Annotated in this window: 49 protein-coding genes and 1 pseudogene (1 of these 50 cut by a window edge); 17 read left to right on the plus strand and 33 right to left on the minus strand. The window is 62.6% G+C overall.

The features are described 5' to 3' along the window. Positions 1-35: 35 nt before the first annotated feature. Both SB822_RS06240 and SB822_RS06245 read right to left on the minus strand, forming a co-directional pair. The gene (locus tag SB822_RS06240) at positions 36-920 is read right to left on the minus strand and encodes a 3-keto-5-aminohexanoate cleavage protein (RefSeq protein ID WP_410854313.1); all 885 of its coding nucleotides are present in this window, start codon (positions 918-920) and stop codon (positions 36-38) included. Positions 921-997: 77 nt separating this feature from the next. Continuing rightward, complete coding sequence (locus SB822_RS06245; RefSeq protein ID WP_410854314.1) at positions 998-2404, minus strand: NAD-dependent succinate-semialdehyde dehydrogenase; 1407 nt, start codon at positions 2402-2404, stop codon at positions 998-1000. 163 nt (positions 2405-2567) lie between these two features. Between SB822_RS06245 and SB822_RS06250 the strand changes: the two genes are divergently transcribed. The 6 genes from SB822_RS06250 (at position 2568) to SB822_RS06275 (ending at position 9050) form a co-directional block, all read left to right on the plus strand. Beyond that, complete coding sequence (locus tag SB822_RS06250; protein ID WP_410854315.1) at positions 2568-2864, plus strand: DUF1330 domain-containing protein; 297 nt, start codon at positions 2568-2570, stop codon at positions 2862-2864. Between the two features lie 733 nt (positions 2865-3597). After that, entirely contained in the window at positions 3598-4374 is a 777-nt protein-coding gene (locus SB822_RS06255; protein ID WP_410854316.1) for an enoyl-CoA hydratase/isomerase family protein, read from the plus strand. A 1-nt stretch (position 4375) separates the two neighbouring features. After that, a complete protein-coding gene (locus SB822_RS06260; protein ID WP_410854317.1) occupies positions 4376-5641 on the plus strand; it encodes a CaiB/BaiF CoA transferase family protein in 1266 nt (421 codons plus the stop codon). Positions 5642-5980: 339 nt separating this feature from the next. Further along, positions 5981-7345, plus strand: a complete 1365-nt coding sequence (locus SB822_RS06265; RefSeq protein ID WP_410854318.1) for an MFS transporter — start codon at positions 5981-5983, stop codon at positions 7343-7345. A gap of 240 nt (positions 7346-7585) precedes the next feature. Further along, positions 7586-8299, plus strand: coding sequence for a TetR/AcrR family transcriptional regulator (locus SB822_RS06270; RefSeq protein ID WP_007580899.1), 714 nt, complete (start codon positions 7586-7588; stop codon positions 8297-8299). A 172-nt stretch (positions 8300-8471) separates the two neighbouring features. Beyond that, positions 8472-9050, plus strand: a complete 579-nt coding sequence (locus SB822_RS06275; protein ID WP_114222822.1) for a TetR/AcrR family transcriptional regulator — start codon at positions 8472-8474, stop codon at positions 9048-9050. Between the two features lie 126 nt (positions 9051-9176). On the opposite strand, the gene SB822_RS06280 is transcribed toward SB822_RS06275, so the two are convergent. Genes SB822_RS06280 through SB822_RS06295 form a run of 4 tightly spaced genes read right to left on the minus strand, consistent with a single transcriptional unit; the run spans position 9177 to position 15967 of the window. Beyond that, the gene (locus tag SB822_RS06280; protein WP_086915550.1) at positions 9177-10697 is read right to left on the minus strand and encodes an efflux transporter outer membrane subunit; all 1521 of its coding nucleotides are present in this window, start codon (positions 10695-10697) and stop codon (positions 9177-9179) included. Positions 10698-10705: 8 nt separating this feature from the next. After that, positions 10706-13900 (minus strand): efflux RND transporter permease subunit, encoded by a 3195-nt coding sequence (locus SB822_RS06285; RefSeq protein ID WP_410854319.1) that lies wholly within the window; start codon positions 13898-13900, stop codon positions 10706-10708. A 45-nt stretch (positions 13901-13945) separates the two neighbouring features. Further along, positions 13946-15121, minus strand: coding sequence for an efflux RND transporter periplasmic adaptor subunit (locus SB822_RS06290; RefSeq protein ID WP_410854320.1), 1176 nt, complete (start codon positions 15119-15121; stop codon positions 13946-13948). A gap of 30 nt (positions 15122-15151) precedes the next feature. After that, positions 15152-15967 carry an alpha/beta hydrolase gene (locus tag SB822_RS06295; RefSeq protein ID WP_410854321.1) on the minus strand — a complete coding sequence of 272 codons (816 nt, stop codon included), beginning with the start codon at positions 15965-15967 and terminating at the stop codon, positions 15152-15154. Positions 15968-16145: 178 nt separating this feature from the next. Between SB822_RS06295 and SB822_RS06300 the strand changes: the two genes are divergently transcribed. Then, positions 16146-17165, plus strand: a complete 1020-nt coding sequence (locus SB822_RS06300) for a LysR family transcriptional regulator (RefSeq protein WP_007580909.1) — start codon at positions 16146-16148, stop codon at positions 17163-17165. A 152-nt stretch (positions 17166-17317) separates the two neighbouring features. Continuing rightward, positions 17318-17599: a hypothetical protein gene (locus SB822_RS06305; RefSeq protein WP_410854322.1), complete on the plus strand. Its 282-nt coding sequence runs from the start codon at positions 17318-17320 to the stop codon at positions 17597-17599. A 102-nt stretch (positions 17600-17701) separates the two neighbouring features. Here SB822_RS06305 and SB822_RS06310 read toward each other — a convergent pair whose 3' ends face one another. Genes SB822_RS06310 through SB822_RS06340 form a run of 7 tightly spaced genes read right to left on the minus strand, consistent with a single transcriptional unit; the run spans position 17702 to position 24476 of the window. After that, positions 17702-19135, minus strand: a complete 1434-nt coding sequence (locus SB822_RS06310; protein WP_410854323.1) for an NAD(P)-binding domain-containing protein — start codon at positions 19133-19135, stop codon at positions 17702-17704. Positions 19136-19138: 3 nt separating this feature from the next. After that, on the minus strand, positions 19139-19990 hold the full coding sequence (locus SB822_RS06315) for a transporter substrate-binding domain-containing protein (protein ID WP_410854324.1): 852 nt from the start codon (positions 19988-19990) through the stop codon (positions 19139-19141). Beyond that, positions 19987-21621, minus strand: a complete 1635-nt coding sequence (locus tag SB822_RS06320; protein ID WP_410854325.1) for a rhodanese-like domain-containing protein — start codon at positions 21619-21621, stop codon at positions 19987-19989. Before SB822_RS06320 ends, SB822_RS06315 begins: the two co-directional genes overlap by 4 nt. A gap of 35 nt (positions 21622-21656) precedes the next feature. Continuing rightward, on the minus strand, positions 21657-22847 hold the full coding sequence (gene metC, locus SB822_RS06325) for a cystathionine beta-lyase (protein WP_410854326.1): 1191 nt from the start codon (positions 22845-22847) through the stop codon (positions 21657-21659). Beyond that, complete coding sequence (locus SB822_RS06330) at positions 22847-23479, minus strand: cysteine dioxygenase family protein (protein ID WP_079501014.1); 633 nt, start codon at positions 23477-23479, stop codon at positions 22847-22849. The genes metC and SB822_RS06330 overlap by 1 nt, the downstream gene beginning before the upstream one ends. 29 nt (positions 23480-23508) lie before the next feature. Next, entirely contained in the window at positions 23509-24348 is an 840-nt protein-coding gene (locus tag SB822_RS06335; RefSeq protein WP_410854327.1) for an amino acid ABC transporter ATP-binding protein, read from the minus strand. Beyond that, positions 24345-24476: a hypothetical protein gene (locus SB822_RS06340; RefSeq protein WP_410854328.1), complete on the minus strand. Its 132-nt coding sequence runs from the start codon at positions 24474-24476 to the stop codon at positions 24345-24347. The genes SB822_RS06335 and SB822_RS06340 overlap by 4 nt, the downstream gene beginning before the upstream one ends. A 311-nt stretch (positions 24477-24787) precedes the next feature. Here SB822_RS06340 and SB822_RS06345 point away from each other — a divergent pair, with 311 nt between their 5' ends. From SB822_RS06345 to SB822_RS06360, 4 genes are all read left to right on the plus strand, one after another. Next, positions 24788-25639: a transporter substrate-binding domain-containing protein gene (locus SB822_RS06345; protein ID WP_039900301.1), complete on the plus strand. Its 852-nt coding sequence runs from the start codon at positions 24788-24790 to the stop codon at positions 25637-25639. Positions 25640-25641: 2 nt separating this feature from the next. Beyond that, on the plus strand, positions 25642-26385 hold the full coding sequence (locus tag SB822_RS06350) for an amino acid ABC transporter permease (RefSeq protein ID WP_007580918.1): 744 nt from the start codon (positions 25642-25644) through the stop codon (positions 26383-26385). After that, positions 26375-27220, plus strand: coding sequence for an amino acid ABC transporter permease (locus SB822_RS06355; RefSeq protein ID WP_007580919.1), 846 nt, complete (start codon positions 26375-26377; stop codon positions 27218-27220). The genes SB822_RS06350 and SB822_RS06355 overlap by 11 nt, the downstream gene beginning before the upstream one ends. Positions 27221-27385: 165 nt before the next feature. Continuing rightward, on the plus strand, positions 27386-28408 hold the full coding sequence (locus tag SB822_RS06360; RefSeq protein ID WP_410854329.1) for a MerR family transcriptional regulator: 1023 nt from the start codon (positions 27386-27388) through the stop codon (positions 28406-28408). A 32-nt stretch (positions 28409-28440) separates the two neighbouring features. On the opposite strand, the gene SB822_RS06365 is transcribed toward SB822_RS06360, so the two are convergent. From SB822_RS06365 to SB822_RS06395, 7 genes are all read right to left on the minus strand, one after another. Next, entirely contained in the window at positions 28441-30234 is a 1794-nt protein-coding gene (locus SB822_RS06365; RefSeq protein ID WP_410854330.1) for a dipeptide ABC transporter ATP-binding protein, read from the minus strand. Next, entirely contained in the window at positions 30231-31091 is an 861-nt protein-coding gene (locus tag SB822_RS06370; RefSeq protein WP_091777148.1) for an ABC transporter permease, read from the minus strand. The genes SB822_RS06365 and SB822_RS06370 overlap by 4 nt, the downstream gene beginning before the upstream one ends. After that, positions 31088-32017: an ABC transporter permease gene (locus SB822_RS06375; RefSeq protein WP_079488026.1), complete on the minus strand. Its 930-nt coding sequence runs from the start codon at positions 32015-32017 to the stop codon at positions 31088-31090. The genes SB822_RS06370 and SB822_RS06375 overlap by 4 nt, the downstream gene beginning before the upstream one ends. Position 32018: 1 nt before the next feature. Beyond that, on the minus strand, positions 32019-33716 hold the full coding sequence (locus SB822_RS06380) for an ABC transporter substrate-binding protein (protein ID WP_410854331.1): 1698 nt from the start codon (positions 33714-33716) through the stop codon (positions 32019-32021). 272 nt (positions 33717-33988) lie between these two features. Further along, positions 33989-34645 carry a methionine ABC transporter permease gene (locus SB822_RS06385; RefSeq protein WP_007580930.1) on the minus strand — a complete coding sequence of 219 codons (657 nt, stop codon included), beginning with the start codon at positions 34643-34645 and terminating at the stop codon, positions 33989-33991. Beyond that, a complete protein-coding gene (locus SB822_RS06390) occupies positions 34638-35807 on the minus strand; it encodes a methionine ABC transporter ATP-binding protein (RefSeq protein ID WP_410854332.1) in 1170 nt (389 codons plus the stop codon). Before SB822_RS06390 ends, SB822_RS06385 begins: the two co-directional genes overlap by 8 nt. Before the next feature lie 77 nt (positions 35808-35884). Beyond that, positions 35885-36724, minus strand: a complete 840-nt coding sequence (locus tag SB822_RS06395; protein ID WP_007580934.1) for a MetQ/NlpA family ABC transporter substrate-binding protein — start codon at positions 36722-36724, stop codon at positions 35885-35887. A gap of 445 nt (positions 36725-37169) precedes the next feature. Here SB822_RS06395 and SB822_RS06400 point away from each other — a divergent pair, with 445 nt between their 5' ends. Beyond that, positions 37170-37481 carry a hypothetical protein gene (locus tag SB822_RS06400; RefSeq protein WP_007580936.1) on the plus strand — a complete coding sequence of 104 codons (312 nt, stop codon included), beginning with the start codon at positions 37170-37172 and terminating at the stop codon, positions 37479-37481. A 199-nt stretch (positions 37482-37680) separates the two neighbouring features. Further along, entirely contained in the window at positions 37681-38163 is a 483-nt protein-coding gene (locus SB822_RS06405; protein WP_086915565.1) for a PRC-barrel domain-containing protein, read from the plus strand. Positions 38164-38229: 66 nt separating this feature from the next. Here the strand turns inward: SB822_RS06405 and SB822_RS06410 are convergent, their stop codons facing one another. Both SB822_RS06410 and SB822_RS06415 read right to left on the minus strand, forming a co-directional pair. Beyond that, positions 38230-39072: a tetratricopeptide repeat protein gene (locus SB822_RS06410; RefSeq protein ID WP_086915566.1), complete on the minus strand. Its 843-nt coding sequence runs from the start codon at positions 39070-39072 to the stop codon at positions 38230-38232. Further along, positions 39069-40003 (minus strand): annotated as a pseudogene (locus SB822_RS06415) (Ku protein). The gene SB822_RS06410 and the pseudogene SB822_RS06415 overlap by 4 nt, the downstream one beginning before the upstream one ends. A 302-nt stretch (positions 40004-40305) precedes the next feature. Between SB822_RS06415 and SB822_RS06420 the strand changes: the two are divergent. Beyond that, positions 40306-40746 carry an RDD family protein gene (locus SB822_RS06420; protein WP_007739430.1) on the plus strand — a complete coding sequence of 147 codons (441 nt, stop codon included), beginning with the start codon at positions 40306-40308 and terminating at the stop codon, positions 40744-40746. Between the two features lie 823 nt (positions 40747-41569). Here the strand turns inward: SB822_RS06420 and SB822_RS06425 are convergent. Together SB822_RS06425 and SB822_RS06430 are read right to left on the minus strand one after the other, a co-directional pair. Continuing rightward, positions 41570-42847, minus strand: a complete 1278-nt coding sequence (locus SB822_RS06425; protein ID WP_410854333.1) for an aminotransferase class V-fold PLP-dependent enzyme — start codon at positions 42845-42847, stop codon at positions 41570-41572. 36 nt (positions 42848-42883) lie between these two features. Then, a complete protein-coding gene (locus SB822_RS06430) occupies positions 42884-44206 on the minus strand; it encodes a cation:dicarboxylate symporter family transporter (protein WP_410854334.1) in 1323 nt (440 codons plus the stop codon). Between the two features lie 195 nt (positions 44207-44401). Between SB822_RS06430 and SB822_RS06435 the strand changes: the two genes are divergently transcribed. Further along, on the plus strand, positions 44402-45331 hold the full coding sequence (locus SB822_RS06435) for a LysR family transcriptional regulator (protein ID WP_035539605.1): 930 nt from the start codon (positions 44402-44404) through the stop codon (positions 45329-45331). A 789-nt stretch (positions 45332-46120) separates the two neighbouring features. On the opposite strand, the gene SB822_RS06440 is transcribed toward SB822_RS06435, so the two are convergent. Both SB822_RS06440 and SB822_RS06445 read right to left on the minus strand, forming a co-directional pair. Beyond that, the gene (locus tag SB822_RS06440) at positions 46121-47476 is read right to left on the minus strand and encodes an MFS transporter (protein WP_007580955.1); all 1356 of its coding nucleotides are present in this window, start codon (positions 47474-47476) and stop codon (positions 46121-46123) included. Between the two features lie 92 nt (positions 47477-47568). Further along, positions 47569-48984, minus strand: coding sequence for an MmgE/PrpD family protein (locus SB822_RS06445; protein WP_410854335.1), 1416 nt, complete (start codon positions 48982-48984; stop codon positions 47569-47571). A gap of 146 nt (positions 48985-49130) precedes the next feature. On the opposite strand from SB822_RS06445, the gene SB822_RS06450 reads away from it, so the two are divergent. Then, entirely contained in the window at positions 49131-50057 is a 927-nt protein-coding gene (locus SB822_RS06450) for a LysR family transcriptional regulator (protein ID WP_410854336.1), read from the plus strand. A 28-nt stretch (positions 50058-50085) separates the two neighbouring features. Here the strand turns inward: SB822_RS06450 and SB822_RS06455 are convergent, their stop codons facing one another. The 7 genes from SB822_RS06455 to SB822_RS06485 form a co-directional block, all read right to left on the minus strand. Then, positions 50086-50790 carry a transcriptional regulator NanR gene (locus SB822_RS06455; RefSeq protein ID WP_007580961.1) on the minus strand — a complete coding sequence of 235 codons (705 nt, stop codon included), beginning with the start codon at positions 50788-50790 and terminating at the stop codon, positions 50086-50088. Between the two features lie 96 nt (positions 50791-50886). Then, on the minus strand, positions 50887-52269 hold the full coding sequence (oiaK, locus tag SB822_RS06460) for a 3-oxo-isoapionate kinase OiaK (RefSeq protein WP_410854337.1): 1383 nt from the start codon (positions 52267-52269) through the stop codon (positions 50887-50889). A gap of 8 nt (positions 52270-52277) precedes the next feature. Then, the gene (locus SB822_RS06465) at positions 52278-53522 is read right to left on the minus strand and encodes a ribulose-bisphosphate carboxylase large subunit family protein (protein WP_410854338.1); all 1245 of its coding nucleotides are present in this window, start codon (positions 53520-53522) and stop codon (positions 52278-52280) included. Positions 53523-53568: 46 nt separating this feature from the next. Then, on the minus strand, positions 53569-54399 hold the full coding sequence (locus SB822_RS06470; RefSeq protein WP_007580967.1) for a phosphogluconate dehydrogenase C-terminal domain-containing protein: 831 nt from the start codon (positions 54397-54399) through the stop codon (positions 53569-53571). Positions 54400-54447: 48 nt separating this feature from the next. After that, a complete protein-coding gene (locus SB822_RS06475; protein WP_410854339.1) occupies positions 54448-55827 on the minus strand; it encodes an MFS transporter in 1380 nt (459 codons plus the stop codon). Between the two features lie 341 nt (positions 55828-56168). After that, positions 56169-56372: a cold-shock protein gene (locus SB822_RS06480; protein WP_007580971.1), complete on the minus strand. Its 204-nt coding sequence runs from the start codon at positions 56370-56372 to the stop codon at positions 56169-56171. Positions 56373-56665: 293 nt separating this feature from the next. Next, a protein-coding gene (locus tag SB822_RS06485; protein WP_410854340.1) for a hypothetical protein crosses the window boundary here: on the minus strand, positions 56666-57671 show its 3' portion. Its footprint extends 53 nt past the window's final position; 1006 of the gene's 1059 nt are visible here — the last part of the coding sequence; its start codon lies off the right edge, out of view — the gene reads right to left on this strand; the stop codon is at positions 56666-56668.

Consider the following 57671-nt stretch of genomic DNA (forward strand, 5'->3'; position numbering starts at 1 on the left):
TCGCAACGCAGCGCTTTTAGGAAAAGCAATCCGCCCTAGTGGCGACGCGGAAGGCCAAGTATGCTGCGAGCTTCGTCAGGCGTTGCCACGTCTCCTCCGATGCTTTTGATGATATTCACCGCACGCTTAACCAGCGCAGCGTTGCCCGGCGCCAACTCTCCTTTGGCAAGATACAGATTGTCCTCGAGGCCTACGCGGACATGGCCGCCAAGAATCACGCTTTGCGCCACGATCGGAAATTGGGCACGCGAGATGCCGAACGCCGACCAACGCGCGCCCTCGGGCAGATACCGCTTCATCTGAAGAAGACTTTCGGTGTCGGCGGACGCTCCCCATGGCACGCCAAGGCACAACTGGAACAGCGGAGCCTGGAAAACCCCCTGCGTTTCAATCAGGTGGCGCGCGAGGCGCACGTGCCCGAGATCGAATACCTCGAGCTCCGGCTTCACGCCCGCTTCCTCGATCAAGGTTGCCATCTTGACCAGATGGTCTGGCACGTTAACGAATGCGCGATTGCCGAAGTTCATGGTCGCTATGTCGAGCGTGCAGATTTCCGGACGCAATTCGAGCACATGCTGCACGCGTGCCTCAGGCGTCATCATCGTACTCAGTTCACTGCCCCGGTTCGGGTCTTCGTCGCTGGGAACGAAACGTGCACCCGGACCCGTCGTCAGATTGATCAATATCGGGCACCCGCTATCGCGGATACGCGAAACGACTTCTCTGTAGAGCGACAGCTCCGTGCTTGGAACGCCAGTCCTGGGGTCACGAACGTGAATGTGAGCGATGCTCGCGCCGGCTTCACATGCTGCAATGGCCTCATCGGCGATTTGCCTGGGCGTGACGGGCACTGCAGGGTTCAGCCGCGGGGTATCGTCGCTTCCAGTGAGTGCGCAACTGATAATCGTCTTGCTTGTCATAGTGTTCGTTCAAAGGGAATATGAATGAAGCGCCACAATCGCGCGCTTCGCCATGGGCGCAGCGTCAGGCGTCCCGTTCAGGCGGCCCGCGCGGGGCCGAACGGTGCCACCCCGACGGGCGCAACCTTGATCAGCTTCTTGTTGACGAACTCGTCGAAGCCAAGCTGAGAAAGCTCCCGACCAAAACCTGAACGCTTGACGCCACCGAACGGCAATTCCGCCGACGTGCCGAACGGCTGATTGACGAACACCATGCCGCTGTCGATCTGCGCGGCGACCCGCTCGCCGCGTTCGGTATCCGCGGTGAACACCGACGCGCCGAGACCGAACGGCGTGCCATTAGCGAGCGCAATCGCGGCCGCTTCATCCTCGACGACGTGGAAAGCGGCGACGGGTCCGAACAGTTCTTCGGCGAAGACGGGATTTTGCGGCGTGATGTCGGTCAGAACAGTCGGTTGCAAGTAGAAGCCCGGGCGCTCGACGCGCTTGCCGCCACACACGATGCGCGCACCGTGCGAAGTCGCGCGCTCGATCTGCTCAAGCAGCAGGTTGAGTGCGCGCTCGGACGAGACGGGGGCGACGGCGGTCGCCGGATCGGTGGGATCGCCGGTCTCGAGCGCGGCCATACGCGTCGCGAAGCCATCGAGGAACGCATCGCCGCGTGCCTTGCCGACCACGATGATGCGTTTGGAGCTGACGCATAGTTGACCCGCATTGAACATGCGGCCCGCGACGGCGCTTTGGATGGCCCAGTCGAGCGGCGCATCCTCCAGTACGATGAACGGGTCGCTGCCGCCCAGTTCGAGCACGACTTTCTTCAGATTGCGGCCGGCACGCTCGGCGACCGCGGCACCGGCGCGCTCGCTGCCCGTCAGCGTCACACCCTGGACGCGCGGATCGTCGATGACGCGCCCGGCCTGTTCGATCGAGATGAACAGATTCGTATATACGCCATCGGGCGCACCCGCTTCCTCGAACAGCCGCGCGAAGGCCAATGCCGATTGCGGCACGTTTTCCGCGTGCTTGAGCAGCAGGACGTTGCCCACCATCAGTTGCGGCCCGGCTACTCGCGCAATCTGGTAGTACGGCAAATTCCACGGCTCGATGCCGAGCAGCACGCCGACCGGCTCGATGTGCACTGCAGCGCCGGGCGCTTCTGCGAGCGGACGGGGCTGCAGATAGGCGTGTGCGTGCTTCGCGTAGTAATCGAGGATGCTGGCCGCCGATTCCACTTCCCTTAGCGCTTCCCCGCTGCGCTTGCCCATTTCCAGCGTCAGATAGCCAGCGTATTCGACCGCCTTTTCCCGCAGCAGCGCCGCCGCGCGCGACACGATGCGTGCCCGGTCGCTGACCGGACGGCGGCGCCAGTCGGTTTCAAAAGCGCGATGCGCCGCAGCAAGCTTCGCTTCTAGCAACGCGTCGGATATGTCGTCGTAGGTGGCGAGCAGTTCGCCGGTGGCAGGATTGATGGTCATGTACGGCATGAGGTTCTCCGTGAAAAGGGATGGCATCGCGTCATCGCATGACCTCATGCTAACACCGTTAACACCATCTCTGCACACGCTTTTGACGCCAGGAATAACCCTCATGGAACTTCATGTTAACGGTGTTACTATAATCAGGTATTTTTTCAACTGAGGAAGCGAAATGGCAAAGGGATATTGGGTGGCGGCGTATCGAGCGGTCCATGACGCGAGCAAGCTCGCGGCATACGGCGTCCTCGCGACAGAGGTGGTGAAAGCGGCGGGCGGAAAGTTCCTGGTGCGAGGCGGAGAGGTCGTTGCGTTCGAGGCGGGTCTGAAGGAACGGACGGTCGTGGTCGAATTCCCGAGCTTCGAACAGGCTCTTGCCACGTTTCAGAGTGAGGCTTATCAGAAAGCGTTGGCCGTACTGGGGGACGGAGCCGAAAGGGACGCGCGCGTTGTCGCGGGCGTCGACTACTGACGCTCATTGAAGGGTAGCGAGGCCGCCCGCACTGTATGTCAGCGCGGGCGCTGTTCACTGGAGCAGCCAGCATTCGACCAGTGTGACGATATGACTGTCGACTCATGCGCCGCCGGCATCAAGTTCAATCCCAATACGAGGATTTCCCTGCCGCACTGTTCCAATCGAGGATTTCCGGAGAAAGTTTTGGATGATAGACAAATGTCGTTACGCGCCCTGGTCGAGCATTGGCTTGCACCCGGTAAGACGCAGCGGGTCAGAGTCGTCGAGTTTCGGAATAACAGAGTCACGCAGCAATGCTATGTACGTGTGGAGGTGTTGAAGACAGGCGAGCGCATGGCGATGTTCTTCTTCCGGCACCAGGATGGCATATGGCGCGTATTTCCCCCTGCTCGAGTCCGGCCCGCGATGGGCTGCAGTCTTAGTTTTACTCGCTAACGGAATCAACGCGATGTTTCTGACGGGAAAACGTGTGTCGAGTCGATCACGATGCATGTTATTTAGTTCGTTATGCTATTTGTTCAGCATTACGGGCTGCACTGTAGCGTTCGAATAGTCGAGCCCCCCCAGCTGTCTTTCCAACGACAGAGAAACGAACCTCTCCACGCGTTACGTATTGAGTGTCCCGAGTGCGCAGTGGCCAGGGAAAACGCGACTATCAACACATCGCCCCAATGTTATACTTGTTAACATCAAAATCCGAAGCACCTGAACCAGACAAAATGGAGCAACGATGGACGAAGCAATTGTTCTGAAAGAAGTCAAAGGTAACGTGACGGTTCTTACGATGAACCGCCGCCCACATAACCTGATGGGTCCGACGCTGTATCGCGCGCTACTCGATGAGTTCGACGAGGCGGTGAAATGCGGCTCACGCGCGATCCTGCTGCGCAGCGGTCTACGGCACTTCTCGGCCGGCGCCGAAGTGTCGCTATTCCCGGATCGCATTGCCAGGCAAGGCCAGGGACTGATGGATCCGCTCGAGGTGCTGCGCGGCTTCGAGACACTGCCGATCCCGATCGTTGTCGCGGTGAACGGCACGTGCCTTGGCGGCGGCTTCGAAGTGGCGCTCGCCTGCGATTTCAGCGTGGTCGCCGAGTCGGCCAGGATCGGATCAGTCGAGGTCGCGCTGGGCCTGCATCCGCTGCTCGGCGGCATCCAGCGTCAGGTGATGCGCGCCGGGCCGGCGCGTGCAAAAGAACTCGCGATGCTCGGCCGCCGTTACGACGCAGCGACGCTCGAACGCTGGGGCTTGATCAATCTCGTCGTGCCCGACGACAAGCTCGATGAAGTCGCGCTGTCCGTTGCGCAGGAACTGGCGGCCGGTCCGACCATCGCGCATGCCGCGACCAAGCAGCTCGTGCGGGTCGCGGTCAACGAGGGTGTAGCTGCCGCCGACGAAGCAATGTTCGAACTGCAAAAGCCGGTCTGGGCGTCGCAAGATATCCAGCGTGGACTGGAGGCCTTCAATACCTCCGGCCCGGGCACCGCCATTTTCGAGGGGAATTGACATGGGCGGACCACTCGAAGGACTCAAGGTCGTCGACTTTTCGCGGGTGCTGGCCGGCCCGCTGTGCGCCCGGACGCTGGCCGATCTCGGTGCCGACGTGATCAAGATCGAGCCGCCGCGGCCCGATGTGTCGCGTGCTGCGTTCCCGAATCGCGACGGCATGTCGGGCTACTATGCGCAGCAGAATAGCGGCAAGCGTAACGTCAGTATCGATCTGAACGCGCCGCACGCCCGCGAGCTCGTGCTACGACTGTGCGACGAGGCGGACATCATCGTCGAGAATTTTCGGGCCGGCACGCTCAAGGGCTTCGGACTCGACTATGACACGCTCGCGAGGCGCAATCCAAAGGTCGTCTACGTGTCGATCACCGGCTACGGCCAGCGCGGCGCCTGGGCGTCGCGCATGGCCTACGCGCCGACCGTGCAGGCCGAAACGGGCTTCACGCACAACACGCTGCGCCACTTCGACAGCGCGGCCGACGGCCGCAAGTGGACCGATCCGCTGTCGCACGCGGACGTCTATGCGGGCCTGCAGGCGACCATCGCCGTGCTTGCGGCGGTGCGCAAGCGTGAAGTAACGGGACGCGGCCAATACATCGACGTCGCGATGGCCGCCGTGATGCTGTCGATCAACGAACGCGCTCACCTCGATCTCGCCGGTGTCGATACGGGCGCCGAGCCGGGTATCCTCGGCGCCTCCGACGGCCCGCATTTCGTTGGCCCCGGTGGTGAAGAGTTCGTGGCGGCGCAAAGCATCATCGGCAGCAACACGTTTCCAAATTACTTGCGCGCCATGCGCCGTATGGACCTTGCGCGGGATCCGCGCTTCAGCACCGCTGAGCGCCGCCAGCAGAACTACAACGCACTGCATGCTGTGATCCAGACGTGGATGCTGTCATTCCGCGATCTCAGGACGCTCGATGCGCAGCTGGACGAAGCCAAGATCGCGATAGGCCAGATCCGCACGCTGAAGGAACTGGCCGAGACCGATTGGGCGAAGCAGTGGGGAGCGGTGCACGAAGTTCCGGACCGCCGCGGCGGCTCGTATCTCATTCACGGCTATCCATGGCGCTTTTCCGATGACGAGCTTGGAATGCGCAGCGCGCCGGCGTTTCGCGGGGAGCACAACGAACAGGTGTTCCGCGAAGCGGGCCTCGCGGATGTCGAAATCCGCAGTGCGGTTGACACCGGCATTCTGGTCGGCGGGGCACCACCGTCCGCGAAGCAGATAGACGCGGCTGTTCTCGCGGAAGCGCAGTCCAACTAAGCGCAACCACATGGCGCGGCGCCAACGGCGCTGTAGCCCGTGCGCAAGGCTGTCGCGACTGTTGCTCGCGACAGACCGCACCGTATCGTGACCCGAGCGCAATGACAGCGGATGTTTGCTGGAGCGGACCCGCGACGGGCGGGAAACGATCACCCTGCCGGCAAGCGAAGTGCGAACGTATCTCGAAGACGGGGACACACTCTCCTTCTCCCGTCGATGCGGGCGTGCGGGTTTCAGGACGATCGGCGTCGGAGAGTGTGTCGCAGAAGCGACCGGCGACCTTGATAGCTGCAGTCCACCTTGTATTTCCAGTATCAACACAACACGTCGGAGGACCGAATGGAAGTGGCGAAGCAAGCCTGTGTAGACGGATCATCGTCAGATGACAACACCCTCCTGCGGAAGGCCTACGCTTCGGCGCAATGGAGGATATTGCCGATACTGTTCGGCTTATGGATGCTGGCGTGGGTCGGTCGTTCGAACGTGGCTTTTGCGAAGTTGCAGATGGTCGTAGATCTGCGATTCAGCGAAACAGTATATGGATTGGGCGCCGGGCTCTTCTTCGTCGGCTATGTGCTGTTCGGCGTGCCTACCACGATATTGCAAAAGAAGTTCGGTGCGCGCGCCGTGCTTGCCGGTATCGCCGGCGCGTGGGGCGTGACGAGTGTCGCGATGACGTTCGTCAATAGCGCGCCGACGTTCTACGCGTTGAGGTTCCTGCTCGGTGTGTTCGAGGCCGGTTTCTACCCAGGCGTCGTGTTGTACTTCAATGCGTGGTTCCCGGGCAAAAGGCGCACCCGCAATTTCAGCATGTTCCACTCAGGGTCACTCTTCTCGACGGTCGCGATCGGCTTGACAGGGGGATTCGTGCTTGAGCACATGAATGGACTGGCTGGCTTTCAGGGCTGGCGATGGATGTTCTTCACTCAGGCTATCCCTACCGTCGTGTTGGCGTGCATCGCGTTCGCGATACTTCCGGATCTGCCCGGCAGCGCAAAGTGGCTTTCGGCGCGACAGCGCAAGCTCGTCGAGGACGATCTCAGGAACAATGCCGAAGCGATGGACGACGCGGGCGTAGACGAGCGTCCCCTGCTACTCAACCCGACTGTCTGGATCCTGAGCGCAGCCTACTTCAGCCTCCTGGCCGCCACGGCGGCACTGTTTTTCTTCTCTCCGACGATACTTCGCGAGGCGGGATTCGGCGGGTACAAAGAGATTGGCCGGGCAGTTGCCGGTGCCTGCGTTCTGGGTGCACTCGGCAATGTGCTCATCTGCAGCATCGGGGGCGCCCCGCATCGCCGTCGGCTCTTCTGTGCGCTGGCGGCGGTCTTCACTGCGGCAAGCCTCTCGACGCTCGTCTTTGTTTGGCACAGCAGTACCACCGCGACTTTCTTCCTGCTTGTTCTTGGCTTCGCGGGAACGGGGGCTGGTATAACGCTCTTCTGGCAGATGTCTGTCGGCCTGCTCAGCGGTAAGTCGCTGGTGGTTGGCGTGCCGTTGATCAGTTCCATTGCCAACGTCGCCGGCTTCGTTACGCCTTTTCTGATCGGACATGTCCGCGACGTAACGGGAACTTACGCGAGTGGGTTCATCATGATTGCCTGTGTCCAGGCACTTGGCGTCGTAGTTCTTCTGTTCGGCGTGCAGCGGATTGTCAGGAGACGGTCGCGCGTTGTCGATATATCGGTTCAAAGCACAACGTAATTAGTCGATGCCGACGTGGACGTGGCAAATGCCCGCGTCGTGCACCGAAAATCCGCTCCGGGCCCTGCGCACCGCTGAGCGGCCAGGCATGCGATGTATCCCGACGCCCAGTCGCGCAACTGAACCGCTAGAATGCGTGTAGCGACACACGCGTGTTTAACGCGTGATTCGCGATATTGCGTGCCTCTCTGCGCAGAATTTATAATCAATCCCCTGCCTTGCTCCTCGAACAAAGGTCACGTGAGTCCCAAGCCATCTATCGCGAAGAATGCGGATTACCACCACGGCAATCTGCGCAATGCGCTCATTGAAGCGGGACGCAGCGCGCTCATGGAGGTATCGGCGCAAGACCTGAGCCTCCGTTATCTCGCGCGCATGGTGGGCGTATCAGAAGCCGCGCCCTCGCGGCATTTTGCCGGCATCGACGAACTGCTGGCCACGATCGCGGCAAGCGGTTATCGCGACCTCGCTGCGCTGCGCGTTGCGATCCGTGACAGCGAGGATACGGCGCTTGCCAAAGCGTACCGGATGATGCGGGTGTACATCGAGTTCGCGCAGCACCACAATGGGCTGTTCAGTCTGATGATCGGGCCCCGCATCGCGGCGCATCAGGCGTATCCGGAACTCGCCGAGGAAAGTAACCGGTCTTTTGGGTTGTTTTCCGAGACGATCGAGGCGCTGGCTATCGAGAGTGGTTGGGCTCAGTCCGATCTCAAGCTCGTGACCCATGCCGCGTGGAGTATGGAGCACGGTCTCGCCACGCTGATCCTGTCGAACCGCGCACCGCGCGCGGACACCAAAGTGGCGATACCAAAGTTGATCGACTTCGTGGTGATGACACTGCTTAGCGCCATCATGGCGGGCCCGGATCATCTCCAGAGCGTGATACAGCAATGCGAGCTGGTTCAGAAGCCTGTAGCTACGCGCACAGCTCGAAAGCGGGCCAAAGCGTAGCCATCGTCGCTGTCGAAAGCACCGGGCCGATCAGGGCCGGCTCAAGTCGCATCATCATGTGAGGCGCGCGGCAGGGCCCCGTCAGGCGTTGGCGATTCGAGAGAGGCCGGCAACCCCCAACGCAATCCAATCAGGATTATAATAATCCTCTTGATCCGTGGGAGCCGAAGACGTGGGACATTCGCAAGCTGACAAGATTGCCACCCATCAACGCATCGTCGATGCCGCTGCTAAACGCTTCCGCGAACAAGGGTTGGACGGCATCAGCATCGCTGACCTGATGAAAGATGCGGGCCTGACTGTAGGGGGTTTTTACCGGCATTTCGCTTCCCGTGACGAACTCATCGCTGAGGCTTTCGAGCACGCCCTGCGCGACGTCGAGCCCTGGGAAGCGGCGATGGTCACCTCACCCCGGCAAGCGATGCGCATGTACCTCTCTGATTCGCATCGTGACGAGGTGTCGAATAGTTGTCCCGTTTCAACGCTCGTGAATGATATGAGCCGCAGCACGGACGACGCGCGCGCGGCCTATACGACCCGTGTCAAACGCATGGCCGAGTTGATCGCAAAAGCCATACCGACTGAAGACAGCGCGGACAAGCGAGCCGAAACACATCTCATCATGAGCGCGTGTGTCGGTGCGGTTGCGCTGTCGCGCGCCGTGACGGACCCCAAGCTTTCAAAGCAGATTCTCGATGGCGTGTTAAGCCAGATACTCGAACTGCTGTCGCCGAAACGCGCCGCGAAATAACGGATATCAGAACAAGCGGCGAGCATCACCCAAGGTGCGCTCGCCGCTTTTTTCATGCAGACCGCCCGCGCTTCACTGTCGCCTGATTGCCCGACAGATTCAGCAAGCGGCTCGCATGCCCGGGCGTTACTCCACCCGCCTCGTATCAGTGGAACCGACGGTAACGTCACCACCCCATCCGCCACCGAGCGCGCGAACGAGATTGACGGTCGCCGTCGCCTGAAGACCGGTGAGCTGCACGGCCGTCGTTTGTGACTGAAGCACCGTGCGTTCGGCGTCAATCACATCGAGATAGTTGACGGCGCCTTCCCGGTACTGCGTGCGCGAGATCGTTGCAGCCCGCGTCGACGCCTGCACAGCCTCATCCTGCGTCTGGACCTGCTGCTCGAGAATCCGCAAGTCCGACAGGTTGTCTTCGACCTCCTGGAACGCCTGTAGCACCTGCTGACGATAGTTCGCCACGTCTTCGTCGAACACGGCCCGCGCGTTCGCGAGATTCCCCGCGCGACGGCCTCCATCGAAGATCGGCACGGTCAGCGCGGTGCCCGCCAGCGGTCCGAGAATGAACGCCCGGCTGGACCATTTGAAAAGGTCTGCCAGCGTCGCGGACTCGAATCCCGCAGCGCCCGTTATCGACAGCGCCGGGAAATACGCCGCCTTCGCCACGCCGACGCGTGCATTTGCCGCCGCCATCGCCCGCTCGGCGGCCGCAATATCGGGCCGCCGCTCGAGCAGCGCGGACGGCAAGCCCGGCGGAATGCGAATCTGCACGGGCCGCAACGGGTTCGATGCCATCGAGAATTCGGACGGCGCCTTGCCCAGAAGAACCGCGAGACTGTGTTCCGCCGTCGCCCGCTGTCTCTCTGCCGTCATCGCATCGGAACGTGCCGTTGCCAGCTCGGCTTTGGCGCGGGCGACATCGAGTTCAGCGATGTCACCCGCGCCGAACTTCGACCGCACGAGTTTCAGCGCCTGCTCGCGCAGCGACACGTTCTGCGCGTAGACCTGCAGTTCCGCGTCCAGCTCGCGGACCTTGAAGTAGTTCGCAGCGACATCCGCCTGCAGCGAGAGCTGAACCGAGCGCAGCAGCGCCTCCGATTGTTCGCTCTCTGCACGACTCGCCCGCACCGCGTCAGACACCCGTCCGAACAGGTCCACTTCATAACTCGCGGTCGCCTGGGCGCGCCACAAGGTCTGTGCCGGAATATTTCCACCGTCCGGCTGCAACAGCGAAGCGGGCGAGACCTTTTCTCTGGTGGGTCCAAAGCCTGCGTCGATAGTCGGAAACAGACCGGCGCGGGTGGCCTGCTGGAGTGCGCGCGCTTCCTTGAGCCGCGCCGCTGCCGCAGCCAGATTCTGGTTGGCGGCGAGCGCCTGTTCTTCGAGATCGTTGAGAGCGGGATCATCGAAAATCACCCACCACTTCCCGCGCGGAATCTGGTCGGACGGTTGCGCGATTTTCCACGCGCCCGCCTGCCCTTCCGTTGTCGCCGTGGCCGTCGTGACGGGCGCTTCCTTGAAAGCCGCGGAGGCCGCCGAAGCGGGAACCTTGTACTCGGGCGCCAGCGAGCAACCCGCCGTCAGAAGGGCCGCGCTCAGCAGCGTCAACGAGCCCCAGAGCGCAACCTTCACTCTATTGTTCGACATGGTGATCCTCACGCTTCGACGGAAGCATCGACACCGCGAACGTGCGGGTGATGTCCGTGTTTGTCCACGATGTGCTCTTTCCTGTCGAGCTTTCGCAGAACGACATAGAAGACGGGTGTCAGCAGCAAGCCGAACAGCGTGACGCCCAGCATCCCGAAGAACACGGCAATACCGATCGCGTGACGCATCTCCGAACCCGCGCCGCTCGAGACCACCAGCGGCACCACGCCCATGATGAACGCGAAGGACGTCATCAGGATCGGGCGCAAACGCAGCCGGCTTGCTTCGATCGCGGCCTGGACGATCGAGCGCCCCTCCATTTCCAGTTCCCGGGCAAATTCGACAATCAGAATCGCATTCTTCGCGGACAACCCGACCAGCACCATGAGGCCGATCTGCGTGAAGATATTGTTGTCGCCGTGAGTCAACCAGACGCCGAGCAGCGCGGACAGCACGCTCATCGGTACGATCATCAGAATGGCGAGTGGCAACGTGAGGCTTTCATACATTGCGGCCAACACCATGTAGACGAGCAGAACGCTGATCGGGAATACCCAGAGCGCCGCATTACCCGCAAGAATCTGCTGATACGTCAGATCGGTCCACTCGAACTTCATCCCTCGCGGCAAGGTTTTGGCGGCGACTTTTTCGATGGCGGCCTGAGCCTGCCCCGACGAATAGCCCGGTGCAGGACCACCGTTGATATCCGCCGCCGTATAGCCGTTGTATCGGACCACCGAGTCAGGACCGTAGGTTGGCGTGACTTTCACGAGGGTCGACAGCGGCACCATCTCGCCCTTGTCGTTGCGCGTCTTCAGCAGTCCGATGTCGTCCATGTGCGCGCGGAAAGGCGCATCCGCCTGCACTCGCACCTGATAGACACGGCCGAAGCGGTTGAAGTCATTCACATAGAACGAGCCGAGATAGACCTGCATCGTGGCGAAAATGTCGTTCACGGAGATACCCAATTGCTTGGCCTTCACGCGGTCCACGGCGACATTCACTTGCGGCACATTGATCTGGTACGTCGAGAACGCCGGGCCGAGTTCAGGTGTCTTCGCTGCCTCTTTGAGGAACGACTGGGTCGCGTTGTTGAGCGCGGTATAGCCCTGGGCCTGCTGGTCTTCGATCTGAAGCTTGAAGCCGCCCAGCGTGCCCAAACCGAGAACGGGTGGTGGCGGAAACACTGCGACGAACGCCCCCTTGAGGCCGGACAGCCGCTTGTTCAGTTCGGCGGCAATGCTCAGTCCGTTCATCGACTTGCCCTTGCGCTCTTCGAAGGGCGTTTCGCCAAAGAAGATGACGGCCGAACTCGACGAGTTGGTGAAGCCGTTGATCGACAAGCCGGGGAACTGCACGGCCGATTCGACGCCGGGCGTCTTCAGCGCGATCTCCCCGACTTCGCGCACCACATCTTCCGTGCGGTCGAGCGACGCGCCGTTCGGCAACTGCACGATCGCGACCAGGTACTGCTTGTCCTGAACGGGAACGAATCCACCCGGCACGACCTTGCTCATGAGCACGGTCAGCCCCAGCAACACGGCATAGATCGCAAGAATCACGACCTTGCGGTTGACGACCTTCGATACGCCGCGGCTATACGACTCGGAGCCGCGATGAAATACCTTGTTGAATGCGTTGAAGAACGGACCGAACACCCGATCCATTGCACGCGTGAGCCAATCCTTCGGGTCGTGATGCCCTTTGAGCAACAGCGCGGAAAGCGCGGGCGAAAGCGTCAGCGAGTTGAACGCGGAAATGACCGTCGAAATGGCGATAGTCATGGCGAACTGCTTGTAGAACTGGCCCGTCAGGCCGTTCATGAAGGCCAGCGGCACGAACACGGCAATCAGCGTCAGGGCAATGGCGATAATCGGCCCGCTCACCTCCTGCATCGCCTGATGGGTCGCCTCCTTCGGAGTCAGGCCCGTAGCGATATTGCGTTCGACGTTCTCGACCACCACGATCGCGTCGTCGACCACGATGCCGATTGCCAGCACCATGCCGAACAGCGACAGCGCGTTGATCGAGAAACCAAATGCAAGCAACAGCGAGAACGTGCCGACAATCGAAACGGGTACGGCGAGCAAGGGGATGATCGACGCGCGCCACGATTGCAGGAACACGATGACCACCAGCACGACCAGCGCGATGGCTTCCAGCAAAGTGTGAATCACAGCATGAATACTCGAACGCACGAACTGCGTCGGGTCATAGACGATGTCGTACTTCACGCCTTCCGGCATGTCAGCCTGGAGTGCCTTCATCGCCTCGCGAACGTGTTCCGAAATGTCCAGCGAGTTCGCTCCCGGCAACTCGAAGATCGCCATCGCTACCGCCGACTTGTTATTCAGCAGCGAACGGCGTGCGTATTCGGATGCCCCCATTTCGACGCGCGCGACGTCCTTGAGTCGCGTCACCGCGCCATCGGGCGATGTCTTCAGGACGATGTCGCGGAATTCGTCTTCCGTTTCGAGTCTACCCTGCGCATTCACGTTGAGTTGCAGCGGTGCATCGGGCGTCGACGGAGACGCACCCACCTGGCCGGCGGCCACCTGAAGGTTCTGGTCGCGGATCGCCGTCACCACATCGTTGGCGGTCATGTTGTGCTCGGCCACCTTCTGCGGATCGAGCCACACGCGCATCGAATAGTCCCCGGAACCCCACAGCGTGACCTGCCCAACGCCGGGAATACGCTCGAGCCGGTCGCGAACATTGATCAGCGCATAGTTGCGCAGATACGTGCTGTTGTATTTCTCGCTCGGCGAAACAAGGTGGACAACCATCGTAAGCGTCGGCGACGACTTGATCGTCGTGACCCCAAGGCGTTGCACGTCCTCGGGCAAGCGCGGCAGCGCCTGGTTCACGCGCGTTTCCACCTGCTGCTGCGCGAGGTCGGGATTCGTGCCGAGCTTGAACGTGATCGTCAATGTGAGCGTGCCGTCGCTATTCGCCTGCGACTGCATGTACAGCATGTTTTCGACACCGTTGATCTGTTCTTCGAGCGGCGAAGCCACCGTTTCGGCAATCACCTTCGGGTTGGCGCCGGGGTATTGCGCCGTCACCACGACGGACGGAGGGACCACGCCTGGATATTCGGAGATGGGCAGATTGACCATCGAGATCAGCCCCGCCAGCAAGATCATTGCTGACAGGACAGCCGCGAATATCGGGCGTTCGATAAAAAACTTGGAGAGGTTCATGACATTCTCTGGCTAGGCATAAAGGGCCATGCGCAATGCGCGCACTCAGGAAGCCCTTGTCGTGGAGGCGGTGTCGCCCAGCATCTGCACCGGGTTGGGCTTGACGGGATCGCCCGGACGAACGCGCTGTATGCCGTTCACGACGACGCGGTCTCCCGGTTGCAGACCGCCCGTGATGACGCGCAAACCCTGATGCTGGTCGCCCAGCTTCACTTCGCGGTAACGGACCCGGTTCTCCGTGTCCACCAGCAGCACGAACTTCTTGTCCTGATCGGTCTGAATGGCTGCGTCGCTGACCAGCACTGCCTGATGCGGCACACCGCCGCCAACGCGAGCCCGCACGTAAAGGCCCGGGACCAGCACGCCGTCCTCGTTGTCGAAACGCGCGCGCACGCGAATCGTCCCGGAACTGGTGTCGAGCCGGTTGTCCACGGAATCGATCACGCCCTGCCGCGAATAGCCCGTCTCGTTAGCGAGTCCGACGGAGACGGGTACCGTCACTTTCGAGTCGCGACTGAGAAAGCGCAGGTACGTCTGCTCGTCGACGTCGAACGACGCATAGATGGGCGATGTCGAAACGAGCGTTGTCAGCACAGGCGCAGTGGCTCCCGGCGAAACGATGTTGCCAACCGTCAGTTCCGCGCGGGATACGCGTCCCGACACGGGCGCCGTGATGGCGGTGTAGCCGAGATTGATCTGCGCTGCTTCAAGCGCGGCTTTCGCCGCCTTCACGGCTGCCACCGCTTCGCGATTCGCGTTCTGCGCCTGGTCGTAGTCGCGTTTGGCGATGGCGTTGTCCGTCAGCAGCCTTTGCGCGCGAGCCCAGTCCGACGTCGCATAACCGTTGCGGGACTCCGCCGAAGCGAGTTGCGCTGCTGCCCGGTCGACCTCCGCCTGATACGGACGCGGGTCGATCGTGACGAGCAGGTCGCCCTTTCTGACCGTCGCGCCGTCGTGGAAGTGGACGGCGACGATCGTTCCGGAAACGAGCGGCCGGATCTCCACGTTGTTGATGGCCTCGATGCGGCCCGAGTAGGCCTGATAGTCGGTGATGGTCTGCGAGACCACGGGCGCGACATCCACGTCCGCAGCCGGCGGCGCTGCAGCGGCGGCCGCCTCGCTCAGAGGCGCGCTGCCACGCACGTGATATGTCGCGGCAGTGCCCGCGGCAATGACCAGTAAGACCGCGCTGGCGGCGACCAGCCTACGCTTTGACGGCATTTTCAAACTCCCATTTATTGGCTACATGAATCAGGAACGCTTCGGCGCAGAGCCCAGTTCTTTGCTGAAGAAGGCGGCAACGTCAGCGATGACGTCCTGTCGTGACGCCAGTTCGTAGTGCGCGACGCCGCGGTAGCGTGTGACCATCGTGGGCACGCCCGCCGCGATCAGTCCGGCGGCGTAGCGCTCTGCCTCCACGTGCATCAGGTCGTTTTCCGCGCTGGCGATGAATGCGGCAGGCAGCCCCGCCAGACGCAGGGACTCGATTGGCGCGGCGTAGGGATGAAGCCTCAGCGACGCCAACGGCAGATACGCTCGATATCCGGACGCGCACTCCTCTGCGCACATATCTAGCGTTATCTCATCATCCAGATCTGGAAAGCGCGTCATACTTGGATCGAGCAGCGGCGCAAGCAGCGCCTGGGCACGAAAACGAAAAGAGGCACGGTCACGGACCATCGCCGCGAGACCTGTCGCCAGATTGCCGCCAGCGTCGTGCCCGGCGACAGCCATTCGCTTCGCGTCGGCATGAAGCGCGCGCGCATGGGTGACGACCCACTGTGCAGCGAGGAATCCGTCATGGAGCGCGGTGGGAAACGGAAATGCGGGCGCCAGCGAGTAACCCACCGAGACGACCAGTGCATGCACCTGGAGCGCGATCTGTGAGCACATTGGATCGGACTGCTCGGGCGTTCCTTTAACGAATCCGCCGCCGTGAAAGAAAAATACGACAGGCAACCCGTCGCGCCTGCCTGGAGGACGATAGGTACGCAAGCGGATGGCCTGTGCGTGGCCGTCCAGATCCACGTTCTGAATTTCGATCGCCTGTTCGACATTGATTGACATAGCCTGCAGGCCTGCGCCTTCCCGGATGTTTCGATGCGAGCAATTCTGTCCGAAGACGAAAAACAGATAAATGGTTATAATCCAGAACACTATTCACGGCAGCCGAAGAATCACCGGTATCTCCCGCCCTGCCGCGTCCGAAAGCGAGTTGCAGCTGATTTGTGTGAGGTAAGGGAATATGGACAAGCTCCTGGCGATGAAGGTCTTCACCAAGGTCGTCGAGATGAACAGCTTCGCTCGCGCGGCGGACGCTCTGGACATTCCGCGTGCGTCGGCCACCACCATCATCAAGAATCTGGAAGCGAATCTGCACACGCGCCTGATGCAGCGAACCACGCGCCGCCTGAACCTGACGCCCGAAGGCGCGGGATATTACGAACGTTGCGTGCGGGTGCTCGCCGACATCGACGAGATCGAGGACAGCCTCGCCAATGTCGTCAAAGGCCCTCGGGGCAAACTCAGAGTGGACATGCCCGGTTCGCTGGGGCGCTTGATCGTGATGCCACGCCTTGAGGAATTTCGCGAGCGGCACCCGCACGTCGAACTCATGCTGGGTTTCGGCGACAGGCACGTGGACCTGATTCAGGAAGGGGTCGACTGTGCGCTCCGGGTCGGCAATCTGGACGATTCCACACTGGTCGCACGGCGGCTCGGTGCCCTGTCGACCATCACTGCCGCCAGTCCGGCCTACCTCGCTCGCTACGGCGAACCTCGCTCACTCGAAGAACTCGAGCAACACGTCGCGGTGCACTATTTTTCCAGCCGTACCGGTCGAACCCTGGGCTTGAACTTCGACGTGAATGGCGAAAGCAGGGACATGAAAATGAATGGCGGCCTGGCCGTCAACGATGCAGACGCTTACGTCATGTGCGGCGTCAACGGTGCCGGCATCATTCAGGCGCCGTTGTTCATGCTTGCATCGCATGTCGAAGCGGGTGATCTCAAGGAAATACTCGCGCCGTGGAAAGTCCGCTCCATGCCGCTGTCTGCCGTCTATCCTCACAACCGGCATCTCGCCCCAAAGGTCCGGGTGTTTGTCGAATGGGTGGCGGAAATTTGCGCACAGTCCCCGCTTGCATTCGCGCGTAACCGTCCGCCGATTGACAGGACCCGTGACGACCGTCTGGCCGCGACCCAATCGCCGCTACTCGTCGACAAGGTCTATTCCGATGAGTTGGACATGGCAGTCAGCACCTGAACGCCGCAACCGGTGAAATCCGCGACGATTTTTCACTTCATCCGAACACAGATGTCGGCACGTGCATCTTTATCGCTCGCATGTCGCTTCATACACTTGCGCTCACGCTGTGGGCAATCGTGTCCGTCTATCTCCAACGTCACAACTCCACGATGAAATCGACCGTTCAAGCTCTCGCAATCGCGGCAATCTTCGCCACCCCGCTGTCCACCTACGCGCAGGCGAGTCAACCGCTCACTCAAGCGCCGGTACGCACGGCGCCCGTAGCCGCCGATCAGGGCAGCCCCTCGGCACAGAGCCTTCGCACGCCGGGTCACTCAGCCGCCACGGACGAAGCGGGCTTTGGTGGCGACCCGAGAGGTACGTCGCAAACGGGTGGGAGCGGCGATACGACGGTTAGCTCTTATTCGCCACCCATTCGTATCGCGCGTTAAGCAGAGCAGTCAGCCAGCGGGCTCCCCGTGCGCGAGCCGCGCTAAAACAGAAAGAGGCGTCTCTGCGACGCCCCTTCTCGTTGCAGCGCGACACCACCATCGTCATGCGCTCGACGTTTCCCTGCCCCACAGATTTGACGCATACAGAGACTCGTCGAACTCGGCAGGCACGTCAGCGGCGAGCCGTTGCGCGTGCAAATCGATATCGCCGAGAAACAGGTCGCGGCTGATGCGGCGAACCACGGCGGGAATATCGCGCTTCATGCTCGGCACATCGCCGACAGGCACGCCTGCGCTGACGAATCCCGCAGGGTTGTACACATGAATGTCCTTCAGATACGGCGCATCGCCCGGAATCTTCTCTTTGTATTCGAGCGCGTGGCCGAGATACGGATGAGCGCCTAGCCCGTCGTCCGCCTCGTCGCCGGACGGCGTGAACTGGTCGCGCCACAACAGGATGTGCGACGCGAAACTAGCCAGCTCAGGACGCGCGGCGGGATCGATGAAATAACCTGTGCCCGCAATGGCGAAGTCGAAGCGAAACGTCTCGCCGGACACGGCACCCGCAATCTGCCCCGACGCTTCACGCGCGCTTTCCCACTGCGCGCCGAGATGCAGATGGAAGTTCTCGAAGCGCGTCACGCGCTCGATCGAATCCGGCGGTGCGGTCGAACCCGAGCGTTTGAAGCGCAACGCCTGCGCCCAACGCAACGCGTCGGGCAGATCGAAGTAGTTGTCGTATGCGCCCGGATAGGCGCGCGCACGTGATACGGGCGTGGCCGCAAGCGTCGTACGGCGCGCGAACAGGTGCACGCCCGCTGCGCCCACCTCGAGCGCGGTCGCGGCGGCATCGAACGCAGAGGCCGCGCCGCCCAGCACGGCAACCGACTTGCCGCGCAAAGCCGCGAAATCGATTGGATCGGACGTATGCGCAACAAGCTGCGGCGGCAAGTTCTGGAGCACCGCCGGCACGAATGCGCCGCCATTGCCTGCGACGCCATTGCACAACAGCACCTTGCGCGCCGTTTCGACACGCGCGACGCCGTCCACTTCGAGATGGAGCGCGAAATGCGTGCCCTTCGGCTCGATTCGCACGAGACGCGTGCCATAGCGAACCGGAATCTCAAGAAACGCGCGATACCACGCGAGGTATTCGGCCCAGCGCTCTCGCGGAATGCGGTCGATGTCCTGATACGACGCCGCGCCGAAGCGCGCTTCGTACCACGCACGAAAACTCAAACCCGGTAAGCCGCCTTCAGGCCCGACAAGGGTCTTCGGCGTACGCAGCTTGTTCATGCGCGCACGGTTGAGCCATACGCCCGCCTTCGCCGCATCCGCCGCCGCATCGATCACGCTGACGCGGCCAATGCCCGCGCGCCGCAGCGCAAACGCGAACGCACAGCCCGTCTGCCCCGCGCCGACGATAAAAACGTTGTGATCGACGCCCGGCCGGTCCGGCACCCAGTTGTCGGGCGCGGGTCCGAGCAGATCGAGCGTACGGCGTGCATCGAGGTCCACATCGGCAGTCTGTGTCATGGGTCAGTTTTCCTTGTTGGCGGCGTATTGCCGGTGCCATTCCTGCAACCGTTGCGACGGCGGCATGTGCCACTTGTTGCCTTCGTCGATCAGAAAACCGCTGCGATGCCAGTCCTTGACGATCTTGTCGAAGGCGGCAACGGTATCGGTCTGTCCTTTGCGCACCCAGATCACGGAAGGCGACGGAATCAGCTCCGTCGGCATCGGCGATTCATAGTCCTTCCATTCACCCGATGGGTTCGCAAGACGCGCCTCTATGCCCGGCGTCACGTGAACCGACGCGACGCACGTTCCGCCGCGCAGCGCGAGCAGCGCTTCGGGCATGCCCTTGAATGCCTTGACCTGTGCGCCGTATTGCTCGATCAGCGGCTTCGTGTAGTTGCTGCCTTGCGAGACGCAGACGGGCTTGTCGCGCAGATCCTTCCAGTCGTGGATGCCCCCGTCCTTGTGCACCATCGCGCTGCCGCCGATCTCTTCGAAAGGCGTCGGCACGTAGCTGAGTATCTCGTCGCGCTCCTTCGTGTACTGCATGCTGGCGATCAGCGCATCCACCTTGCCTTGCTGCAGGAACTGCACGCGGTTCGGCGGCGTCACTTCGATCGCTTCGAACTTCACGCCGAGATGGCTCGCGAGGCTTTCGCCCAGCTCGACGTTGTAGCCGATGGGCTTGCGCGTCGCGGGATCGAGCGTGCCGTAGGTGCCGTCGAGCACGACACCGACGACCAGTGTGCCGCGCGCCTTGATGCGCTCCAACGTGGCGTCCGCGTGCGCGGTGCCTGTCGATGCGATGCATGCGACGACGGAGGACAAGAACGTGGTTGCGCGCAGCGCGCGCTTCGAAAGACGGGCGATCATGAACGCGTCAGCTCGGGAAGAAGATCCGCACCCGACGATTGCGCATCGATGCGGAAGTGTTGGAGTTCGTCCGGCGCGCACTGCGCGATGAGGCCCGTTTCCCATGCCAGATAGGCGCGCGCGGCATCGAGGTTGCCTTCGTGCCGGTCGTGGACGAAGAACAGATAGTCGATGCGTTCGCTGTCCGGCGGCGACGCCTGCGAGGCTTCGAGTGGATAGCCTGCCTGTTTGAAGGTGTCGAGGCCCGCCTCCGCGATCGATACGCTTGTGAAACCGGCTTCGCGCAAATCGAGCGCCGCAAGCGCGGCCAGTTCAGTCGAATCCGCGAATAGCACGATGCGTTCGGATCGCGCCGCGCTCTCCAGCGTGTCGGGCAACTTCGGACGAATCGACCAGCGCGCGCCTTCTGGGTGGCCGTCGCGATGCGCCGCGCTGGAGCGCAGATCGATCAGATGCAAGCCGTGGGTGCCTCGCAGCGTGCGCAGTTCGTTCGCATCGATCTGGCTTTCTGCTATGCCTTGTGTTTCAACAACGGCGCGATGCAATGCCTTTGCCTCTTGCGCTGGAACGAGCGCCGTTTCGATGCCGAGTTGCACGAGCCATGTGGCGATGACAGGCGCGCGCACGCCGTCGTGATCGACCAGCAGCACACGCGCATTGCGTACGCCGATCGTCTGATCCGTCGCCTGAAGGAGCTGGCCGCCCGGCGCGTGCACGGCAGCTCGCACGCCGTCACGCGTGAACTCATCGGCGCTGCGTACATCGAGGAGATAGGTGGTGCGATCCGTCGCATCGAGCCATGTCTGCGAGCGCTTTGCGTCAAGCGTTTTCAGCGAGAAGCGCTCCACCAGTCTGGAAGCACGCTCACGCGCGGCGGCAGATGCACGTTCATCGACCGTATCGGGATAACGTCTCACGCTGCCATGCTCGAGTGTGAGGCCCGCAAGCGCCCAGCCTTGCGTGCCGTTTTCCAGCGCGACGACGCGATTCGGCAAACCGAAGCTACGCAGCAATTGCGCACCGATTATGCTGCGCGTCCGACCCGCGCAATGAATGACGACGGGGGTCTCGGGATCGCCTGCAAGTGCGCCGATACGGTAAGCCAGTTCGCCGTTTGGGCAGCTCACCGCGCCGGGTATCGTCATCTTCCTGTGTTCTTCGACCGTGCGGCCGTCGAGCAGCACGAGCGGCTTGCCTTCAGCCTGCAAACGTGCGAGTTCCGCCGCCGAAACGCGCGGCGTGTCGTACGCATGCTCAACCAGTTCGCCGAAGGTTTTCGACGGCAGGTTCACGCCTTTGAACAGCGTGTAACCCGCAGCGGACCATCCGGGGGCGCCACCTTGCAACAGAAAAACCCGCGTATAGCCCAACGCATGCAGCCGCCGCGCTGCGCGCCGCGCAATCGCTTCGTCGTTCGCGCCATCGTCGAGCAAAACGACGCGCACATCGCGGCGCGGCGCGAGCCGGCTCACGTCGAGTTCCAGCCTGCTATACGGCAGCGGAATCGCGAAGAACGGATGACCTTCGCCGAACTCGCCGGCTTCGCGCACATCGAAAAGCGCGATCTCGTCGCCGTCGTTCAGCCATTCGCGCACGGTGGTCGCAGGTATCAGCGAAAAACTGTCTGTCATTCGGAATAGAGGCAATGAAGTGAGAGTGACCGCGTCTATTGCACGACGCGGCGAAACGCCTGCTTCAGATCATCAATCAGATCCGCAGGATCTTCGAGGCCGACATGCAGGCGCACGACCGGCTCGCTGCCGCGCCAGTAGCTGTGTTCGCGCACACGCGACGGTGGGGCGATCAATGCAAGGCTTTCGTAGCCGCCCCAAGATGCGCCAATGCCGAACAAACGCAGCGCATCGATGAACGCACGCGCCTTGTCGTGGTCCGCATGTCGCAACGCGAACGAAACCAGCCCATTGGCACCCGCAAAATCGCGACGCCAGAGTGCGTGGCCGGGATCGTCAGGCAACGCGGGGTGAAACACGCGCGCAACCGCATGGCGCTCCGCCTGCAAATACTGCGCGACTTCAAGCGCATTGCGGCCATGTTGCGCGAGACGCACCGCGAGCGTGCGGATGCCGCGCAGCGCGAGATAGGCATCGTCCGCGCCCACGCTCAGGCCGAGTGCATCGTGCGTATCGCGCAGCTTCCGGGCAAGCGTCGCATTGGCCGTCGATACCGCGCCCTGCATCAGATCCGAATGCCCGCCGAGATATTTCGTGGTGGCCTGCAGCGAGATATCCGCACCGAGCGCAAGCGGCCGATACAGCAGCCCCGCGCCCCACGTGTTGTCGGCCGCGAGCAGGATGCCGTGCTCGCGCGCAAACGTGGCAAGCGCGGGCAGATCGATCACTTCGTAAAAGAACGACGATGGCGACTCCACGTAGATCAGCCGCGTGTTCGGTCTGACGTGCGCTGCGGGCACGCCTTCGCTCGCGCTGAAATAGCTGAACGACACGCCGAGCCGAGTAAGCAGCGGCTCGGCGCGCTCGCGCACCGGTCCATAGACACTGTCCTGCACGAGTACGTGATCGCCCGGCGACAACAGCGCGATAAACACCAGCGTGATCGCCGACAGACCAGAAGGCGCGAGCAGCACTTCACTTGCGCCTTCCAGTTCACCAATCGCGGCTTCGAGCGCGCGATGCGTCGCCATGCCGTGCCGTCCATACGTGCCGACAGGTTCGCCCGCTTCGCGCCGATGATGCAGCTCGACGCGATCTGCGTCGCTCTCGAAACGCACCGTACTCGTGCGTACGACGGGCACGTTGACGGGCGCCGCGCCGTCTTCGAACGGTGGCGCGCCGGCGTGCAGAACGCGTGTCAGCAGATGGTCGTCCGTTGCCGCCATCAGCCGACCGCCTGCGTCGCGCGTTGCATGTGCGTCGCGTTATAACGCACGACGACGCCCGTGCCGGGCTCGAAACCGAGCCGACCCGTCAACGTTTCGAGCGGACGGCCATACAGATGGAAATGCAGCGTCGGTTCCGCGCCGCCGACGTGAATGCTGTGGATATCGTCCGGCAGAAACGCGATCGGCACGCCGGGCCGCACGACCACTTCATGCGACAGTTCGAGTTGCGCGCGCTCCGGGTCGCGGCCATCGTCCGTGCGCCGGTAGACGCGGTTCAGCTCCGCACCATCGATGGCGGCAATCACGGCCCATGTGTCGTGGTTGTGCGGAATCGTCGTCTTGCCCGGCAGCAGTGAATTCAGATACAGCGCAAAGCCGTCTTCGCCGGGATTGAGCCGGTAGCGCGTCGACGTGTCGCCGCTGTCGCGCTGCGGCGGCGGGAAATCGGCGGCATCGAACAGTGTGCGCTGCGTCGCGAGTTCCAGCAGCTGCGCGCTGATCGCGGCGAGCGCATCACGCGTGACGCCTTTCTCTTCAATGATCTTGCGCGCATCGGCAAGCAGCGTCTGCACCGCTTCGCGGCGTTGCGCACCGACGGCATCGATGGTTTCGTTCGTGATTGTGCTCATGGTCGTGAGGATGATTGATCGTTGAAAATTCACGCGTCGTCCTGCACGCGCCGCCGCGCGCGGCTTGTGCGGTCCTCGCCACGGGCGCGCTGCAGAAAGAGTCTGGTTCGCTCGTGGATGGGATCGTGAAAGATCTGCCGTGCGCTGCCGTGCTCGACGATCACGCCACCTTCCGTGAAAAACACTTCGTCGCTGATGTCTTCGGCAAAGCGCATTTCGTGCGTGACGAGCACGCAGGTCTGCCCTTCGTCGGCCAGTTCACCGATCACGTTCAGCACTTCGCCGACCGTTTCGGGATCGAGCGCCGACGTCACTTCGTCGAACAGGATCAGGTCGGGCCGCATCGCGAGCGTGCGCGCAATCGCGACGCGCTGCTGCTGTCCGCCCGACAGCGCGCCCGGATACGCCTTCGCCTTATCGGCGAGACGGACCTTCGCGAGCAGCGCGTGCGCGTCGCTCTCGGCTTCCGCGCGGCTGCGCCCGAGCACGCGCATCGGCGCGATGATCAGGTTCTCCACCACGTTCAGATGCGGAAACAGGTTGTATTGCTGGAACACAAAACCGATCCGCTTGCGCAGAGCGATGCGTTGCGCGTCTGTTCTCTGCGCGCGCACATCGATGCCATCGACGTAAATCTCACCGCTCTGGGGCGCAACCAGTCCGTTGACACAGCGCAAGATCGTCGATTTGCCCGAACCCGAGGGGCCGATGATCGACACGGCCTGCCCGCGTCGGACGGACAGATTGATGCCATTGAGCACGGGCGTGTTGCCGTAGGCGAGGCGCACGTCGCGCAGCGCCAGCAGCGCGTCTTTCGCGCCGCGCACCTTCGCGAGTGCCGCCTGTTCATCGATGGCAATGCGATTCATACGGCCTCCGTAGCGAGTGTGCGCGATGCGTCCTTGCCGACGCTGTCATGCGTGGGCTCCGCGACAGCCGCCGCGTTGGGCGCGAGGCCGATACGCGCTGCACGCTCCGAAAGAATGAGTTGTGTCATCCGCTGTCCTGTCGTCAGTGCTGACCGGCCGAACCAACGCATCGACGTCGAACGCCCACTCAGCAGCCGATCATTCTAGAAACGAGAACGTCATTCGCTAACCAACGAATAGACGAAACCATATTCGGCGATCTGCTATGTGCACGAAAACCACGCCTCGGCATTCGGCGCCGCGTTTTAGCGTCTGTGTGCTTTGCTTAGCAGATTCATTTCGTTTGCTGCGCATCGGGATTGGCATAGCGTATGCCGTCGCAGTGGCGCATTCACTGCCACGACGCATGCGCCCATTCCTTTCATTTATCCGATCGCTCATGACATCCAGCAAAGCGGCATATAACAAACGATTCGCGGCTCTCTCCCTGGTTGCGGCCCTTTCCGCTACGGCAATCAGCGCACCCGCTCACGCGGACCAGACGCTCGACAAGATCAATTCGCGCCATGAAATCGCGGTCGGCGTGCTGATTGCGGGCAGCCCATTCGGCTCGCTCGATCCGCAAACCCAGCAGCCGCGCGGCATGAATGTCGATCTCGCGAACGATATCGGCAAGCGCCTCGACGTGAAGGTACAACTGGTGTCCGTGCAACCATCGACACGCGTGCAGTTCCTGCAGCAGGGCAAGGTCGATATCCTGATCGCGAACATGGAATTCAACGCGCAGCGCGGTGAGATTCTCGATCACGTACCGACGCCGTACTACCGCGTCGGCGGCACGGCCATTACGCCGAAATCGAGTGGTATTACGAAGTGGGAAGACCTGCGCGGCAAGCCCGTGTGCATTTCGCAGGGCAGTAGTTATATCCGGCCTGTGGTCGAGAAGTACGGTGCCGTGCCGCACGCGTTCCCCGGCGCGTCCCAATCGCTGCTCGCGCTGCGCGGCGGCAGCTGCGTCGCGGCAGTGCATGACGCAGCACCGCTACTTTATCCGCTACAGCAGCGTGATCCCGAATGGCATGACTACCGCACGCTGCAACCGGAACTCGATCCTGCGCCGTCGGTGATCTGGGTGCGGCAAGGCGAAAAGGACACGGCAGCGAAGCTCGACGCGATCGTGCGTGACTGGCATCGCACGGGCTGGCTGATCGACGATGAAGCGAGAAACGGTCTGACGCCGCCTTCGCCGGCGCTGGCCGAGTGGCATCACCAATTGCCTGCCGAGCAGTGAGCATGGCTGTCTCGCTTCATGCGTTCATCGACGCAGCCGCGCGCGCCGGCCTCGACTATCGCTTTCTGTTAGACGCCTATGAGCGCGTGCCGTTTCTGCACGGGATCGTGGTGAGCATCGAGCTGGTCATCGCAACGATAGCAGGCAGCGCGCTTGCGGGCTTGATGCTGCTCATCGCGCTGCGTCATCGCAATGCATGGATCGCGGCGCCGGCGCGCGCCTTCGTCGAGCTCACGCGCAATACGCCAACGCTCGTTCAGCTGTACTGCGCGTTTCTCGTGCTGAACATGCTGATCACGCAGTGGCTGCGCGAGAGCCACATCGACAACCCGTTCAAGCCGTTCTTCTGGGTCGTGCTGGTGTTGTCGCTGCACAAGGGCGCGTTTCATGCGGAAGCATTGCGTGCGGGCTTCGATGCGCTGCCCGTGCAAACGCTCGAAGGTGCGGCCTCGCTCGGCTTCGATCGCAGGACGCGCTTCTGGCGCATCGAATTGCCGCTGGCGCTTCGCACGGCATTGCCGGCGCTCGTGAACAACTTCGTGGAGCTGGTCAAGGCGACGGCGCTTGCATCGGCGATTGCCGTAGGCGACGTCACTTATCAATCGATCATGATCTGGACGCAGCGCGACAACGTGCTCGCGTTGATGATCGTCATTCTGTTGTTCTTTGGTTTGCTCACATGGCTCGTCAGCCTTGCGGGGCGCTGGCTCGAACGACGTTTATGGATTCCCGGTTATGGCGCCTAGATCGGCTGCACCGCCCTTTTCCGATATCGAATCGCGCCGCGATGGGCGTGCTCGCCGCATCACGCGAGCACGGGGACCTGCCCCCGGCGTCGCCGCCGCGCTCGGCGTGCTGATCGTCGGCGCGCTGCTCTGGACGTTCGCGCCTGACTCGGGCTCACGAGGCGAAACGCTCGCGCGCTTCGTCGAGTGGGCACCCGCGCTCGCGCATGGCTTCGCGTTGAACGTACTGATCAGCGTCGGCGCGGTGGCGATCGGCTCGATCCTCGGTCTTGCGATTGGCGCGCTCGGACTCGCGCCCTCGCTGCCGGGACGCATCGCACGATTCTGGGTTCAGGCCTTCCGCAATGCGCCGTGGCTGGTGCTCGTGTACTTCACGACTTATGTCTTTCCGTTCGAGTTCACCCTGTTCGGCAAGACGCTGCCGTTTCCGGACTGGCTCAAGGTGACGCTCGCACTTGCGCTGCCCGCAAGCGCCAACATCGCCGAGGTATTTCGCGGCGCGGTTGCATCGATAGCGACCACGCAATGGGAAGCCGCCGGTTCACTGGCATTCTCTCGCGCGCAGATTCTGCGGCATATCGTGCTACCACAATGCGTGCGCCGCATGTTGCCGCCGTGGATGAACGTGTATGCCATCATCACGATGGGCACCGCCTTGTCATCGCTGGTCGGGATCCACGATCTGATCGACACCGCGCAAGTAGCGAGCAGCACAGTAGCGAGGTCCAGCTTCACCGTCCTCACTTATCTGGCGACGCTGGTTATTTTCTTTACCTACTGCTATCCAATCTCACTCTTCACCCGGTGGCTCGAGAAGCGGATTGCCAATCCTTAGGGGTTGTTGCTCGCAGGGCGGACGCAATGCGATGCCAGGCCACCTCTAACAAACTCCACGAAAATCCGACACGACGGCAGGACCGCACGGCACAATCCTGTTGACCCTGCCCTTGGGGTCACCCTCATGCTAACTGGCACTCGTCAACTAACAGAGAGGTGACAGATGACTTCTTCCACCCGCTGTCTGAACGCGTCAGAGGCAGCCAGACGACTCGGCGTATCCGTCAAGGCGTTACGGCTTTACGAACAGCAAGGGTTGCTGCGTCCGGGCCGAACGGCAGCTGGATATCGGTCGTACGGTGACAGCGATATGGCCCGCGCCGCCGAAGTCGTTGGCCTGCGTGCACTCGGCCTCAGCCTTGCCGAAGTTGCCCGCGTTCTGGATGGCGATCCTCGAGGTTTGGGCGCCGCATTGGCAGCGCACGAAACCGCACTGGGAAATCAGGTTCGCGAACTGGTCGCGAGGCTCGACAAGGTGCGAAAGCTCCAGTCCGATCTCGCGCAAGGCCAGTTGCCAGGTGGCGGAGAACTGACCGGGCTGCTCGATCGGACAGGCCCGAGTGTCGGTTTCGAACTGCCGTGGCCTTGGGGCGCGGAATGGTTCGAGTTGCGGGACATTCGCCCAGTGAACTACATCATCGGATCGCTGGGAAGCGGGAAGACACGGCTCGCGCGGCGCCTCGCCCAAACGCTGGAAGGCGCGGTGTTCCTCGGTCTCGACCGGCTCGACAATGAAGGCGCCACGGCAGCTGCGTTGCTGAACGACGATGCCGATCTCAAGTCGCACGTCGATCAGGCGTTGGCGTGGCTCGTCGACGAAGGCGCAAGCGCTTCCAAAGCGCTGACCGCTTTGCTCGTCGGGCTGGAAAGTGAAGCGCCTCATGCGCTGATCGTCGATATGATCGAACAGGATCTCGATCAATCCACCCAGGAGGCGCTGATCACGTATCTGCGCCATCGCGCGAAAACATCGGGACGCCCCGTGTTCCTGCTGACGCGCTCGTCGGCCATCCTCGATCTCGCGTTAGTCGGACCCGACGAAGCCATCATTCTTTGCCCCGCCAATCACAGTCCTCCTACTCGCGTGGCGCCGTACCCGGGTGCGCCAGGCTACGAGGCTGTCGCCACTTGCCTGGCATCGCCCGAGGTGCGTGCGAGAGTCGCACGCAGTCCGGAAACCGTGTGACCGTCGTCCGCACGGTGTTTGCAGGCAAGCGCTTATCCCGCAAGCGGTTCGACCTCGCGCGTGCGCCCGGCGGCGCCCTCCTCCTTCGCGCGCCGCAACGACGGAGCGGACGACATCAGCAAGCGCGTGTACGCGTGACGTGGCGCGACGAAGAGCCGCTGCGCGTCACCCGCTTCGACAACGCGTCCGTCCTTGAACACGAGCACGCGATCGCTGACGTGCCGGATCACGTCGAGATCGTGCGAAATGAACAGCAGCGACAACCCCAGCTCAGCCTGCAACGTGCCGAGCAGATCGAGCACCTGCGCCTGCACGTACACATCGAGCGCCGACACGGGCTCGTCGCAGACGATCAGCGCCGGCTGCGGTGCAATCGCGCGAGCAATCGCCACGCGCTGCCGCTGTCCGCCCGACAGCGATAGCGGCCGCCGTTCGAGATGGCTCGCATCGAGCCCGACCTGTTCGAGCAGTTCGACGCTACGGTCCCGCACCTGCTGCGTACCCAGGCCCGACGCCGACAGCGCTTCCTCGAGCAATTGCCGCACGCAGTAGCGTGGATCGAACGAACTGAGCGGGTCTTGCGGAATGTATTGCAGCTTCGGGCGCAGCGCGCGGCGCGCCGGCTCGCGCACTCCCTCGCCGTTCCACTGCGTGCCGAGAAAGCGCACATGGCCAGCCGATGGTGTCGCGAGCCCCAACACGAGCTTCGCGCAGGTGCTCTTGCCCGAACCCGATTCGCCGACGATACCGACCACTTCGCCGCGCTGCACGTCGAACGACACGTCGTCGAGCGCGACGAAATCGCCCGTGTCGGCTCCACCACCCGCGTTCCAGTTGCCCGCGCCTCGCCGCCCATAGCGCTTGCCGAGCGCTTCGACCTGCAACAGCGTCTCGCGCGCAGCGCTTTGCCGCGGCGGCAACGGGTCGCGCACGATCAGCGACGCGGCATCGGCACGCCCCTGCGGCGCACTGTGCCCGCCAGCATCGAGACGCGCCGACGTCAGCCGCTGCCCGCGCGAATGCGCGGACGGCTGAGCGGCGATCAGCCGGCGCGTGTAGGCATGCGCGGGATTCGTCAATACGTCGTGCGTCGCGCCGCTTTCGACGACCTCGCCGCGATGCATGACCAGCACGCGGTCCGCCACCTCCGCCACGACGGCCAGATCGTGCGAGACCAGCAGCATGCCGACACCCTCGCGCAAGCGCGCGGCGAGCACGTCGAGAATCTGGGCCTGCACGGTCACGTCGAGCGCGGTGGTCGGCTCGTCGGCGATCACGAGCGCCGGGCCCGCGACGATCGCCGACGCGATCAACGCCCGCTGCCGCAAGCCACCCGACAGCTCGTGCGCATACTGCTGCGCGCGGCGCTCCGGCTCCGGCATGCCGACATCGCGCATCGTCTCGTGCACGCGCGCCCGGCGTGCTTTGCGCGAGCCTGACGGCGTGTGCAGCGCAAGCGTCTCTTCGATCTCGGCGCCGACCGTGCGCAACGGATCGAGCGACACCAGCGCGTCCTGCATCACGAGGCCCGCGAACCCGCCGCGCACGCTGCGCCAGTCGCGTTCGCGGAATTGCAATGCGTGTCGTCCGTCGATCACGAACTGCCGCGCCGCGATTCGCGCGCCGTGGCCGGCAAGGCCGATCAGGCTGCGCGCCGTCAGACTCTTCCCCGAGCCCGACTCGCCGACGAGCGCCACGCATTCGCCCGCGCGAATCGTCAGATCGACGCCCCGCACCAACAGCTGGCCGTCGTTCGCATCGGCAAAACCGATCTCGAGTCCGCGTACGTCGACGAGCGTGCGCGCGGTGGAGAAATCGTTCTTCATCGCGCTTTGACTCCATAGACGCGGGACAGATGTTTGCCGATCACGGAAAACGCGACCACCGTCAGCGTGATCGCCATGCCGGGAAACACGCTCGGCCACCACGCGACGCGCAGCACGTCGCGGCCTTCGGCGAGCATCACACCCCATTCGGGCGTCGGCGGTTGCGGGCCGAGACCGAGAAAGCTGAGACCGGAGACGGCGATGATCGCGCTGCCGATGTCGATGGTCGCGATGACGGGCACGGCCGCCAGCACGTTCGGCAGGATGTGGCGCAGGAAAACCTGGCGGCGCGACAAGCCCCAGACGACGGCATGCGTCACATAATCGGCGCGGCGCACCACCAGCGTCTGCGCGCGCAGCACGCGCCCGAACTTTGGAATGCCCGCAATGCCGACGGCCACCGCGATGTTGACGATGCCCTGGCCGAGAAAGGTCACGACGAACAGCGACAGCAGAACAGGGGGAAACGCCGACAGCACGTCGAATACGCGCGACGCGCTCTCGTCGACGGCGCGCCGTCCGAGCCCCGCCGTCATGCCGACCACGAGACCGATCAGCAAACTGACGATCATGCTGGCAAGGCCAATCAGCAGCGAATAGCGCGCGCCATAGACGACGCGCGCAAACACGTCGCGGCCGATGCGGTCCGTCCCGAACCAGTGCCCGGCGCCGGGCGCCTGCATCGCGTGCGCGACATCGCTGACGAGCGGATCGTAAGGCGTGACGACGCGCGGAAAGGCCATCGCGAAAGCGAGCGCGACGAGAAACGCAGCCGACACCAGCACGGCTGCGGGCAGCCGCTTCGCAAGCAGGGACCGGCGCTGCTGTCCAACGGCAACAGATGAGAGCTCGCTCATGATGCGCGCAGCCTGGGATCGATGAACAGATACAGCACGTCGAGCAGCGTCGAGATCGCGACATGCACGAAGGCGGCCAGCAGCACGACGGCGAGCACGACGGGCACGTCCTGCGACGTCACCGCCGTCAGCGTCACGCTGCCGATGCCCGGACGGCCGAACATCTTCTCGGTGATCACCGCGCCGCCCAGCAGGCCGCCGATCAGCCATCCGCCCAGCGTGACGACGGGCAATAACGCATGCCGCAACACATGCCGCGTGCGCAGCACGAGTTCGGAGACGCCGCGCGCCCTCACCGTCGTCACGAAGGGCCGTTCGAACACGGACTCCAGCGCCTCGCGCATGACCTGCGACAGCACGCCTGCCGTCGGCAGCGCGAGCGTGACGGCGGGCAGCACGAGCGAGCGCCAGCCAGCCGCGCCCGACACCGGAAACAGCCGCCAGTGAAACGAGAACACAATCAGCAGCAATAGCCCGAGCCAGAACACGGGCGACGACGTGAACAGCAATTCCAGCGCCGACGCGACGCGGCTCGCCCAGGCGCCGCGTCCCGCAGCGACACCCGCCGTCGAGGTCGCGACGAGCAGCGCGAGGACGATGGCGAGCACGCCCGCTGCGCACGCGAGCTGGATGGTCGGCCACAACTGGCTGCCGAGCACGGCGAGCACCGGCTGCTGCATGACGAACGACGTGCCGAGATCGCCGCGCGCGAGGCGCACCAGGAACTCTCCGTATTGCCATGGCAGACTGTGATCGAGGCCCCACTGCGCGGCGATCGCCTCGCGCAGGCCCGGATACGCGAGGTCGCCCGCCAGCACGTCTTCGATCCGGCCCGGCAGCGCGTGTATCGCGAGGAACGCCGTGGTCGCCGCGAGCCACATCACCAGTACGCCCGTCAAGACGCGCGTGACAATCTGCTTCAGCACATCAGCCTCCCTGCCTGTCGACCCAGATTTCGTACGCACTCGCCGGGCCGTCGAGTTGCGGCTCGAAGCCCACGCCATGAACCGTCGACTTCGCGGCGAGGTGATAGGCGGGTGCGAAGAGCGGCACGATGAACGCTTCGTCGACCGCGCGCTTCTGCACGAACGCGAGAAGCTTGCGGCGCTCGTCGCCGATGGGAAGCAGCCGCGCCCGGTTGATCGTATCGACGATGCTCTGGTCGGGCGTTTTGATCGCGTTATAGAGGAAGCCCCGGTCGCCCAGCATGTCCCACAACTCCATCGCGACATCCGACGGATTGTCGGTGTTCGGGTAGATGGTCCAGTTGCCCGTCGCCTTCTGGTTCGCGAAGTCGCCCGCCGTGGTGACGCGCAGCCCGAGATCGAGGCCGATGTTTTGCCGCAGCGCCGACTGGATAGCACGGATCAGCACGTCGCGGCTGTCGCGCACATAGGGCTGCGGGTAGCCGACTTCGATCGACAGCCGCTTGCCGTCCTTCGTGCGAAAGCCCTCGCCGTCGCGCTTCGTCCACCCTGCTTCGTCCAGCAGACGGTTGGCCTGCTTGACGTCGTTGCCCCACGAATGCTTCAGGTCAGCGTTGTAGTCGGGGTTGTCGGGCCCGATGTTCGACCATGCGCGCTGCACCGTGCCGAGATAGACGCTCTTGACGATCGCATCGAGATCGAAGCCATCGCGCAGCGCACGACGCACGTTGACGTCGCTGGCGGGCGGCACCGTGTAGTTGATGTTCAGCGTGAACGAGGTCGTCGCGGACGGTCCCGTCAGATACTGGAAGCCGTCAACCTTGTCGAACACGGCGGCGTCCGTCGGCTGCACGCCTTCGATCAGGTCGACCTGCCCCGAACTGAGCGCGCCCGTGCGCACGGCAGCCTCGGGAAGAAAGCGATAGGTCACTTGCTCCAGCCATGCCGTGCCCTGATGCTGCGCATTTCCCGGCGCCCACTTGTAGTCGGCGTTGCGGGTGAAGGTCGCCGATTGTCCGCGCTGGTAAGCACCGAACACGAACGGCCCCGTGCCGACGATGCCGGGGCCGCCGCCGCACAGATCCTTGTTTTCCGCGAGCGACTTGGGCGAGATGAAACCGAGCTTCACGCTCGACAGCGATTCCAGTGTCGTGGAATCCGGCTGCTTCATCACGAGACGCGCGACATACGGCGACACCACCTCGACGTGATCAAAATGCACCAGCAATGAAGCCGATGCCGACGTCGTACTGACGTTCTTCAGGATGTAATCGAAGTTGGCTTTCACGGCGTTCGCATCGAACGGTGTGCCATCGGTGAAATGCACGTCGTCGCGCAAGTTGAACGTGTAGCTCTTGCCGTCGTCGGCGACGGTCCACGATTTCGCGAGCCATGGCGCGTACGTGCCGTCCGTCTTCTTGCTGATCAGCGAATCGATGTAGTTGCGGATAACCCAGAAGGCGTTCTGCTGTGAAGCGCGGTGCGGATCGAAACATGCCGGCTCGGTCGTCACGCCCCATGTCAGCGTGCCGCCCGCGACAGGCTTCAATGATTGCGCGCGTTGCGTTGTCGTGTCGGCGTCCGATTTGCTGCAGCCGCTCAATGCGAGCAAAGCGCCGGCAGCCAGAGCGCCGAGTAATGCGAAAGTGGCTTTCTTCGGGTTGAATGCGCGTGCGCGGGTAGAAGCGTCGTGAATCATCGGGAGAAGTTGGGAGATTAATCCCACAGCGTAATTAAAGACTTTCGCGTTCTCCAACGAATCAATCTTGCTAACGATAGCTGACGCGTACGCAATGTGAAAAGCGCGCTCGCTTTGGTGATGATTTACGCCAATATCGCGCCGCCCATATCCGTGATGTTCTCTATTTCTTGAGAATAGCCACTTGCTTAGCAGACTCACTCAATTGCAAAGCGCAAGATATCCTAACCTTTCGTCTCCGGCGAACCCGGCTGGCGTACGTAGTCAATGTTTCACACGCGTTGCGCAAGACGACGAACCAGGCGGTCGCCCGCAAACTGCACGGCCGTGACGATCGCGATCAGCAACACGATGACCGTCACCATCACGGTCGTGTCGAAACGTTGGTAGCCATAGCGGATCGCCAGATCGCCGAGCCCGCCCGCGCCGACGGCGCCCGCCATCGCCGACGAGCCGATCATCGCGACGACCGTGATCGTGAATCCGCCCAGAATGCCCGGCAGTGCTTCCGGCAGCAGCACGTGCCAGATGATGTGGCGGCGCTGCGCGCCCATCGCTTGTGCTGCTTCGATGAGACCGCGATCCACCTCGCGCAGGCTCACTTCCGCGACGCGCGCAAAGAACGGAATCGCCGCGATGGAGAGCGGCACGATCGCAGCCCATACGCCGATCGTCGTGCCGACCAGCACGCGCGTGAGCGGCAACAGCGCGACGAGCAGGATGATGAAGGGCGTCGAGCGAAATGCATTGACGAGCGCGCCGAGTGTCGAATTCACGGCCCGCCGTTCGTAGATGCCGCCGCGCGTGGTCGTGACCAGCACCAGCGCGAGCGGAATGCCGACGATCAGCGCGACGAACGCCGAAATGCCGACCATCAGCACCGTGTCGCGAATCGCGCCCGTCAGCTCCGAAAGCCAGAGTTCAGACATAGCCGAGTACCTCCACGTGATCCGCGTGTCGCCGCGCACGCTCGATCAGTGCGGCGATGCGGCTCGCGAACGCGCCTGCCTCGCGCTCAGGCCCGGACAATTGCGCCGCCACCACGAGACGCCCCTGCGCATGACCCTGAATGCGATCGATGCCGCCGTGCACGAAGCTCACGCGGCCGCCGTCCACGGTCAACGCCGCGCTCAGCGCCGTGAGATCCGGATCGTGGCCGTTGGCGCCCGTGTAGCGCACGTCGAGCAGAACATCGGTGGCATCGCGCGGCAATGCATCATCGCTCGCGGGCTTGATGCGTGCGGCGAGATCGTCCGGAAGATCGTGCACCAGCGTGCGCAACAGCGCGCGCGTCGCAGCGTGCTGCGGCGCGCCGAACACGCGCCACACTGCACCCGTTTCGACTACGGCACCCTGTTCGATCACGGCGACGGTATCGCACACTTCGCGTATCACGGCCATCTCGTGAGTGATCAGGACGATCGTGAGACCGAGACGCCGGTTGATATCGCGCAGCAACGCGAGAATGGACTGCGTCGTTTCCGGGTCGAGCGCGGAGGTCGCTTCGTCGCACAGCAGAATGTCGGGATCGTGCACCAGCGCGCGTGCAATGCCGACACGCTGCTTCTGCCCGCCTGAAAGACTCGCCGGATACGCATTGCGCTTGGCCGACAAGCCGACGAGTTCGAGCAGGGCAGCGACTTTCTTCTCGACGGCTGCTTTGGGCACGCCCGCGATCCTGAGCGGCAACGCGATATTGTCGTACACCGTTTTCGCCGACAACAGATTGAAGTGCTGGAAAACCATGCCGATGCGCCGCCGCAACGCAACGAGCCCGCGCTCGTCGAGTTCGCCGACGCTCACGCCGTTCACGCGCACCGCGCCCGACGTCGGCTTTTCGAGTCCATTGACCAGACGCAGCAACGTCGATTTACCCGCGCCGCTGCGGCCGATGATGCCGAATATCTCACCACGGCGGACATCCAGCCGCACGTTCGCCAACGCGATTGAAGGCTCGCCATGTGCTGTGGAAAATACCTTGCCTGCATCGTCGAAGACGACGGCGGGCACGGCGTCGTCCCGCGGCGCCGGCCTGATGGCAAGCGCCGGGCTCTCTTCGATGAAGCCCGCTACGTCGAGCAGATGGGTCATGTCGTCGGTTCCTTTTCAGGCGGCTGGTTCACGCGAGCGCATCGGGCACGCGCGTGCGGCCCGCAACGAACGTCGCATCACCACGCAACGGCGTACAGGTTGCCGAACGCCTTGTCGAGCGCTGCGCGCACGGCGGGCGAATGCTGATAGATCGAAATGAACTTGCGGATGCGGGGGTCGTTGGCGCTTTCCGGACGCACCACCCATTGAATCGCGAAGTTCTTGTTTTCGAGGCCATCGAAAAGCAATGCGCTATTCGGGTCGGTCGTGCCTGCGAGCTTGATGAAGCTCGGGTAGCCCTGCGCGAGGTCGACGTCGTCGAGCGAGCGCGCCAACTGTGACGCTTCGAGCGCAACGATCTTCAGGTGCTTCGGGTTATCGACGATATCCAGTGTGGTCGCGCGGTAGTCGACACCCGGCTTCAGCTTGATGAGTCCGGCGCGTTGCAGCAGCAACAGTCCGCGACCGCCGTTGACGGGGTCGTTCGCAATCGCAACCGTCGCACCATCCTTGAGATCTTCGAAGCGCTTGACCTTCTTCGAATACAAACCGATCTTCATGATCGTGCCAGGCGCGATCGGCACGAAGTCGTATCCGCCCTGCTTCTTCGCGTTTTCGAGGAAGGGAATGTGCTGGAAATAGTTGACGTCGATGTCCTTGTTGGCGAGTGCGGCGTTCGGCGTATTCCAGTCCGTGAATTCGATGATCTTGACGTCGAGGCCTTGCTGTTTGGCCTCCTGAGCCGCGATTTTCAACGCTTCGATTTGCGGGCTGGTTGCCGTGCCGATCTTCAGGGTCGACGTGTCGGCGGCAAAAGCGGGAGCGGCATTGAACGCGAACGCAACGAGGATGGCGTGGATTGCCGGCCTGTTCCGCGCAAAGAAGACACGCCTTAATGCGGACACAAATTGACTCATGCTCTACTCTCGACAATGGGATGTTCCGGTTCCGGGCGCGTGCGAATACGGGCGTGTTGGTTACGCCTCGATGGGATCGCAATGCTCGGGAAGACTGTCTGTCCGCCGGCGATAGGCGGCGCGTGCGGACGGCCGCCGCGCTGGATCAGCGCCGACAGTGGGAAACGGGACGGGTCATGGGATGAATCATTGCCTCTCTCCAAATGAGGTCAACCGATCATAGAGGGGCGCAGAAAAGCGGTCTACCAAGCGATTAGCAAATGGAAATCGCGAAACGCGATATGTGAGCGTCAGTCGACGGGGCTCTTTTTCAAGCTGAGTTCTCGATTTGACATTCGACCGTCATCGCCACCGCTGGACTACATTTAATTGAATGAGTAATCTGTGGGTGCAGGATGATGTTTGTTGGCTACGCCGACCTTCACCTTCGTCCCGGGGAGGACTCATGGAAGTGAGCACCGAAACGCTTGTCGACATGCTCGGAGAAGTCGAAGCAGAAGATCCCATCGACTACGCGGACCTGCCGTTTGGAGAGCAGGAACTCAAGCGCCTCATTGTCAGTTCGCTCGTTGAACGTCACCACAACGTGGAGACCGGCATGTCCGTCTCCGATATTCATGCGTTGTATCTGCTGAGCACCGCAAAGCTCGTCCTTGAAAACACCGTGCTCCATGCACGATTGCTGCTTCTTCAAGGGCATCAACTCGACATCGAGTCCCTGTTGGCGCCCTTCACCCTCAAAGGAAAGCGTAGCTAACTGACAGCACCCGGCCATGGGCGACATACCCCACACCCGGTAGGGTACCTGGCCGTTTCCTTTTTCCGTCGACGCTCACGGGCCGAAGTAGTGGCCCAATGAGCCCGCGTTTCAGTCCAACTTGCGACTGCTGGCTGCCAGCAGCCTGCGTGGGCATGCGCATTGCGCTACAGGAAGTCTACCCATCAGGAGCAAAATCATGACACCACTCGACCCTAACACGCAGTCACAGTCCCAGTCACAATCGGCGGACCAGGGTGCGGGTATTGTCGGCATTGGCGTCGGCGACGGCCCCGGGCCGGACGTGATGGCTGCATCCACACTGGATGGAACCCAAGTCGTAACGGCCGACGGCGAGCATGTCGGCAAAATTTCGGACATCATGCTCGACGTTCGCGACGGGCGGATTGCGTATGCCGTGCTATCGGAAGGCGGCTTTCTCGGCATGGGAACGACGCTTCACGCCATTCCATGGAGCGCACTGACGCTGAACGTCGATGAAAAAGTCTTCCTCGTCAACCTGATGGCAGACGAAATCAAAAACGCGCCCGGATTTGACAAGGACCACTGGCCCTCGATGGCAGACCCGCAATGGGGTTCGTCCGTCCATCAATACTACCGGCAACAGCCTTACTGGGACGCCACGCGTGATGTGGTAGAGGGACGGCCCAGCAATCTGTAACTGTCTGGACAACCTCGATGAAGCATGGCCGTAACGCCCGCCGCTGGCAGCGGGCGCAATTCACGGTCAACCGATGAGCCTGCGATACGCGCTGAGATGCCGCAAGAGCCCCTGCTGGTCGCCGCGTATCTCACTGAGCCGGGCAAGGTTGAAATGCGCGTCGGCATGCGCGGGGTCGAGCTGGAGGCATCGCTCGTAGCCTTCCATCGCCGACCCGTAGCGTTTCAGCTCCTCCAGAGCGACAGCGCGGTTGAAATGCAGCAGCGCATCGTCGGGAAAATGCTCTAGCGCGCGCTCGAACACGGACAGCGCTTCTTCGCAGCGCGTTTCGGTCTCGCAAAGCAGCACACCGAGATTGGTGTAAGCGTGGTAGTGCGGTGTGTCGGCCAACTCGAGCACCTTGCGGTACGCCTGCTCCGCGCCGACGACGTCTGAGCCGGTGAGCTGCTCTGCCAGGGCGAACCATTCCTCGGCCTGTTGCTCTTTGTTTCGCAGCGTGCGGGGCGCAGTGTCAAGAAAGGCAACGTCGCCCCGAAGCGGTGCGACCTCGAAATCGAGCAGATGCTGCCCTGACGTCGCGTCCCATTGGGATTGCCCCGTCTTGACCGCAATGGTGTCGCCGACGGCCGTGATACGAATGCCGGAAAGGGGGAGCTCTTCCGGAAGGTCGGCCTTCAGCTTGGCAAGCGCGCGCAAAATCTTGCGGGAGGTGATTTTCGCCGCTTGCAACTGAAATGCTGTGCGCAAAACGACGACGTCCTGGAACGTAAAGCGCAACTCGTTGCGCCGACCGCGAGAAGGCTCAACGAATCCGGCTGCGATTAGCCCGGAAAGCACACGTCGCGAAACGCCGAGCAACGATTGAAGGCTGCGCAGCGAGTAGTCGTGTGATTGATTGCGGCTGCTCACTTTCGGGCTCGAACCTTTGCCGGCGGCGCTTCTTTGACTTCGGGCGTCGATGCGGCTCGCCTGGCTGGCCGACGGGGTTTGGTGCAAGCACCGCGACATCAACAGGCGCAGCTTTCTTTGACGCAGGCGTCTTCGCTGGCCCGGCTCTCTTCGTCTTGTTGGCGCTGAGGCTCGCGCGAAGCGCCTCCATGAGGTCGATTACCTGACCGCCCGAGTCCTCGGCAGACGCTTCTGGCGACACGATCTGCTTACCGGCAATCTTCCGGTCTATGGCTTCCAGAATCCGCTTCTTTTCCTCGTCTTCGTATGCCGACGGGTCATAGGCATCCTCTGAAACCTGGTCAATTATCTGCAGCGCGAGTTGCAACTCAGTATCCGTCACGGCTATCTGCTCGATGTGCAAGTCGGCCAGTCCGCGCACTTCGTCTGCGAACAACAACTGCTGAAAAACCATGCCTTCATCGGCCGGCCGTATCTGAACGATACGGGTCTTGCCCTTGGACGACCATTTGGCCAATGCGCAGCGTTCACTTTCTCGCATGGCTTGCTGCAGAAGGCAGTATGGTTTGCCGCCGCGCTTGTCGGGAGCGATGAAGTAGGCCTTGTCGTAATAGAGCGGATCGACTGATTTTTCCGGGACAAAAGAGACAATTTCTACAACGTGCGTCGCACCTTCTTCCAGGGCTTTGAGCTCTTCCGGTGCGAAGACGACGAATTGGCCCTTCTCGAATTCGTATCCCTTCTTCATGTCTACCCGCGCCACGACTTCGCCCGTGGCCTCGGAAATGTACTGTTGCTTCACGCGACCGCCCTCTGGCGTCAGCAGATGGAAGCCGACTCCAGATGCCGTCTCGGTCGCCGAATACAGCTTCACCGGAATGGAGACCAGCCCGAAGGAAAGCGTGAGAGATGCGATTGAACGCGCTGTCATGACATTCTCCTGGTGGCCACCGGATGCGGTCGAACGGCGGGTACGAAGATCCGGCTCGTCGACCCGGGCGGCTGGGCGCGGCCTTGACTGGACGCCGTGCCGCACCCGTTCGTCGAGCAGTTGAGCACTTGATGTGCCTATTCTACGACCAACCTGCATATCGCCCCTTCAATGGCGCGGACCCGCATGAGGCAAGGTCCGCCGGATAGAGGTCTTGCGGACTCCGGCATACTGGCGAATAGCCCGGACAGCCTCGACAGTCTTTGCGTATCGAGCCCGATTTCGACCCCACACACCTTCCAATGCGATACGCCTCCTACTCGCGGCGCGCGACAGCGCTGACTATCGATTCAATCTGGTGGACTGCCGTCGTGCTGCTCGTCCCGCTCGGGCCCTCGACAGAGGACATCCTGCTGGCACCCGAGTCCTACGTTGCGACCATCCTTTTCTGGCTAGCCGTCGGCCAATGCCTTCCTATCCTGTTGACGGGCGTCATGTGGGCTGTATGGGGCACGTCACCCGGCAAACGCGCGTTGCGTCTTCGGATCGTGGATGCCGATACCGGACGCGCGATGACCGTGCGACAAGCGGGTCTGCGCACACTCGGATATCTCCTGACCTTCGCGACTTGCGGTGCCGGATTCCTGTGGGTGCTGTTTAACGACCGGAAGCAGACGTTACATGACCGGATAGCCAATACGACTGTGGTCGAGGATGAGACGCGCGACCACGTCGAGACTTGAGCCACCCGGAAGACGCGACGCGATATGGCAGATGCGGGAGACTTTTGCGTTATCGCGCCGACGCTCTCAGAGCACAACTGGGTGGATCTACGTCCTCAAGTCAATTTCCCCTGCCGGGATAGGAAGCCGTTTTGCATCCGTTGCACCTTGCACGCCGTATACGAGGTCAGAACGATGCCCGCGACAGGCCCCCAACGGCGTTCCCATGGCGCGGCCAGGCGGCGTTCAGTCACCTCCGGCATACGACGGGCATCGAAAGCGAAACGTATCGAGCGCTTGCACTTCGCCGCTATGCAAGCATCCTGTTCAGCGGCACATTGAATCCAGCGACACGGAAATGTGCGCTGGCACGCCCAGGAGTCATGCTATGAAACACGCAACGTGGAAAGTTCAGTTGGCGCAAGCTTTTGTCGCCGCGCTTTACGGATGCGCGGCAACGTTCGCGTACGCCGGAGGGAACGGAAACGGCGGAAACGGTAGCGGCGGTGCTCACGGTGCGGCGACGGCAGGGATGACGTATCACAGTGAGCCCGTGTCCAGCCCGTGGAACCGGATACCCGGCGATATGTCCCGAAAGGCAACCGGGAACACAACGGATATGCCCGGCATGACACCCGTTGAAGGTGTTGATAATGTAAAGACCAGTCAGTAGTTGCAGTAGCGTCCGAGGCTGGCAGCGCATGCCCCGATCGAGCGAAACTGATTGTCCGGTCCACTCTCCCCGCAACAAGGGATGCCGTTTGTGTGGCGTGTGCGGTTCGAGGGCTACCGTCCAGAGACGACAGCCGCCAGTTAAAACTTCACACGCAATCCGGCACGCGGGTTAGTCGATCAGCGCAAGTTCCTCTGTCACCGCGAGGAAGCGGGCGATATCGCGAGCGGTATGGCAATGCAGCGGCGAGACACGCACAGCGCCCTCCAGGCCGAACGACTTCAACATGCGCCCGGAGTAAAGGCTCGTTCCGATCCGCTCGTACACAATCACGCCGCGCTTTTCGTATTCACGCACGGCGGCGGTGGGTTCGAGGCGGTCGAATCCGATGCCGGCAATCAGATCGCGCTTCGTCAGGTCGTCGTGATCCCAGAACACCCGCACGCCCTTCATCGCTCGCAACCCGCATTGCCCGTCCGTGCCATCGAGCAACGCCGCAAGCAGCGCGCGTTCGTGGCTCTCGATGCGCTGCATCCCTTGCACGAATAGTTCTCGACGGTCTTCCGCATCGCTGGATTGCCCGCCGATCCATGCGACGTAATCGACGATCGCGCTGACCACCGCAAACTGCGCAGGCGCGGGACTGCCGAGTTCCCATACGCCCTTCTCCTTCGCATCGAGTCGATGATGCGGCAGCTCCGCCAGCCGCCCGGACAACCAGGCGATGCCCGAACCTCTGCATCCAAAGAACTTGTACGGCGCGACGTTGATGCCGTCGACGGGCGTTTTCTGCAGGTCGATTACCGCATGCGGCGCGTGCTGCACGGCATCGACGATGATGAAAAGATCCGGCCGCTTTGCGCGCGCACGCTCCACGATGGCGGCGATATCGAGCTTCGCACCCGAGATGTTCGACGCGTACATCACGCTCAGGAGTGCCGTGTCTGCGTCGATCAGCGACACGATCGCATCGACATCCACGCCCCCTGTTTCCGGATTGCTCGACGCGATGCGCAGCGCTTTTCCGGTGCGTTCGCAATACAGCTTCATGGCATCGAACGACGACGGATGTTCAAGTATCGTCGTGACGGCATTCGTGCCGGGCACGTTTTCCATCACGGCGCGCACCATCTCGAACATCGCGGCCGACGCTGTCAGAGACGGATAGGTACTGCCGCCTCGCGCATTGAAGATACGCCGGATATCCTCTTCGCCGCGCGCCTGAATGTCTTGCAGGTAACGCGCGCGCTCGTGGATGCGCTCCGGACAATCCGGCAGCGCGTCGACGCTTGCAAACGCCTCCAACGCCGCCTTGAGCCGGAACGAACCGCCTGCGTTGTCGAAGAAGAGCCGCTCGCGCCCGTCCATGTCGTGATCGACGAAATGGAACCGGCTCTTGATCTCCTTCATGAGGGACTCGGGAAAGAACTGCCCCTGGTTGCTGCTCATCTGAAATGCTCCTCGATAGGGTGCTTTTACCTGCGTTCAGGCGTCGAGCGACGCGAGATACGCCTTGCCTTTTTCCGCGTCGTACTGTCCTTCCCACTTCGCGATGACGAGCGGCGCCAGCGCGTTGCCCACGACATTCAACGCAGTGCGTCCCATGTCCATGATCCGGTCCACGCCCGCGATGAACGCGAGCCCTTCGAGCGGCAGTCCGGCGCTGACGAGTGTCGTCAGCAGGATCACGAACATGAAGCCCGGCACACCAGCAGCGCCTTTCGACGTCACCACCATCGTCAGGATCAGGACGATCTGTTCCTGCAAGCCGAGATGCTCGCCGTAAAGTTGCGCGACGAACAGGGTGCCGATGCCGAGATAAATGGATGCGCCGTCCAGGTTGAAGGTGTAGCCCGTCGGTACGACAAAGGTGGTAATGCTCTTGGGCACGCCGAAGTCTTCCATCTTCTTCATCAACTGCGGCAGCACAGTGGCCGAACTGCACGTCGAAAAGGCAATGATCAGTTCATCCTTGATGACCTTGAGCAGCGTGAAGATATTGAAGCCGAACAGGCGCGCGGTGACGCCGAGCACGAAGACCGCAAACAGAATGATCGCCAGATACGTCACCGCGACCAGCTTGACCAGCGGCAGCAGCGATCCGAAGCCGAAGCTCGCGACGGTCACCGCGATCAGCGCGCACACGCCGAACGGCGCGTAGCGCATCACCATGCCCGTGACCTTGAACATCGCGTCGCCGATGCCCTTCAGCGTGGCGAGCACGGGCTTTCTGTACTCCGCCGGCACGGACTGCAAGCCGAGCCCGAACAGCACCGAGAAGAAGATGACTGGCAACAGATCGCCTCGCCCCATCGACGCGACGACATTGTCGGGAATGATATTCAGCAGCAAGGACATGAAACCGTGATGGCCCTGCGTCTGCGTGGCTTGCTGGAGATGCGAGATGTCCGTGTGGCCAAGCTGCGACATGTCGGTGCCGACGCCCGGCTGCAAGACATTGCCGAGCACGAGCCCCAGCACGATGGCGATCGTCGTGACGACCTCGAAATACACCAGCGTCTTCAGGCCGATGCGCCCGAGCGAGCGTCCATCTCCCACGCCTGCAATGCCGGCCACCATGCTGGTGAACACGATGGGCACGACGACCATCTTGATGAGCCGGATGAAAATGTCGCCGGCAGGCTGCAGAAAGCCTGTCACAACCGAATCACGCATTTGAGGAAAGCGGTTCAGCACGACGCCGACCGCAATGCCGACGACGAGGCCGATCAGTATTTGCCAGGCCAGGCCGATGCGCGGCTTGCGTTCGATGAGTTCGGCAGGCGGTGTTTCGATCACGGATTCCATGCGTTCTCCAGACGGACCGATTGATATGGATTGACGCGGGAGGCGGCGTGCCTTCTTGCGAGCGCGCTCGGTCGAGCCCGTCCCGCATGCGCTGTGTTTCAGCTCGATGTCGAAACCATAAGCATCCAGAATAAACAAAAAAAGCGATTTTTTTCTATGCGAACATATCGCTTTTATTCATTTAATGGCAACGCGATGCTGACCTTCAAGCAGATGGAAGCGCTGTACTGGATCGTGCAACTAGGATCGTTCGAGGCCGCAGCGACGCGTCTGAATACGACCCAGTCGGCGGTTTCCAAGCGTGTGCAGGAGCTTGAGCGCGCTTTCGATCTCGTGGTGTTCGACCGCGCCCATCGCAGCGCGCGCCTGACCAAAAAGGGGGCTGAGTTTTTCGAGTACGCGAAGGAGTTGCTGGAGCGCCGCGATCAGATCGTCGAGCGCGTCAGTTCGAAAGAGGCGCTCGTGAGGCAGATACGCATCGGTGTTACGGAACTCACGGCGCTGACATGGCTGCCCCGCCTCGTCTCAGCGATACAGGCGGAATATCCGAAAGTGAAGGTGGAAGCGGAAGTTGAACTGAATGCGACGTTGCGTGAGCGGCTCGCCACCGACACCATCGATGTGATCATCGTGCCGCAGACCCAGGGCACGGAACCGTTCGCGACCACGGCCGTTGGCCAGGTCGACAACGCGTGGATGTGTGCCGCGAGCCTCGCGCCGCGCAAGACGGCAATCCCGATCACGGAGATCGCGAAGTATCCTTTGATCCTGCAAGGCGGGTTGTCCGGCACCGGCTATGTGTATAGCCGCTTTTTGCAGGACCACGGCGTCAGCCTTCAAAAAGTGCTGGCGAGCAATAGCCTCATCGCACAAATCGGTCTGACGTTGTCGGGGCTCGGCGTCAGCTATCTGCCTAAAGCCTGCCTGCGACATATGCTGGAGCGGCGTGCGCTCGTGATCGTGCCGACAAGGCCCGCGCTGCCGCCCGTGAAATACATCGCGATGCATCGGGCAGACCAGTCGCATTCGTTGAGCGCGGCCATCGCGAGGCTGGCCGCGCAATCGTGCGATTTCAGTTCGAATCTGCTCGACCCAGGGATGCCGCAACCGGACCCTGCGCAATAGCGATCGCGTGAGATCAGGTGGTGTCTATTTGGCCCTTGGACTCGCCCGCGTCGATTCGCGCGCAAGCGTCGCGCGACCGTCGGCGCCATCCCGGGTTTTTTCTGGGTTCTCGCACCGATGCTGGGTGTCCTGACAACGCGTTCAGGCATCACACAGTACTGCATGCGGTGTCGTGACCGACGATGAATCGCGCGTACGCTCCAGCTATGCGTGTTGCTTTCTATCGCACCTACGTCGATGCCGATGGGCATCGCCATGTGCATGGGGCGAATCTGCGTGTGCCCGCGAAGGTACGTCATCGCACTGGTGGAATCCCGCCAATCGCGTGTTGCGAGGACGTGGCACTGGCCGACATGTGGATTGCAACGGAAACTGAAACCAGCCCGTGCCTGTCGGCGGCTGAAGCGCCGGCGCGATGCGCGTTCGCCACTTCGTGGCGCCCCGCCTGAACCGCGTGTGCACGCGGTCGAGCGACAGTCTTAGCGCGGCCGACGATGCGATTCGGCCATGATTTCGCACACTTCCAGATGGGTACGCCACGCGTCAGCGAAAAATTCGCGTACACGGGCAAGGAAACCGCCTTTCGTAGCCGTCGAGGTAGCAGTAGCGTAGCTCATTGCAAACTCCATTCAGGGTTATTGCCTAGGTATTAACCCTATAGTACGCCCTCTATGGTGCATTGCAAAATAAAAATCGCACGCGTACTGGCACCTTTTTCAGCGATGTTGTGATGGGCGGAAACGCGGGAACCCGGATACCGCGCCGATAGCATTGCTGAATCGAAGCGCGTCAACCCTGGCCGCGCGCTTCTTCATCGATGACCGAACGATGCCGCGTTTCCGGCATCAGCCAATACGTGACGAGCGAAACCGCGGCGCACGCGCTCACGTAGTAGAAGAACCAAGACTCGTGGCCCGCATGCTTGAACTTAAGCGCGAGATATTCGGTCGTGCCGCCCATCACCGACGACACCACCGCAAACGGCAGGCCGACGCCGAGCGCGCGCAGCTTCGCCGGGAACAGTTCCGACTTCACGAGCCAATGGATCGACGAGAAGCCGCTCAGGATGGCGAGCGCCGCGAGGTTCAGCGCAAAGGCGGCCCACACGCTGTGCGTGCTGCCGAGCGCGTGCATCAGCGGCACCGTGCAGAACGTGCCGCCGATGCCGAAGATCAGCATGACGGGCCGCCGCCCGACCACATCCGACAGCAGTCCGTAGAGCGGCTGGAAGCACATGTAGATCACGAGCGCGACGGTCGCGATCAGCGTCGCGGTATCGCGGCTGAAGCCCGTCGTGTTGACCATGTACTTTTGTAGATAGATCGTGAACGTATAGAACGCAACCGTGCCGCCGATGCTGATGCCGATCGTCCATAGCGTTTGCATGCGATGCCGGACCAGCAGCGCAAGCAGGCTGCCGCGTTCCGACTCGCGCGACGCCTGGCCGGCGGCGAGCGTATCGGCGCGCTCGAACGCATCTGTCTCCGCGATGCCGCGCCTCAGATACAGCGCGAACACGGCAAGCGCGCCGCCGATCGCGAACGGTATGCGCCAGCCCCATTCTTCGAGCTGCGTCGGCGTCAGCGCGAAGCGCTGCAACACGAGCATCAGCGCGAGCGCAACGAGCTGTCCCATCACCACCGTCACCTGCACGAAGCCGACGAAGAAGCCGCGCCGTCCCGTCGGCGCCATTTCGCTCAGGTACGTGGCGCTCGTGCCCGCCTCGCCGCCCATGCTGAAGCCTTGCAGCAGACGCGCGCAGACGAGCACGGCTGGCGCCGCGACGCCGATCGTCGCGTAAGTCGGCGTGAGCGCGATGATCAGCGAGCCGACGCTCATCATCGCCACCGACAAGCTCAACGCGACGCGCCGTCCGTGGCGATCCGCGAGCGCGCCGATCGCCCAGCTGCCGAGCGGTCTCACCACATAACCGATCGCGGCGACGGCAGCCGCGTTCAGCAGTTGCGCCGTCTGATTGCCGCCGGGGAAAAAGGCCTTGCTGAAATAGATCGAGAAGATCGAATACGCGAGAAAGTCATACCACTCGATCACATTGCCCGCGCTGCCGCCGATGATCGAGCGCAACCGCTCGCGCCGCGCGGCGGGGGAAGCCTGAAGCGTCAGATCATGCGGCGTTGCGGCCATCCTGTGTCTCCTTGCGGCTATCGGGCCGCTTCGCTTTGTGCTTGCTGCGGTGCTGCTCGCGTAGTGCCTGCGGTACTGCGTGCGCCCTGGCGCTAGCCGCGCGTCGCGAGCAGGCGCACGAGTTCTGCCGCGTCCGTCTTGCTCTCGGCGTGCATGATCCACTCGACGATGCGCTCGATCTGCTCACTGTCGATACGATGCTCGGCAAGCTTCGTCATCTTGTCGATGATTTCGGCTTCGCTCGCGAACGCATGCTCGCTGCCGCGTTGCGACTCGACGGTTTCTTCGAGCCGCGTGCCGTCGCGCAGCATCGCCTCGACGCGCACCGTGTGACGCGCGCCGCGGCCGCGTGCGGTGATGGCCGGGTCTTCGAGCACCTGCACGCGGTTCGCCAGCGCCATGCGCTGCGGGTCCGCCACCTTCGCTTCGCTGAACTGGTCGACGAACACATCGCCTTCGAGCAATAGCGTCGCGACGCAGTACGGCAGGTTGAGTTGCGCGGACGTCAGGCCCTGCGGCACATATGGCCAGCCGACATGATCGACCGTCACGCGCGAGCCGTGCACGACGATGCATTCGACGTCGTTCGCGCCGAACGGATGGCGCGCCTGCATGGCGCGGATCGCGTCGAGCGTCGTGTGGTTGCTGCCGACGCACGAGTAGAACTTCAGCGCAATGTTCATCGTCTCGAAGCGCTCGCCGAGTCCGTCGATCAGTTGCGTCAGGTCGTAGCGGTCTGTCGAGCGTGAGAACGTGCTGCAAAAACCGCCGTACGTGTTCTCGAACACATCGACGATGCCGGTGAAGCCGTTCTGCGCCAGCAGCGCGCCGTACAGCCCGCTTTGCGCGGCGCGCCCGGCATGCATGCGCTTGACCATCGCGCCGAATTGCGCGGCCATAAGGCCCGCCGACTGCGTGCCACCGATACCGAGCGCATGCACGGTCTGCGCGGTGTCGAGGCGCAGCGCCGCCGCCGCGCCCGCCGCCGCGGAAAACACGCCGACCGTCGCGCCCGAATGCCAGCCCTGCGCAATATGTTCAGGGCCCATGCACATGCCGACGCGCGGCCCCACTTCATAACCGGCCACACAGGCGCGCAGAAAATCGCGGCCGCTCATGCGCGCATCGGCGGGCAGCGTCTCGGCGACGGCGAGCACGGCGGGCAACGTGACGGCACCGACATGCAGCACGCCTGCGCGATGCACGTCGTCGAGTTCGAAGCTCTGGATCAGCGTGCCGTTCACGAGCGCGGCGTGCGGCGCGGACAGCTTCATCGGCGTGCCCCATACGGTGCACCCCGGGGTCGTGTCGACACGCGCGAGCGTTTCGGCGAGGATGCGGCTCCATTCGAGCGCCGAGCCGAACAACGCGCAGCCGATGGAGTCGAGCAGCAACAACTTGATGCGCGCGATCACGTCGTGAGGAATCGCGTCGTAACGCAATTGCGCGACGAATGCCGCTACGCCGCCGGTGTAGGGGTTTGTGCCGATGTCGTGGTGCTGGTTCATCGCGTGTCGGGCGCACTGGCGCGAAGTGGAAATTTGATGACCAGTATCCGCACGCGACGGGCGTTTGTGAATTGCACGCGGTGTGATTATTATTGCGTCACACGCAAGAGTGGGCAGTCCGCGAAATCGCCTGTACATGAGGGCTCATGAACCGCTTTCCCGGCGTCGATCTCGACGCGCTTCGCGCTTTTGTTGCCGTTGCATCGCACGCGTCGTTCAACGATGCCGCCATCGAACTGAGTCTGTCCGCGTCCGCTTTGACACGCCGTATCAAGCGGCTCGAAGAAGCACTGGACCTGATGCTATTCGAGCGCACGACGCGCAGGGTCGCGCTCACGCCATCGGGCGAATTGCTGCTGCCGCGCGCGCAAAGCGTGCTGCGCGAACTCGATGCGTCGCTGCAGCTCGTCACGCAAGCGACGCGCATCCGCACGGGTCAGTTGACCATCGCGTGCATTCCCACCGTTGCGAAGTTTCTGTTGCCGAAGATCGTCGGCAGCTATCACCGGCGGCGGCCCGAGGTGCGGCTGCGACTGCTCGAAACCGATCTTGCGACGGTCGCGCGGCGTGTCGCCGACGGCGACGCGGAGTTCGGCATCGCGTTTCTCGTCAACGAAACGCCGGAGCTCGCCATCGACGAACTGCTGGTGGACCCGTACGTGCTCGCCTGCCCCGCCGATCATCCGCTCGCGAAGAGCGAGCATGTTGCGTGGCGCGAGCTGCGCCCGTGGCCGCTGATCGTGTCGGGCACGACGAGCGGCAACCGGCGCATGCTCGATGCCGCGTTGCGCGACATCGACTGGCGTCCGGACCGGCTGATCGAAATTGAACATCTGACGACATCGCTCGGACTCGTCGAAGCGGGGCTCGGCATCTCGATCATTCCGCGCTGCGCGGCGCCGCGCGACACGCAATCGCGAATCGCCATTCGTCCGCTCGTCGAGCCGACGGTTGCGCGCACAATCGGTTTGATCCGGCGACGCGACGTGGTGCTGTCGGCAATCGCGCGGGACTTTCGTCTCGCGCTGCGCAGAATGGCGCCGCTCGATCCTTCGATGATGCAGCCGGAGTGATGAAAGACAGGTGTGTGCCGTACCGACGTTATTTACTCAATTTGCGGTACAGATGGTTGGCACGTGACAGGTGCGCGTGCATGGCTTCGGCAGCCGCATCGCCGTCATGCGTCGCAATGGCGTCGACGATGCGCTGATGCTCCGCCAAGGTCAGCTCTTCCGCGCCGGGCGCACGCACGAGCGGCCGATAGTATTCGCCCGCCCAGCGGAACAGCGACTCGACGATCGACGGGAAAATCGGATTGCCGCTGATCCTTGCGATCTCGCGGTGAAACGCCATGTCGCGCTCGATGAACTCTTCGAGATTGACCATCGAAGCCCGATGTTGCGCGACGCTCAATTGCAGTCGCGCCACGTCCTCTTCGGTCGCGCGTTCGGCGGCCATGCGCGCCGTGCCCGTTTCGAGAAAGAGGCGCGCGTGCTTGAGATGCTCGAGCATCTCCGGGTCAGTGCGCAGCAAATGCATCGCGCCGCTGGCGATCTGGCCGATCAGCCGGTCGGCCGTCGGCACGACGACGCGCGCGCGCTCGCCATGTACGATCTCGACGATGCCCGAGCGTTCGAGCGTCTGCAGCGCCTCGCGCACGGCAGGCCGCCCGACGCCATAGATTTCCATCAGTTCCCGCTCTGACGGCAACTGCGCGCCGGGCGCGATTTCGCCCGAGCGGATACGCTCCATCAGACGGTCCACCACTTCCTGGTACAGCTTCCGACGCGGGATGATCTCGCCCATTACATTTCAGCGACAAGCTTCTGGTGTAATGACAATACCATACACCGATCGATTCTTGCGAGGAACCGCTCGCTGTATCAACTCACCGCAATGCGTTCACTCCACGTCGCGGCCCTCTTTGACCAATCCGAAGAACGACGCGCCGCCAATCTGCCCGCCCTTCAGCACGATCTCCAGCCCATCGCGCTGCGCCGACTTCGACCACGCACGGCACAACGGCGCGCCCGGCGCGAGACCCGCTGCAACACTCAGCGCATCGATACCCAGCGTGCTCGCGACTTCGCCTGAACTGTCGCCGCCCGCGACGACCACACGCGACAGCGGCACGCGCTCCAGCAAGCATCGCATCACTTCCGCCAGCGCGCCGCCGACGTTGCGCGCGGCCTGCTGACGGGTCAAGCCCGCATCGCGCGCAATCGCGTCGAAGCCGATCACGTCGGGATCGTCGGGGCCTTCCGCGCTGTGCACGATGCTGCTCACGCCGCGGCGAAGCGCATCCGCGGCAACGCCGACTGCGCGCTCGATCTCCGCGCCGCCCGATTGCGAATCGAGCGCGCGGCGCAGATCGAGCCGTTCGACATGAAACCCATGCGCCCGCGCCCATGCGATCTGCGCCGCCGTGACGGGCGAGCAGCTGCCGCTCACGGCGGCGATCGTCTCGACAGGTCGGGCGACAGGCAGCGAAGGCGTCGCGGGCAACCAGCCGCGCGAGCGCCAGTATGCGGCCAGCGCGTATTGCAGCCCGGACGACGACGCGCTGAACACGCCCTCGCCGCGCCGTTCCCACACGAGGCGCCCCGCTTCGATGAGCGTTTCTTCATCGAGTACGTCGATCAACACGATGGGTTTGTCGTCCGCACTGAGTGTATCGACGCGCGCCGTGCCCGAGCCGTCGCGCAATTGCAGCATGTCGATCAGCTCAATGCGACGCGACGTCTGCCGCCCCAGATGCACGCGCAGATCCGCTTCGTCCATTGGCGTAACGGGATGGCGCGACATCGTCGGATGACGGTCGAGCCGATAGCCCGTACCGTTCACGGCGGCAAACAGATTGCCGAACATCTGATAACGCTTCAGGCGCGGCGCGCCGATCACCATCGGCGACCAGCGCGCGCGCATCACGTTCACGCCGATGTCGATGGCCGCGCCGATCGAACCGACTTCCGGCGACGAGTCGAATGTCGAGCACACCTTGTACTGCAGGATCGGCGCGCCGAACGCCGCAAGACTCGCGAACGCGGCTGGCAACTCGTCGCGCATCCATGCAGGATCACGCCCGCGGGACGAACCCGCCAGCCCGACGCAACGGATCTCGGGAAAGCGCGCGAGCAGGTCGGGCGTCGGCGTGTCGAGACACAGCACCGTCGGCACGCCCGCTGCCGTCATCGCCTCCATCGCATCCGTCGAGCCGGTAAAGTCGTCACCGTAATAGGCGAGCAGCGGCCCCGCCGGAAATGCCGTTTGCGCGGAATCGTGCATACGCGTGCTCACTTCCAGAAACCAAGCGCCGCGCGCAGCGCCGGATTGCGCTCCGCGTGCTTCTCGAGCGGCACACCCTCGATGGCCGCGACCCATGATTCGCGCAGCGCTTCGACACCCGCCGCGACGCCCTGCGGATGGCCGAAGATGCCGCCGCCCGCCGTGTGGATCAGATCGGCGCGGCCAAGCGCGGCGTACGTATCGGCGGCCTGCAAGCCCGTCTGCCCCGAACTGAAGACGGGCATCGCCGTCATCGGCGCGTCGGGCATGACGGGCGCGAGCACCGCGCGCGCCGCCGCGATGACGCTTTCATCGGACTCGCTGAACTTGTTGCGCAAGCCATTCACGTGCAGATGATCCGCGCCCGCGAGCCGCCAGATCATCTGCCACGGCGCGTAATCCCAGCCGAGTTCAGGACTGCGCGACATATAGCCCCAGCCTGCACGATGCGCATGAATGGGCACTTGCGCGTGCTTGCGCAATTCGTGCAGGCCGACCAGTCCAATCGAATTGAGCACCGCCATCACGCAGGTTCCGCCTTGCGCCATCACGAGATCATGCCGCCGGCGCATCTGGTCGAGATCGCCCGTCACGTTGAACGCGACCATCGCTTTCTTGCCGGTGCGATCGGCGTGTTCGTTGACCACGCGCATCACGGCCTTCACGCGTTCATCGAACGTGCAATGCGAACCGTCGGCTTGCAGTTCGTCGTCCTTGATGAAGTCGATGCCGCCTTCCACCAGCTCGCGCACCTGCTGCGCGGTCTCTTCCGGCGACAGCCCGACGCTCGGCTTGATGATCGTGCCGATCAGCGGACCATGCGTGACGCCGCTCAGCTTGCGCGTGCCGTCGATACCGAACGCCGGGCCAGGATACGCCGCCGCGAACGACGCCGGCAGCTTCAGGCCCGTGAGCCGCAAGCCCGACACCTGGCGCAGTTCGAACAGATTGCCCGCGATGGTCGACATCAGATTCGGCAGCGACGGACCGAAGTTCTCGATCGGCCACGACAGTTCGAGCGTGCAGCGCGTGTACACCTCCGATTTCATGCCGCCCGGCAGGCTCGGTGTATCGACGGTTTCGAGAATCTCCAGTCGCTCGACGCGCGCGCCGGAGCGCGCCTTCAGCTCGGGCGTTTCGCCCGGCAATGCGACGAAGGTGCCGCTCGACTGTTCGCCAGCGATGACATCGGCGGCATGGCGCGGATCGTCGCCCGTTTCGAGCCAGTAAGTAGCGTGAATGCGTTCGCTCACGATGCAGTCCTGTTGGAAGTCAAAAGAAGACAGCGCTCAACGCGGATCACGTAATGCGGCGGATGCTGTCCGCAATCTCCGCACGATCGAACACGCCCTTCCAGTCGTCGCGCATCAGGCGCGGCTTGCCGAACTCGATTGCCTTGTTGCACGCATCGGAGAACGCGCCCGGGATCTCGTTGAAAATCACCGCGCTCAGAATGTTCATGTGGCCGAGCAGGAAATCGCGCGCGGCCTGTTCGGGCACGCCGCGTTTCACTGTTTCGTCCATCGCTTCGCGCATCACGTAAAGCAGCGTCGCGCAGATCGTCTCGGACAGGCCCGGTTCCAGCAGCGCCATCTGGTCGACGGTCAGACGGTATGAACGCAGGATCGGCTGATAGATTGTCTTCGCCACGTCTTCGCCGAGATCGAACGCGGACTCGGGGCCCTGCATCAGCGCGCTCGTGATCGACTGCTTCGCATACGCGCCGCCGAAGAAATCGCGGCGCGCTTTCGGATCGTCATCGTTGTTGAAGATGATGGGGTGACACGGATGCGCGACGAAGTACGTCAGATCGGGCCTGTCGGGCAGATGGCCGGCGAACGGCGCGGCGGCATCGAGCGTCATCACCATCGTGCCCGCGGGCAGCTTCGGTGCGATCTCGTGGCTGAGCTTGCCGATCAGCGTATCGGGCACGGCGAGGATCACGACCTGCGCGCCGTCGAGCGCGGCATCGACGGATACGCAATCCACGTTCAGTTCATCCTTCAGGCGCTTGCGGCCCGCTTCGCTCACTTCGATGTGCGCGACGCGATAGTCCGACTTCAGCAGGTTGCTCGAAAGACGGAAGCCCATCTTTCCGCCAGCGCCGAACAGTGCAATTTTCTCTTTCATCGTCCTCTCTCCTTGCAGGGGTACGTCATGTTCATGAATATCGGTTGATCAGCCCGCGCGCGGATCCAGCGCGACGGCTGCGTGTTCGTCCTGCGAGCGCGGGCGGCGCTCGCCGCAGAACGCGAATGCAAGCACGGCGCTCATCAGCATGAAGACGCCGACCACGAACATCGGCGCGTGATACGAGCCCGTCGCGTCCTTCAGCGCGCCTGTCACGTACGGCGCGACGAAGCCCGCCAGATTGCCGACCGTGTTGATCAGCGCGATGCCCGCGGCGGCTGCCGCACCCGACAGAAAGCGCGCGGGCAATGCCCAGAAGTTCGGCAGCGCCGAGAAGATCGCGCAGGCCGTGATCGTGATGACGGCGATGGCCGTCGACGGCGACTTCATGTAAAGGGCGAGCGGAATGCTGAGTGCGCCGACCAGCGCCGGAATGCCGATGTGCCATGCGCGCACGCCGTGCTTCGTCGCATTGCGGCTCCAGAGGAACAGCACGATCGCGGCAGGCAGATAAGGAATCGCTGTGATCAGCCCTTTCTGGAACACGTTGAACTGCGAGCCGAACTGCGTCTGGAAGCCGCCGATGATGGTCGGCAGGAAAAACGCAAGCGCATAGAGACCGTAGATCAGGCCGAAGTACATCAGCGAGAACAACCAGACGCGGCCGCTCGTCAATGCGGCGCCTGCGTGGTGGCGATGCTGCGACGAACCGGCTGCGCGCTGGCGCTGCTCGGCTTCGAGTTCCGCGGTGAGCCACGCCTGCTCGTCGGCATTGAGCCAACGCGCCTGCGACGGCCGGTCGCTCAGATAGAACCACGCGACGATGCCGACGACGATCGCAGGAATCGCGACGCCGAGGAACATCACGCGCCAGCCGGCCAGGCCGAACAGTCCATGCGCTTCGATCAGCAGCGCGGCGAACGGCGCGCCGATCACGATCGTCAGCGGCTGCGCGAGATAGAACAGCGCGAGGATATGGCTGCGATGGCGCTGCGGCACCCACATGCTCAGGAACAGGATCGCACCGGGAAAGAAGCCCGCTTCCGCCACACCCAGCAGAAAGCGCAACCCATACAGCCCCGGCACGCTGCTCACCCACGTGAAGAGCAACGCGACGATGCCCCACGTCACCATGATTCGCGCGAGCCAGCGGCGCGCACCGAACTTGTGCAACGCGAGGTTGCTCGGCACTTCGAGAAAGATGTAGCCGATGAAAAACACGCCCGCCGCGAAACCGAACTGGGCGGCGTCCAGCCCCAGATCCTTCGTCATGCCGTTCGGTCCAGCGAACGAGATCGCCGTGCGATCGAGGAAGTTGATGAAGAACATCAGCGCGACGAACGGCACGAGGCGCAGCGAAACCTTGCGGATGGTCGAGCGCTCAAGTTGGCTCGGGCTTGCCTGTTCGGCGTGCGGGGCAGTTTGCATTGCGTCTCCTCCGATGGGTCTCGCGGCTCTGCGCTATCGCACAGATCACTCATGTTCTGTGCTGGTGTGATGAGTAGACCATCTAGATTAAAAAAGCGGCACTGGGTTTACTACCAACACCTTTCAGCAGTTCATTGGCGCGTCGTGCGCCTTCGTTATGGGCGCGCGGCGGCGGCGTCGTTCGTGATTTGCGTGCGGGCGCGTGCAGGGGAACGCAATTGGGTTCCGGAAAATGAACCAACTAGCATCTACTTTGGCCGGATTCCCGGGTTTGGAACCGGTTTCATTGGTAGCAAAAAAAAATGACCCCGAAGGGTCATTTTTCTAATACTGGAAACGCTTTACGCCGGCTGGATGTTCGCAGCCTGCTTGCCCTTCGGGCCCTGCTTCACTTCAAACGTCACTTTCTGGTTTTCCTGGAGCGATTTGAAGCCGCTCGACTGGATTTCCGAAAAATGTGCAAACAGGTCTTCACCGCCGCCATCCGGCGTGATGAAACCAAAACCCTTTGCATCGTTGAACCACTTCACCGTACCTGTTGCCATTTTGCAAGATTCCCAAAATTAATATTGCGCGTCGGTGGCGCTCCGCCAGCCGTGCGATGCACTTTTTAACATGGAGTCGTGGTTCCTCACAATCAGCATTTTTGCTTGGGGCCGGCTGGCACAACTGGAAACCCGCTGACGGCGCGCGATCTCGATCGCCTACCCTTTCATCGGCTCCCGTCCCGAGACCGTCCACTCCGTGGGCGTCAGCGCGATGTCGCCGCTCTCGAGCACCGGTTTGAACTGGAAAATCGAAGCAGCCGTTCGACGCTAGAGCGACAAGTTTGACCAGATTATTTTCTACCGCCTTCGTCGGGGTGCATCGAGCATCCGTCTTCGTCCCGTTGCCCGCCTCGCCCCGACCGGAAGGCGATCCCTGCGGAGTTGGCTGGACCGGGCGTGGAGTCCTCGATGACTTGAGACGGCGCCACATTGCCCCTTGCTCCCGGCGCGAACGCGAGAATGCGCAGGTTCGGTTGGGCAACGAAGAGCCGTCCATCCGGTGAGACGGTGATCCTGTTACCCGGGAACGCCAAAACTTGGCCGATGATTCCCGTGGATGGACCGCTGATTGTCCGTATCGGTCGCACGTTGCCATTCGCCTTGGCGGCGAAAATGCTCACCTGGGTCTGGGTCGCATCCGCAGTCGTGTTGTAGACGAATAATTCGTCCGTACGAGGATCGAGAGCGATCGACGTGGCGATCTGTGAGAAAAAAACATCGCGGCCCGGAAACAGGCCGGTTTTGGGACCTGTGAGGCTGCGCAGAAGCGGGGGCGCGGTCACGCTTCGGCTCGTGCCGAACGTGTCGATGATCGCCGTTCCCTGTATGTCATAACCCGCGATCAGCAGATTGTCGTCGCCGTCGATCGCGATGCTCTGGTACTGGGTGATGTTCGGATCGGTAATACGGACCGGATTGGGTATATCCCCAGAACTGTGGACGGGAACGACCATGACACCCGCCGTCGATGGGCGAACGCTCAGGACGAAGTCGTTGAGGCGGGAATCCACCGCAATGCCAGGCAGGTCATTTGTGCTCGTCAACCTGAATGAGCGATCGGGTGCCTGATTGCCCTCAGCCTTGCGCAGAAAGATGTCGACCGTGCTCGCGCCAAACTGCGCAACGTGAAAAGAGTCCTTTTTGTCGATCACCGTCGCGCCGGCCGACATCAGGGTGGTAAGTGGCCCTTGCAGCACCTGGCAGGGTTCGGTCGCTCCGTTGGCGCGCGCTGAGTAACCGCGAATCTGATCACCGAGCGCGAGAAAGACGGCGTCGTGGGAGCAGACAGCGTGCGCC

The sequence above is a fragment of the Paraburkholderia sp. SIMBA_054 genome, from assembly GCF_046534875.1.
Lineage (GTDB): Bacteria > Pseudomonadota > Gammaproteobacteria > Burkholderiales > Burkholderiaceae > Paraburkholderia > Paraburkholderia hospita.

What these genes read in the sequence shown, in the direction of transcription:
- SB822_RS06240 (WP_410854313.1), bottom strand. Translation starts at nt 920, where the DNA reads ATGACAAGCAAGACGATTATCAGTTGCGCACTCACTGGAAGCGACGAT.
- SB822_RS06245 (WP_410854314.1), bottom strand. Translation starts at nt 2,404, where the DNA reads ATGCCGTACATGACCATCAATCCTGCCACCGGCGAACTGCTCGCCACC.
- SB822_RS06250 (WP_410854315.1), top strand. Translation starts at nt 2,568, where the DNA reads ATGGCAAAGGGATATTGGGTGGCGGCGTATCGAGCGGTCCATGACGCG.
- SB822_RS06255 (WP_410854316.1), top strand. Translation starts at nt 3,598, where the DNA reads ATGGACGAAGCAATTGTTCTGAAAGAAGTCAAAGGTAACGTGACGGTT.
- SB822_RS06260 (WP_410854317.1), top strand. Translation starts at nt 4,376, where the DNA reads ATGGGCGGACCACTCGAAGGACTCAAGGTCGTCGACTTTTCGCGGGTG.
- SB822_RS06265 (WP_410854318.1), top strand. Translation starts at nt 5,981, where the DNA reads ATGGAAGTGGCGAAGCAAGCCTGTGTAGACGGATCATCGTCAGATGAC.
- SB822_RS06280 (WP_086915550.1), bottom strand. Translation starts at nt 10,697, where the DNA reads ATGTCGAACAATAGAGTGAAGGTTGCGCTCTGGGGCTCGTTGACGCTG.
- SB822_RS06285 (WP_410854319.1), bottom strand. Translation starts at nt 13,900, where the DNA reads ATGAACCTCTCCAAGTTTTTTATCGAACGCCCGATATTCGCGGCTGTC.
- SB822_RS06290 (WP_410854320.1), bottom strand. Translation starts at nt 15,121, where the DNA reads ATGCCGTCAAAGCGTAGGCTGGTCGCCGCCAGCGCGGTCTTACTGGTC.
- SB822_RS06295 (WP_410854321.1), bottom strand. Translation starts at nt 15,967, where the DNA reads ATGTCAATCAATGTCGAACAGGCGATCGAAATTCAGAACGTGGATCTG.
- SB822_RS06300 (WP_007580909.1), top strand. Translation starts at nt 16,146, where the DNA reads ATGGACAAGCTCCTGGCGATGAAGGTCTTCACCAAGGTCGTCGAGATG.
- SB822_RS06305 (WP_410854322.1), top strand. Translation starts at nt 17,318, where the DNA reads ATGAAATCGACCGTTCAAGCTCTCGCAATCGCGGCAATCTTCGCCACC.
- SB822_RS06310 (WP_410854323.1), bottom strand. Translation starts at nt 19,135, where the DNA reads ATGACACAGACTGCCGATGTGGACCTCGATGCACGCCGTACGCTCGAT.
- SB822_RS06315 (WP_410854324.1), bottom strand. Translation starts at nt 19,990, where the DNA reads ATGATCGCCCGTCTTTCGAAGCGCGCGCTGCGCGCAACCACGTTCTTG.
- SB822_RS06320 (WP_410854325.1), bottom strand. Translation starts at nt 21,621, where the DNA reads ATGACAGACAGTTTTTCGCTGATACCTGCGACCACCGTGCGCGAATGG.
- metC (WP_410854326.1), bottom strand. Translation starts at nt 22,847, where the DNA reads ATGGCGGCAACGGACGACCATCTGCTGACACGCGTTCTGCACGCCGGC.
- SB822_RS06330 (WP_079501014.1), bottom strand. Translation starts at nt 23,479, where the DNA reads ATGAGCACAATCACGAACGAAACCATCGATGCCGTCGGTGCGCAACGC.
- SB822_RS06335 (WP_410854327.1), bottom strand. Translation starts at nt 24,348, where the DNA reads ATGAATCGCATTGCCATCGATGAACAGGCGGCACTCGCGAAGGTGCGC.
- SB822_RS06340 (WP_410854328.1), bottom strand. Translation starts at nt 24,476, where the DNA reads ATGACACAACTCATTCTTTCGGAGCGTGCAGCGCGTATCGGCCTCGCG.
- SB822_RS06345 (WP_039900301.1), top strand. Translation starts at nt 24,788, where the DNA reads ATGACATCCAGCAAAGCGGCATATAACAAACGATTCGCGGCTCTCTCC.
- SB822_RS06350 (WP_007580918.1), top strand. Translation starts at nt 25,642, where the DNA reads ATGGCTGTCTCGCTTCATGCGTTCATCGACGCAGCCGCGCGCGCCGGC.
- SB822_RS06355 (WP_007580919.1), top strand. Translation starts at nt 26,375, where the DNA reads ATGGCGCCTAGATCGGCTGCACCGCCCTTTTCCGATATCGAATCGCGC.
- SB822_RS06360 (WP_410854329.1), top strand. Translation starts at nt 27,386, where the DNA reads ATGACTTCTTCCACCCGCTGTCTGAACGCGTCAGAGGCAGCCAGACGA.
- SB822_RS06365 (WP_410854330.1), bottom strand. Translation starts at nt 30,234, where the DNA reads ATGAAGAACGATTTCTCCACCGCGCGCACGCTCGTCGACGTACGCGGA.
- SB822_RS06370 (WP_091777148.1), bottom strand. Translation starts at nt 31,091, where the DNA reads ATGAGCGAGCTCTCATCTGTTGCCGTTGGACAGCAGCGCCGGTCCCTG.
- SB822_RS06380 (WP_410854331.1), bottom strand. Translation starts at nt 33,716, where the DNA reads ATGATTCACGACGCTTCTACCCGCGCACGCGCATTCAACCCGAAGAAA.
- SB822_RS06385 (WP_007580930.1), bottom strand. Translation starts at nt 34,645, where the DNA reads ATGTCTGAACTCTGGCTTTCGGAGCTGACGGGCGCGATTCGCGACACG.
- SB822_RS06390 (WP_410854332.1), bottom strand. Translation starts at nt 35,807, where the DNA reads ATGACCCATCTGCTCGACGTAGCGGGCTTCATCGAAGAGAGCCCGGCG.
- SB822_RS06395 (WP_007580934.1), bottom strand. Translation starts at nt 36,724, where the DNA reads ATGAGTCAATTTGTGTCCGCATTAAGGCGTGTCTTCTTTGCGCGGAAC.
- SB822_RS06400 (WP_007580936.1), top strand. Translation starts at nt 37,170, where the DNA reads ATGGAAGTGAGCACCGAAACGCTTGTCGACATGCTCGGAGAAGTCGAA.
- SB822_RS06405 (WP_086915565.1), top strand. Translation starts at nt 37,681, where the DNA reads ATGACACCACTCGACCCTAACACGCAGTCACAGTCCCAGTCACAATCG.
- SB822_RS06420 (WP_007739430.1), top strand. Translation starts at nt 40,306, where the DNA reads ATGCGATACGCCTCCTACTCGCGGCGCGCGACAGCGCTGACTATCGAT.
- SB822_RS06425 (WP_410854333.1), bottom strand. Translation starts at nt 42,847, where the DNA reads ATGAGCAGCAACCAGGGGCAGTTCTTTCCCGAGTCCCTCATGAAGGAG.
- SB822_RS06430 (WP_410854334.1), bottom strand. Translation starts at nt 44,206, where the DNA reads ATGGAATCCGTGATCGAAACACCGCCTGCCGAACTCATCGAACGCAAG.
- SB822_RS06435 (WP_035539605.1), top strand. Translation starts at nt 44,402, where the DNA reads ATGCTGACCTTCAAGCAGATGGAAGCGCTGTACTGGATCGTGCAACTA.
- SB822_RS06440 (WP_007580955.1), bottom strand. Translation starts at nt 47,476, where the DNA reads ATGGCCGCAACGCCGCATGATCTGACGCTTCAGGCTTCCCCCGCCGCG.
- SB822_RS06445 (WP_410854335.1), bottom strand. Translation starts at nt 48,984, where the DNA reads ATGAACCAGCACCACGACATCGGCACAAACCCCTACACCGGCGGCGTA.
- SB822_RS06450 (WP_410854336.1), top strand. Translation starts at nt 49,131, where the DNA reads ATGAACCGCTTTCCCGGCGTCGATCTCGACGCGCTTCGCGCTTTTGTT.
- SB822_RS06455 (WP_007580961.1), bottom strand. Translation starts at nt 50,790, where the DNA reads ATGGGCGAGATCATCCCGCGTCGGAAGCTGTACCAGGAAGTGGTGGAC.
- oiaK (WP_410854337.1), bottom strand. Translation starts at nt 52,269, where the DNA reads ATGCACGATTCCGCGCAAACGGCATTTCCGGCGGGGCCGCTGCTCGCC.
- SB822_RS06470 (WP_007580967.1), bottom strand. Translation starts at nt 54,399, where the DNA reads ATGAAAGAGAAAATTGCACTGTTCGGCGCTGGCGGAAAGATGGGCTTC.
- SB822_RS06475 (WP_410854339.1), bottom strand. Translation starts at nt 55,827, where the DNA reads ATGCAAACTGCCCCGCACGCCGAACAGGCAAGCCCGAGCCAACTTGAG.
- SB822_RS06480 (WP_007580971.1), bottom strand. Translation starts at nt 56,372, where the DNA reads ATGGCAACAGGTACGGTGAAGTGGTTCAACGATGCAAAGGGTTTTGGT.